Consider the following 57,671-nt stretch of genomic DNA (forward strand, 5'->3'; position numbering starts at 1 on the left):
AGTACGTGGATGTAGACCCGAAACCGGGTGATCTACCCCTGTCCAGGGTGAAGGTGCGGTAACACGCACTGGAGGCCCGAACCCACGAATGTTGAAAAATTCGGGGATGAGGTGGGGGTAGCGGAGAAATTCCAATCGAACCCGGAAATAGCTGGTTCTCCCCGAAATAGCTTTAGGGCTAGCCTCGGTGTTGAGCATGCTGGAGGTAGAGCACTGATTGGGTGCGGGGCCCGCCAAGGGTTACCAAGTCCAGTCAAACTCCGAATGCCAGTCATGTATAACCGGGAGTCAGACGGTGAGTGCTAAGATCCATCGTCAAGAGGGAAACAGCCCAGATCATCAGCTAAGGTCCCCAAGTGTGTGTTAAGTGGGAAAGGATGTGGAGTTGCCCAGACAACCAGGATGTTGGCTTAGAAGCAGCCACCATTTAAAGAGTGCGTAATAGCTCACTGGTCGAGTGACTCTGCGCCGAAAATGTAACGGGGCTAAACACACCACCGAAGCTATGACATGTACCATTAGGTACTTGGGTAGGGGAGCGTTGTGTATGGGTAGAAGTCAGACCGTAAGGACTGGTGGACAGTACACAAGTGAGAATGCCGGTATGAGTAACGAAAAGATCAGTGAGAATCTGATCCGCCGAAAGCCTAAGGGTTCCTGAGGAAGGTTCGTCCGCTCAGGGTAAGTCGGGACCTAAGGCGAGGCCGAAAGGCGTAGTCGAAGGACAACAGGTTGATATTCCTGTACCACCGTAAACCGTTATGAGCAATGGGGTGACGCAGAAGGGTAGTAACGCGGACCGATGGATGTGTCCGTCCAAGCAGTGAGGCTGGTTTGTTGGCAAATCCGCAAACCGTATAAAGCTGGGCTGTGATGGGGAGGGAAAATTATAGTACCGAAGGTTATGATCTCCAGCTGCCAAGAAAAGCCTCTAGCCAGGTGAAGGTGCCCGTACCGCAAACCGACACAGGTAGGCGAGCAGAGCATGCTAAGGCGCGCGGAATAACTCTCGTTAAGGAACTCGGCAACATGACCCCGTAACTTCGGGAGAAGGGGTGCCTCGGTAGGGTGAATAGCCCGAGGGGGCCGCAGTGAAAAGGCCCAAGCGACTGTTTAGCAAAAACACAGGTCTGTGCGAAGCCGTAAGGCGAAGTATACGGGCTGACGCCTGCCCGGTGCTGGAAGGTTAAGGGGAGCGGTTAGGAGCAATCCGAAGCTGTGAACCGAAGCCCCAGTAAACGGCGGCCGTAACTATAACGGTCCTAAGGTAGCGAAATTCCTTGTCAGGTAAATTCTGACCCGCACGAATGGCGTAACGACTTGGGCGCTGTCTCAACGAGAGATCCGGTGAAATTTTAATACCTGTGAAGATGCAGGTTACCCGCGACAAGACGGAAAGACCCCATGGAGCTTTACTGTAACTTGATATTGGACTTTGGTACGATCTGTACAGGATAGGTGGGAGCCTAAGAAGCCGGAGCGCCAGCTTCGGTGGAGGCACCGTTGGGATACCACCCTGATCGTATCGGAGTTCTAACCTGCTGCCGTGAAACCGGCAGAGGGACCGTGTCAGGTGGACAGTTTGACTGGGGCGGTCGCCTCCTAAAATGTAACGGAGGCGCCCAAAGGTTCCCTCAGAATGGTTGGAAATCATTCGAAGCGTGCAAAGGCATAAGGGAGCTTGACTGCGAGACCTACAAGTCGAGCAGGGACGAAAGTCGGGCTTAGTGATCCGGTGGTACCGAATGGAAGGGCCATCGCTCAACGGATAAAAGCTACCCTGGGGATAACAGGCTTATCTCCCCCAAGAGTCCACATCGACGGGGAGGTTTGGCACCTCGATGTCGGCTCATCGCATCCTGGGGCTGAAGTAGGTCCCAAGGGTTGGGCTGTTCGCCCATTAAAGCGGTACGCGAGCTGGGTTCAGAACGTCGTGAGACAGTTCGGTCCCTATCTGTCGTGGGCGCAGGAAATTTGAGAGGAGCTGTCCTTAGTACGAGAGGACCGGGATGGACGTACCGCTGGTGTACCAGTTGTTCCGCCAGGAGCACAGCTGGGTAGCTACGTACGGACGGGATAAGCGCTGAAAGCATCTAAGCGCGAAGCCCCCCTCGAGATGAGATTTCCCAGTATGTAAGACCCCTAGAAGACGACTAGGTTGATAGGTTCGAGGTGGAAGCGCAGCAATGCGTGCAGCTGACGAATACTAATCGGTCGAGGGCTTATCCAAATCAGTGAAGCAACAGCCGGTCAGCACGGCGTATCGTTCGATCCAGTTTTCAGGGCGCAATTATAGTTCCGTCTAAGGACTAGTGCTGGAAAACGGGACAAGTTGTTGGGACGTTTGGTGATGTCTTACCTGAATTGTGTGGCGGCGTAGCTCAGCTGGCTAGAGCGTACGGTTCATACCCGTGAGGTCGGGGGTTCGATCCCCTCTGCCGCTACCAACCTTATATGGAAGCTTAGCTCAGCTGGGAGAGCATCTGCCTTACAAGCAGAGGGTCGGGGGTTCGATCCCCTCAGCTTCCACCATGTTTCCTGGAGCTGTGGTGTAGTGGCCTAACATGCCTGCCTGTCACGCAGGAGACCGCGGGTTCGAATCCCGTCAGCTCCGCCATTTTTTTAATTATGCACGGCTCGGTAGCTCAGTCGGTAGAGCAAAGGACTGAAAATCCTTGTGTCGGCGGTTCGATTCCGTCCCGAGCCACCATTGGTTTTCTAAGTGAGCTTGATAATGGCACATCTTAGAGCAATTCTGGAGGGCTAGCGAAGTGGCCAAACGCAGCAGACTGTAAATCTGTTCTCTTACGAGTTCGGTGGTTCGAATCCATCGCCCTCCACCACTTCATTTTTGAGAGCCATTAGCTCAGTTGGTAGAGCACCTGACTTTTAATCAGGGTGTCGAAGGTTCGAGTCCTTCATGGCTCACCACTTTATAGTGAACTCAAAGCGCAGATGCGAATCTGTGCTTTTTTTGTGTTTCTTTGACGCCCGATCGCTCCTTGTTGGATGAGTGTTGCCTGTTCATGGTAAACTTGATTATAGCTCGTCCTAAATCGGGAACAGGAGATGACTCATGGCATCAGGAGAATGGCTGGATGAAATGCGGCGCATCTTGGGAGCAGATATTCAGGAACTGCCGTATACGTCGGCACAGTGGCAGGAGCTGCATCCCCTTTTGGAAAGAGGCCGACACGCTGCAAGAATACATGCCGACGGAACCGTGTACATGAAGATGTCAGGGGAATCGGATCGCATGGAGTGTCTTGAGATCCGGAGGCCGGAGCGACTAAGTGACACCGAGCTGAATCTGATCAGCCTTTTGCTCAGCAACCTCAAGCCTGATCGTAGTGGCCACAGTGCGGCAACTGGAGCTGAAAAACAAGCTTTGGCGCTTGGTGCCTGGGTTATGGAACAACTCGACCGTCCTCAGGCGGAGATGATTCCAGAGGGATTGACGCTAGGCGGAAGATTGTATGCCGACATGATTCCCTTCTTGTTGATACGGGAGTACAGCGGCTTGACCGAGGAACCGTACACTGAGCTTGAGAAGCTGCTCCGTTCCTTTTTTGAAGAGGAAGTCCTGCTCATTCCGCTCCAGCGCAACGAATGGCTCATCCTCAGTCCGATGTCCCCGCTAAGCGACTCTCGCTTGGATGGGGGAGACGATGAGGAATCGGAGGAAGAGAGTTTAAGGTCAATTGGACTCGGGCTGCATGAAATGCTGGCTAGCGAATGGCTTGGTGAATGCCATTTAGCCCTTTCTTTTCCGATTCAACCATCCAAGTCTATTGTAGAGAGTGTTGCTCAGCTGCGCGAGACGATTCAGCTCGGTCGGCGTTTCCAAGTTGGCTCCAATGTGCATCTACCTTGGCAGCTACATTTGGAAAGACTGCTCAGTGCGATTCCAGAATCGGATCGGGCGCGATTCGTTGAACAAGCTTTCAGTCGCTCGGATTATTATGTAGAGCCTGAGATCTTAACAACGCTGGAAACATTCTTTGTGCTGGACTGTAACGTAAGCGAAACGGCAAAGAAACTATATATCCATCGTAATACGCTGTTGTACCGGCTGGACAAGTTGAAGCAGGAGACTGGGCTCGACGTGCGGCTCTTCCGAGACGCTGTTATGGTCAAGATCATTCTTCTATTGTATAAAGTTACGAAAAGACCCTGATTTTTTTGTAGAGTTTGTGCATAGTCATACGCTTACATTTTCGGGTAAGATAGATTCATAAGAGGAATTCTTCTGGAACTACTATACATCACTCACATAGGGGGAAATCAACATGGCAGGCGTACGTTTAGAGCATATTTTCAAGAAATACCCTGGATCCGACATTGCATCCGTAAAAGATATCAACCTGGATATCAAGGACAAGGAGTTTCTCGTTCTAGTTGGTCCATCCGGTTGCGGTAAATCCACGACTCTTCGTATGATTGCAGGACTTGAGGAAATCTCCGAAGGCAAGCTGTTCATCGGCGATCGCCTGGTGAATGACGTAGCTCCTAAAGATCGCGACATTGCGATGGTATTCCAATCCTACGCTCTGTACCCGCATATGAACGTTTACCAGAACATGGCTTTCGGCCTGAAACTGCGTAAGTTCAAAAAAGCGGACATCGATAAACGCGTTCGTGAAGCAGCAAAAATTCTCGACATCGAGCATCTGCTCGATCGTAAACCTAAAGCACTTTCCGGTGGTCAACGCCAGCGTGTCGCTCTGGGTCGTGCTATCGTCCGCGAACCACAAGTGTTCCTGATGGATGAGCCGCTTTCCAACCTTGACGCTAAACTTCGTGGCCAAATGCGCGCTGAGATCAGCAAGCTGACGAAACGTCTGGAAACGACGACGATCTACGTAACGCATGATCAGATCGAAGCTATGACGATGGGCGACCGCATCGTTGTTATGAAAGACGGACTTATTCAACAAAATGCTACTCCTGAAGAACTGTACAATCATCCAGTAAACATCTTTGTAGCGGGCTTTATCGGCGCTCCTGCGATGAACTTCATTACCGGTATGCTGAGCGAAGCTAGTGGCTCTGTACGCTTCAAGGCTCCTGGTGTGGACGTAATTCTGGCAGAAGGCAAAGCCAAAGCTCTCCGTGAAAAAGGCTTTGTTGGCAAAGAGGTTATTCTGGGAATTCGTCCAGAAGATCTGCATGAAGAGCCAGTATTCCTGGAAGCTTCCCCGAACAGCATCGTAACGGCTACCATCGAGGTTGCAGAGAATCTTGGTCATGAAATGTACCTGTACCTGAATGGTATCGGCAATGACACGGTTATCGCTCGTGTAGACGGCCGCTCCGGTATGCGCGACGGTACTAACGTCAAGCTGGCTCTCGATATGAACAAAATTCATGTTTTCGACAAAGAAACGGAACTTAACCTGTTCGAGAACTAATTTTCGATCTTAATTGAACGAATGTTTTATAATAGCAGTCGGGTAGCAGTTCAAGCTGCAAATCCATGAAAATGCACCTTGCGATTATGGTTTATGGATGGTTGGGATACCTCCATTTTACCATTTCCGCTAAGGTGCGTTTTTTTATCTTAAAGGTACTCCTCTCTAACGGTATGTTCTGGTTAAACACCATTCTGCCAAAGAGTTGGAGTCTTTTTTACGTTTTCAAAGAAGCGTACTAGTCGGCATTGTGCAAGTAACGTCAAGATTGTGAAATAGCCGGAGCGGCAATTACTGATCTATCATTAGAGAGAACGCAGACGGTTGGCGTACTCTCTTCTTTTTTATCCGATTGCGGCGAAGGAGGACATGCACAATGATGCACGAGCTTAACCGGTACGGCAGATTGAAGCAGGAAGGAGCTTATTTGACGGCTGTTACGAAGGTAGAGGGGGCGGGCGATTTACTTAAGCCATTAGTGAAAAAAACATTAACCGGTCTATTTGCTGTCAGTCTTGTAGTTGCCATAGTCTTTAATGTTACAGCTAATGCTTCAGGTGAGAAAGTCGAAAGCAATTTAAAACAACTCATTACCGTCGATGGCCTACAGGTGCAGGGACTTGACACGCCGTTCGGACTTGACACGCCGAAGCCCACTCTGTCGTGGCGCTTCTCGTCCACCGGCGATGGAGCAGCCGTCAGTGGCGCGGAGGTGAAGGTGCTTTCGGGCACGGGTGCCGTGGTATGGTCGAGCGGTCGCCTGAAGACGCCCGGAATCTCGTCGATCAAGTACGACGGTCAGCCCCTGCAGGCAAAATCGCGCTATACCTGGAAAGTACGGGTTTTCGATGGCTCCGGTCGTTCGAGCGCGTGGAGCGGCACCGCAGCATTCGGTACCGGCATGTTTACGGACGCGGACTGGAAGGGCGCCGACTGGATCACGCACAAGGACTGGGCTCAGGCGCAGGGGGCCTCTGAGATTGGCTCGCTGTACCCGGTTACGGTGATCTTTCCAGGCGGCCCGGTCAGCAGTCGCACGGTGACGCTCTCTATCTACAGTATCGGCGGGATGCCAGCGGGGGAGAGCGATTTTCGGGCTCAGTTGTCGGAGATTGAGGTCAAAAACGGTGACGGCGGAACCAATGCCATGAAAAACGCCACCATCACCGCATCCGAGTCGGACGAATCCGGCGGTTGGTCTGTCGCCGCTCTCAAGGACGGCACGACGTCGTCGGAGACGTCGTGGGCACGCGGCTGGTCGTCCGCACCGCATAACAGTGCGGACCTGGCATCACCAATCACGCTCAAACTCGACCTCGGTACCGTGCAGACGTTCGACCGCATCGTACTTTACCCGCGTACCGACGTCGCCTCCGCGAGCGGTCGTAGCGCGGGCTTCCCTACTCGGTTCAAAGTTGTTGCAGATGCGGCGGGTCAGACGCAGGAAGGCAAGGTCATCGCCAAGGACGATGCCGTCATCGCGCCCGCCTACGCGAACCCCGGCAACCCGTACACCATCGATCTGCCTGCCCGGCCGTCTGGAAGGCTGCTGACGCTGGCGGTCCCGAAGGTCACCGCCGAACAGCCGGATGGGCCCACGGCGTTCTTCCTGCAGCTGGCCGAAATCGAGGTGCTTGACGAGAACGGCCAGAATCTCGCACGGAACGCCACGTTTGCGGCTAACAGCAACCTTGGCGGGGCGTGGGACCCGCATCTGCTCGGGGACGGAGTTAAGACCACCAACGATGTCGGCTCCACCGGATGGACCTCATGGCCCCCTGCCGGCGCGCGGACGTTGAGTCCTCCCGCGACCATCACCATCGACCTAGGCAGCATTCACAAGGTGTCGGCGGTGAAGATCTACCCCCGAAGCGATAAGTCCGTCGTCGTCGACGGCACGCCCCGGACGGTCGCCTTCATGAGCGCCTACTCGCTGTCGATCGCCGACATCGTCATGAACGACGGCCCGACCGTGGTCGCTTCGTATGACAACACCGAGCCGCCCGCTTGGGGCGACCGCACTCTTCTGACGCTGCCGCAGTTCCGCACGGGTTTTACGGTGCAGAACCGGCCGATCACCTCGGCGACACTGTACATCTCGGGCCTCGGAGCTTACGAAGCCGAGGTCAATGGCGAGCGAGCCGGAGACATCCGTATCGGCTCCGGGATGACGAAGTTCGACGAGCGCACGTTCTACGACGCGATTGATGTCACCGGACAGGTACGTGCTGGGGAGAACGCGATCGGCATCGGACTCGGCCAGGCATGGCTCGACGGCGTCAACAACTGGTCGCAGCGGTCCAACTGGGGAGGCTGGAACAGCATCCTGCGCACCAAGGCCCTGCTCAAAGTGAGTTATGCCAACGGCAGCACCTCGGAGTTCACCACCGGTAGCGGCTGGAAAGCCGTTCTCGGCCCGAGCCGGACGACACTCGACGTCACGCCAGACGCGGAGGGCTACGATGCTACACTGAAACAGCCCGGCTGGAGCACCCCAGGCTTCAATGACAGCGGCTGGGTTGCGGCGCAGGTCACTTCCAATGAGGGCGCACTGCTGCAATCAAACCCGGTTCAACCCAATCGCGTAACGGAGACGCTCGCCCCGGTCATGGTGACCAACCCGGCTGATGGCGTTTACGTTTACGACGTGGGACGTAACATCTCGGGCACCGCCAAGGTCACCCTCGACCTGCCGAAGGGAGTGACTGCGACGGTACGTTACACCGAGCGACTGGCGAATGGGCGTTCCGACATCGCGAGCGCACGCTACCAGGACGACTACGTGACTGGCGATGGGTCCGGCCCGCTCACCTGGGCGGCGTCGTACACGTACAAGGGCTTCCGGTACATCGAGATCAGCGGCCTGCCGAGCGGAACCCCGGCGCCGACCGTAAGCGTCCTCCGGATGCACAATAACGTCACCAGTGTCGGCTCTTTCGACTCGGGCAACGCCGTACTGAACTGGGTGAACGATGCCGCGCGGCAGACGCTGCTGAACAACCTCGTAATGAGCGTTCCCACCGATGGCTCGTACAACGAGAAGCTGCCGTGGCTCGGCGACGGCCATCTGATGGAGAATGCCATGGTCCGCAACTTCGATGCCGAACAGGTCTACATCAAGTGGTTCAACGACATCGCGGATTCACAGCACAGCAACGGAGATGTGCCGGCCTGGGCGCCTGCGCCGACGGAGGCCGCCGGCTTCCGCAGCAGCGCGTGGGCGAACGCCTTCCCGGAGACGGCGCAGGTGCTCCTCACCGAGTACGGCGCGAAGGATGCCGTGGCGGTGCGTTATACAGAGCTGCGCGACTTCGCCGCATTTGAGTGGTCTCAGTTCGGGTCGGAACATGAGCAGTGGGGCGACTGGGTGTGCCCAGGCGACGCCGCTGTTTGCAACAACGGGGACAACAAGCTGCTCGTCGGCAAGGCGTACGCCTACCGCAGCGTACAGCAATTCTCGGAAATCGCGAAGATACTCGGACACAACGACGACGCAACCCTCTATGCTGATCGCGCTGACCAAATGAGGGACGCCTTCAATGCATCCTACTTCAACATGGCTTCGCAGAAGTATCTGACGGCATCCGGCGCCTCTTATTGGCAGACCAACAACGTGCTGCCACTCGCGTTTGGCATGGTGCCGAACGGCAACGAACAGGCGGTTGCCGACGGCATTGCCGTAGACGTCGCAGCGCACGATAACCATTTGAATACGGGTGTGCTGGGCACGAAGTGGCTTTGGGGCGTTTTGACCCGATACGGCCACATAGACACCGCTTACGCAGCCGCGACGACCACTACCAGTCCGGGTTACGGTCAGTGGATGAACAACGGAGCAACGACATTGTGGGAGATGTGGAGCGAATGGAGCCGCTCAGAGGGCCATCCGTTCCTCGGGACCGTCGTCGACTGGATGTACGCAGATGTGGCTGGGCTCGCAGACCTCGGAACCGTCTCCGGGGAGGCGAAGGTGAAGCCGTACCTTCCTACAGGACTGAATCACGCATCCACGAGCTACCAGACCGCCGGCGGAAAGCTGGCGTCAGGTTGGACGGTCGCGAACGGTGTCACAACGCTAACTGTGACCGTGCCGGTGAGCATGACTGCCGAGGTGTCGGTTCCAGTCGTATCCGGCGCCAGGGTGGCCGCGCCGTGCGGAGCCAAGCGCCTGCGTGACGAAGCGGGGTATAGCGTGTTCCGTGTGAACAGCGGCACCTATGTGTTCACCGCCTCTGCGACGGCAACGGCGCCGGACTGCAGAAACGGAAATGGAAACGGAAATGGAAATGGAAACGGCAATGGTAATGGTAATGGCAATGGTAATGGTAATGGTAATGGTAATGGTAATGGTAATGGTAATGGTAATGGTAATGGTAATGGTAACGGTAATGGTAACGGCAATGGCAATGGCAATGGCAATGGCAGTGGAAACGGCAACGGCAACGGCAAGGGAACGGTACAAAGACCCTAACGCTGTCGGTGGGCCGATGTCGTCCTGACAGTGCAGTCACGGTGTCGGCGCCTGCTTCATCGCCGGGGTGAGCATCCGCTTCGAGTTGTGCTTCTTGCTCGTGCAGGCAGCGCCGTTGCGACAGTTGATGGACACCTCGGCTTAGTCGCCTACATCCCCACCGACCCCGACCTGTACCACATCGGTGCCATCGGGCCCGATGGCACCGAGATCGCCGCGGCACTGAAAAAATCCGACCTTCGCCTTCAGTAGTAAGCCTATGAGTACATTCAAGATAGCATCGAGTTCAAGCACATTGTCGATCTTGATGCATCTCCAGGCAGCGGATTAGCAGACCATGTTCCTTGCTAAGCAACAGAAAAAATTTCGAAAACAAACCTACTTAAAGAGGCGCAACCTTCCAAGGTGCGCCTCTTCTTTGTGTGCGCCCGGCACGGGCGATAATCTCTAGGGTGAAGTCCGTAGCGGAGCTAGAGGTCCCGGCCGTTAGAGCTCTTTCCGAGTGGACTAGGGGGTGTCAGTACGATATGGAGCTAGCGCCGCTTCCATCTGTTTATTGAGCTGTTCAATTGCAGGGACAGGGATAGGCTGATCGGCGAGTTTATACACCGTTTTAAGAGCTAAAACCCGGTACACACTCTCGTTAAGCCTCTGGGTCGAAATAGTTCCGCGGCTGACGGCTTTTTTGAGGCTGTCATAGACCAGACTGATCTTATCGCTACCGTGGCAGACAAGCGCAACATCGCCGCCGGCCAAAATGAATCGAACCGCCGCATCTCCTAAATGGTAATTGTCGTTAATGGCTCCCATCGTGAGATCGTCGCTGATCACGAGGCCGTCGAACCCAAGCTTGTCGCGAAGCAGCCCGGAAATAATCGGTTTGGACAGGGAGGCTGGAGCATCGGGATCAAGCTTGGGCAGTAGAATGTGGGCTACCATGACCGCTTCGGCCCCATTGTCGATTGCCGCTTCAAACGGAGGGAGCTCTAACTGCTTCAGACGGCTCATCCCATTGTCCAGCACAGGGAGCTCCAGATGAGAATCAACCGCTGTGTCTCCGTGACCGGGAAAATGCTTCACGACACCAAGAACTCCGTTGTTTTTATGCGCCTCTAGCTCGGCAATGCCAAGCTTGGCCACCAGCGATGGAGAGCTGCCGAAGGAACGGTCGCCGATGACAGGGTTGTCGGGATTGCTGTTCACATCCAGCACAGGAGCAAAGTTAACGTTGAAGCCAAATGCCTTCACCCGCTTGGCCAACTGTTCGCCTGCCGCACGGGCATAAGCTTCGCTGCCGTTTTTACCGACTTCGCCGCTGGAGGGGAGTTTGTCTACTGAAGAAGGAAGCCGTGATACCCGTCCTCCTTCTTCATCAACAGCAAGAAATAACGGTTCTCCGCCGGCCCGGCGATTCAGCTCCTTTAATCGGTTCGTTAAAGACACGGTGCTAGAAACGGATTCCATATTGGAGCGAAACAGAATGAATCCTCCCGCTTCGCGGTTATTAATGATAGCCCGGGTTGCAGCATCGGGAAGTTCCCCATCAAGGCCGGCGATGATAAGCTGGCCTACTTTATCAGATAAACTCATAGCCATTACTTTATCCGCAAGCGTCGTCTGCTGTTCCAACGTCAACGCTGGTGCTGTAGGCCACTGAATCGGCTCTTGGCTAGCTGCGAGCGGAGCGGGGGGATGGGCGGAAACCGGAGCTATACCTGTCAGGGATAATGCGGTGCTGTCGGCAGCATGGATGTTCCAATGCACAAAAGCGCCAACAAATGCGACGAGCAGCAGCGATGCCATAAAGGCAGTTCTAGTTTTTAGTTGTGGCGTCGACTTGCGCTTAAGCCTCATATTCAGCACCTCGCCTCTCATTATCGGATTAGGAACGCTTTGTTCATCATTATGGACGAAAAGAAATGAATAAGGTTGCCTCATATTTGCCACCCAAGATTACCATACCGTGAAAGCGGATACAATTAGCTTATTCCGGTAATATTGCTTTGGTGGAGGCATGATAAAAGAATAAGAGACCGAGCGCAGCCAAAAGCTTGCTACGTTGCGCTGAATAGCGATTTCCATTAGGATGGAACTAGCAGTAAGATGTACTGAATACCAATCTATTCCTACATAAGCTTAGATCTAGGGAAATGATACAGGGAGGCTCCCATGCCCAAGAAAGTAAAGGTATCCGAATTGATCCAGCCCTTTCAGCTGGAGATTCTTGCTGGAGAAGACGGACTGAAACGAATTATAACGACTGACGATCTTTATCGGCCAGCGCTGGAAATGGCCGGCTATTTTCATTATTACCCAAAAGAGCGGGTACAGTTACTAGGTAAAACGGAATTGGCGTTCATCGAAACGTTGGACAGCAGTGAGCGTCGCGAGCGTTTGGAACGTTTATGTCATGACGAGACGCCATGCATTCTGCTTACACGTGGCCTGGAACCCCCACTAGAGTTGCTTGAGCAGGCATCCGAGAAGAATATTCCGGTGCTTCGCAGTCAGAACTCTACGACGATCTTCTCCAGTCGCTTGACCAACTTTTTAGAGCGGCGTTTGGCGCCAACGACTACGATCCATGGCGTGTTGGTAGACTTGTACGGAATGGGAATTCTGATTACAGGAGGCAGCGGTATCGGTAAGAGCGAGACAGCTCTTGAGCTTGTCAAACGAGGGCATCGTCTCGTTGCCGATGATGCCGTAGAGATCCGTCAGACTTCGGATGGTCAGTTGCATGGTACTGCGCCGGAGTTGATTCGCCATTTGCTCGAAATTAGGGGACTCGGGATCATCAACGTTATGACATTGTTCGGCGCGGGAGCGGTTCGCAGCAACAAACGAATCAGCGTAGTCATTCGACTGGAAAACTGGCAGCCGGACAAGCAGTATGATCGCCTCGGACTTGATGAGGAGACGACGCGCATTATCGAGACGGATGTTCCGCTCGTCACCGTTCCGGTTCGCCCGGGTCGAAATTTAGCTGTTATTATTGAGGTTGCCGCAATGAACTATCGGCTTAAGCGGATGGGCTACAATGCCGCACTGCAGTTCACCACTAAGCTCACGGAAACAATCAACGACGACTTGGATGACTACGAATAAGTAGTTGTCTGTGGTGTATGTAAGTTATGGAAATACGAGAATGATACCAATGAGGATATTAATTCTCAGAAAGAGGTCCCTCTGAATGATGAATCTCGGCTTACTCATTAATCCTATAGCCTTCAGTCTCGGCCCTATCTCCGTACACTGGTACGGAATTATTCTCGGGCTCGGCGCGCTGGCAGGCTTGCTGCTGGCGATCCAAGAGGGCAAGCGTTTCGGGCTGTCCTCCGATTTCTTTATGGACTTGCTCTTGCTTGGCGTTCCTTCAGCTATTCTCGCGGCAAGAGCCTATTTTGTTGTGTTCAAATGGGACTATTACAGCCAGAACCCAGGTGAGATTCTGGCGATCTGGAACGGTGGCATCGCCATATATGGCGCGCTGATCGGCGCGGTCATCTGTGCTGTCATTTACACGCGTAGAAAAGGGTATAGCTTCTGGCGCATCGCCGACATCTGCGCGCCGTCGTTGTTGATCGGACAGATTATCGGCCGTTGGGGCAACTTCGTCAACCAGGAAGCCTATGGCGGACCGGTAACGAGGCGTTTCTTGTCTGGTGAGCTGCATTTGCCGGATTGGATTATCAATCAAATGTATATAGGGGCGGACGGCCTTTACCACCATCCGACGTTCCTATACGAGTCGCTCTGGAACGTCTTGGGCATTCTGCTTATATTCGTTCTTCGCCGCCGTCCTTGGGTACGTGCCGGAGAGATGTTTATCACCTATTTGATCTGGTATTCTATCGGGCGCTTCTTCATTGAAGGGCTTCGCACGGACAGTCTTGCCTTCATGGGGCCATCTTGGCTATCCTCGTTCATGGATGCTCTGTGGGCTCCGATGACCGCGATGTTCCAAGCCGGTTACCTGGATCCATCCTACGGAACTGTGCGCAGTTCACAGCTGATTGCTGTACTGCTCATAATTGCTTGTGTGGTTCTTATTATCGTGCGCCGCAGCACAGGCATGGCCTCAGAGCGTTATAACGATCCAATCATCAATCGCAAAACCGGCCTTCCTGCCGGCGTGGAGCCTGGAGCGGAAGCTTCCAGCGCTTCGGCAAAACATAAGGAGAATCAAGATGAGCCGCGTAATCAAAAACCTACTGTTTGACCTAGATGGCACCATTTTGGATACAAATGAATTGATCATGCGCAGCTTCTTGCATGCGCTGGATGGAGTTGTCCCTCCCGGCTTTGGCCGGGAGCAGATGATTCCGCATATGGGTTTGACGCTGATTGATCAGATGAATTATTTTTCGGGCATGGAGGATGCTTCTCATCTAATCCCGATCTACCGTGAGATGAATATGAGACTGCATGACGAGTTGGTGAAGCCATTCCCGAACACGCTGGAGGTGCTGCAGCGGCTCAAAGAGGCGGGATACCGCCTTGGAGTGGTCACAACGAAAATTCGGATGTCGACAGACAAAGGCTTGAAGCTCACCGGCCTTTACGATCTGATGGATGCGATTGTGACCTTGGACGATGTGCAGCATGCCAAGCCGCATCCCGAGCCGGTGCAAAAGGCGATGCAATTGCTCAGCGCCGAGCCTGCGGAAACGTTCATGGTCGGCGACAGCACGGTGGACATGCAATCCGCTCTTGAGGCCGGAGCGATTCCGGTTGGGGTGGCCTGGTCGCTGAAAGGCGAGCAGTTGCTGCGGGATTACGGAGCGGTGCATGTGCTGCATGACATGCGAGATCTGTACGACCTGCTTGGACTGGAGCCTGGAACCGCTTGAGGAAGGTTGAGCGTTATCCGACGGAGGGCCCCAATGCGCTATGGCAGGTGTACCGGACGGTAAGTCGGTTCAAGGCGGTGCGCAACTTCATCGCCATCCAGATTTCCCGGTACTGCCCTTCGCTGCCCGTCAAAAACTGGATCTACCGGCATGTGCTCGGCATGAAGGTTGGTCGTACTTCCTCGTTCGCCCTCATGGTGATGGTCGATGTATTCTTTCCGGAGCGAATTACAGTCGGGGATAACTGCATCATCGGGTACAATACGACGATTTTGACACATGAGTATTTAATTCATGAGTACCGCCTTGGCGATGTGATCATCGGTTCCGATGTTATGATCGGCGCCAACACGACCATTTTGCCGGGCGTGACAATCGGAGACGGAGCGGTTGTGGCGGCTGGATCAGTCGTTCATCGGGATGTGCCTGCGGGAGCCTTTGTCGGCGGGAACCCAGCTCAAGAGATCCAGAGAAAATGATAAGAGTGTAATAAGGGGAATAATAAGGGTGTTTCTTGAAAATAAGGTAACAAATTGCTTGGATAGTTCGTCAATGAGATGAATCTTTTCAAGCAAGGGGTTGGATGGAATGCCGGGCGTAATGAACCGCTTTCGGATATTGACGATTTTGCTGGTGTTTGTCGTTGTGGCTACGGGGGCAGCCGGTGTGGCGATGCTCTTTAAAGATAAGCTGCCGCTGCTCAAGGGGCTGACACCTCGAACGAGCAGGCAATCGGAGCTGTACAAGGACTTGCAGCCGGGAACGGCGACGCCGAAAGGTCTTTACTACAAGAACAAGGTTATTGTACTGATGTACCATGATGTACGTCCCGATCCCAATGACAGCAAGTCGCTAGCGCTTAATAACTTGGATCGGCAGCTGTCGCTGTTGAAGGCGAATAATTTTAAAATTATTGATATGGACCGTTACAAGCAATTCATTCGTGGGAAGGCTTCCGTACCGGATAATGCGGTGCTTTTGACTTTCGACGACGGCTACGAGTCTTTTTATCAATACGCCTACCCGATGCTTCGCAAACATGAGTTAACGGCGACAAACTTCATTATTGCTGGCTCCATCGGCAATCGGAAGCATGCCGGTGTATCGAAGTTGACCTGGGTGCAAATCCAGCAGATGAAACAGGATGGAATCGATTTTTACAGCCATTCGTTCAACTCCCACTCGTATTCCCATGCCGAAGGACCGAAAAGCAACTTATCCGCAATGCTGGCAGGACGGATTTATCTCCCTGAGCTTGGTCGCAGGGAACGGGAAACGGAGTACGAACGCCGTATCCGCAGCGACCTGCGGCAGGCGAATGATGTTTTGCTGGAGCAGCTTGGCGTGCGTAATGATGTGATGGCATTTCCATATGGAGCGTTCTCTCGGCCGCTGTTGCAAGCATGCAAACAGGAAGGCATCGACGTGACGCTAACAGTCAAGGCGGGTCTCAATGGGCCTGGGCAATTCAACGGTTTTCGTTTGAATGCCGGAGGCATGGACAACAACCCGGACCTACAAATAGCTCTAATGAAGCAGGCGGTTCAAAAGTTGGGCAAGGCGCATTATGAGCGTCCGAGTCTCAAGTATGAACTGTTGCTGCTGCCGATTCTCGGCTTGCTGATCGGAGCGCTCTGGCTCAGAAGCGCTTGGGAGCTGGCACGGAGCCAGCGGTTGCGTAAGACGTTGATTAGTGAAACAACATAAGGTAAAACGATGCAGGAACGGCGCGGGCCGCCCCTGTCGGCAACCGCCGGCGGGGGCGGCTTTGCGGCGGTTGACGGATCGCTTGCCGCGTGATAGTATAACCCGTACCTTTACTTTATTAGCATGGTAATTTGTTAGCACATTAACGTACTAAAGTGAATATATTTAATTGCATAGTATAGGAGATAGAATAATGTCCAAACCAAAGGTGTTTGAAAAGCCGGTCGGCGTCAAGGATTACTTGCCGCTCGCTGTGACCAAGCTCCGGCAGATCGAGCGGAGTGTGCTCGACTGCATGGAGGGCTGGGGCTATGAGCAGATCATCACCCCGACGCTGGAATATTACGATACGGTGGGCGTTGCCAGCTCCACCTCTGATCAGCGGCTGTTCAAGCTGCTCAATAACCGGGGCACAACGCTAGTACTCCGCTCCGATATGACCGCGCCGATCGCGCGCGTTGTGGCGTCGCTCCTGCGCGGGCATGAATTCCCGCTGCGTTTGTCCTATCACGCCAGCGTGTTCCGGGCTTTTGAGAATGAAGCGGGGCGGGACGCGGAGTTTTTCCAGACCGGCGTTGAGCTGGTCGGTGATTCCTCCGCAGAGGCGGATGCCGAGGTAATCGCGCTGGCGATTGCCTCGCTGCAGTCGGCGGGCGTAAAACGGTTCCGCATCGCTGTCGGGCATGTCGGTTTCCTCAACGGCTTGCTGGAGGAGCTACTCCCCGGACGGGAGAGCGATCAGAGCAAGCTGAAGGATTATTTGCTGAATCGGGATCATGTTGGTTACCGCGATGAGCTCAAGCGGCTTGGGCTTGCTGAGGCTGTACAGCGCGAGCTAGAAGGGCTGCTGCGGCTGCGCGGCGGACGGGAAGTGTGTGAGCAGGCGATTGAGCTCAGCTCTAACGAGACGGCACGGCAGTCCATCGCCCATCTGCGGCAAGTGTGGGATGCGCTGGAGGCTTACGGTGTGAGCGCCCATGTGCTGATTGATCTGACTATGATTGGAGATTTCTCCTACTATACAGGAATGACGTTTGAAGGTTATGCCTCGGACCTAGGATTCCCGGTCGTAGCGGGTGGTCGGTACGACAATCTGCTGCAGCAGTTCGGGCGGCCGGCTCCGGCGACTGGTTTTGCGATTAAGACGACGCGCGTGCTTGAGCTTGTTGGCGAAGAAAGCGAACCGCAGCGGCGTATACTGATCGGCTACGACAGCGCGGGTCGTCGCCGAGCCCTTGCCGAGGCGAGGCGGCTGCGTGAGAGCGGAGCCACGGTGGTGACGGCGCAGCTTGAAGCGCCGGGTTTCCATCACGGCGATGCGCCGGCGACAAGCGGCGAGCGGTTACCGGCAACGGTCGGTGGCGAGCGATTGGACCGCAAGGCACATCGGCTGTCGGATGGTGAGTCGGTGCGGTACGGCGGACAGGTGTACGGTGTGTTTCTTTCCTTTTTTGAGGGGAACGAGAAGGGAGCAGGACTATGAGCAGTGGCAATAGAGCCCCGCAGGAATTGTTGAAGGTGGCGATGCCGAAGGGGCGGATTTACAAGCAGGCATCCCGGCTGTTCCGCGAAGCTGGACTCCTTATCCAGGATGATCTGGAGGATACGCGCAAGCTGATCATCGAGGTGCCGGACGCGGGTATGGAGTTCATTATGGCGAAGCCGGTTGATGTGCCGACTTATGTAGAATATGGTGTGGCCGACATCGGAGTAGTGGGCAAGGACGTGCTGATGGAGGAAAACAAGGACGTGTACGAGCTGCTCGATCTTGGCATTGCGCCTTGCCGCATGTCGGTTATCGGGCTGCCGGACTGGAAGCCGGTTATGAACCCGAGAGTGGCGACGAAGTACCCCAATGTAGCCTCCCAATACTTCCGCGAACGCGGCCAACAGGTAGAGGTTATCAAGTTGAACGGCTCGATTGAGTTGGCGCCGTTAATCGGCTTGGCTGACCGGATCGTGGATATGGTCGAGACCGGCCAGACGCTGCGAGACAACGGACTCGTAGAGATGGAGCCGATGTTCGGCGTAACGAGCCGGCTGATCGCCAACCGCGTCAGCTACCGGATGAAGAATGAACGTATCCAGAGCCTATGCGACCGGCTTCAGGTGACTCTTTCGGCTCGGGTGTGAGCTGACGGGCAGCAAAACGGAAGATCGGGCATGGACCGGCGCGTTCGTAAGTTTGGCAAGGAGGGCGACCATGAGCATCAAGGCTGTTGTATTCGACTTCGATGGGCTGATTATCGATACAGAGACGCCTTCTTATGAAGCGTTTGATCGGATTTATCGGGAGCATGGAGCGGAGCTGCCGCTTGAGACGTTTGCACAGTGCGTCGGCACCTCTTTCGCCGTATTTGACCCGTACGATTATTTGGAGAAGACGATTGGAAGGCCGCTAGAACGCCAATTAATCCAGTCGCGATACAATGAGATTTATACGGAAATCGTTCACGAATCCACTGTTCTGCCTGGAGTGAGAGAGAATCTACAGCGTGCCCGGGAACTTGGCCTTGCGGTCGGCTTGGCCTCTAGTTCTTCCTGGAGCTGGATCGAGCCACTTCTGAAGGCGCATGACCTGAAAGGGTATTTCAATTCTTTTCAGATGAAGGATAAAGTGAAGCGGATCAAGCCCGATCCTGAGTTGTATCTAGCTTCGCTGGCGGCGCTTGAAGTACAAGGGTACGAAGCCGTTTCGTTTGAGGATTCGTTGCACGGATTCACGGCAGCTCGTGCAGCCGGCCTGCGCACGGTCGTTATTCCTAACTCGGTTACGAGACATATGAGCTTTCCTGGAGCCGATGTACAGCTGGAGTCGATGGCGGATATGAAGCTGGATGAGCTTTTGGCGCTGATAGAGAGACGGAGCAATAACCAATTAATATAGTAATGGTGGAAAGGGGAACGGGCGATGCGGATCATGCGAGCGGAGCAGTTCAATCTTGCCCGGGAGGTAGAGTACGGAACTCCGGAGCAAAATGAGTCGGTCCGTGGGATCGTTGAGGCGGTGCGCACACGCGGCGATGAAGCACTGCTGGAGTTGACGGAGCAGTTCGACGGCGTGCAGCTGAGCGCTGCACAGCTGAGGGTGACCGACGAGGAAATCAATGCGGCCTATGATCGGGTGGAGCCCGACTTCCTAGACGCACTGCGGGGGGCTTCCGCCAACATTCGGGCCTACCACGAGCGGCAGCGTCGCCAGTCCTGGATGGATGTGCAGCCGGACGGCACGGTGCTTGGCCAGGTAATCCGACCACTAAAGCGGGTCGGTGTTTATGTACCGGGCGGCAAGGCAGCTTATCCGTCCTCTGTGCTAATGAATGTCATTCCGGCACAGGTGGCTGGCGTTCCGGAGATCGTCATGGTGACGCCTCCGGCGACCGGCGGCAAACCGGGCATCGACCCGTATATTCTCGTCGCAGCGGCGGAAGCCGGCGTTAAAGAGATGTACAGGGTCGGCGGAGCGCAGGCGGTTGCGGCGCTGGCTTACGGTACGGAATCAATTGCTCCCGTGGACAAAATCTGCGGACCGGGCAATATCTTTGTGGCGTTGGCGAAGCGCGCTGTATTCGGCGCTGTGGACATCGACAGCCTGGCGGGACCGAGCGAAATTGCGGTGTTGGCCGACGATACAGCAGACCCGGTTTATGTGGCCGCGGATTTACTTTCACAGGCAGAGCATGACGAGATGGCGTCGAGTATTTTGATTACGCCGTCGGAGCGGCTGGCCGAGGAAGTAAGTGTCGAGGTGGAGCGCCAATTGGTGCTGCTGCCGCGAGCAGCCATTGCGCGGGAATCAATTGACCGTCACGGCGCTATTTTGCTCGTGGACTCGCTGCAAGCGGGCATCGAGGTTGTAAACCGCATGGCGCCTGAGCATTTGGAGGTGCTGACGGCGGATCCGATGAGCCTGTTAGGCTCCATCGAGAACGCCGGTGCGATATTCCTCGGGCCTTACAGCTCAGAGCCGGTAGGCGATTACTTCGCTGGACCTAATCATATTATTCCGACCAACGGCACGGCGCGGTTCAGCTCGCCGGTGAACGTGGATGATTTTATCAAAAAATCGAGCCTTATCTCCTACAGCCGCGAAGCGCTGCTGCGCGACGGCGCTCACATCATGACACTGGCCCGCCATGAAGGCCTGGAAGGCCATGCACGGGCAATTGAGGTGCGGCTGGAGAAGGAAGCAGGAGCGGCAGCGGTTGATGCGGCCGCACAACAGACGATTAAAGGAAAGAAGGCATAGAGATGGCGACTGGGGACAACGGGCGGGACATCCGCCGCGCCGAGGTGGCGCGCAAAACGAATGAGACGGATATTAAGCTGGCTTTCTCCGTGGATGGTACTGGTGTATCGGAGATCGAGACGGATGTGCCTTTCATGAACCATATGCTGGATCTGTTCACGAAGCATGGCCAGTTCGACCTGAAGGTCGACGCGCGCGGCGATGTTGATATCGATGACCACCATACAGTGGAGGATATCGGTATTTGTCTCGGTCGGACACTGGCCGAAGCGCTTGGCGACAAACGTGGCATCAAGCGGTACGCCAGCGTATTCGTGCCTATGGATGAGGCACTCGCCCAGGTCATCATCGACCTGAGTAACCGGCCTCATTTTGAATATCGTGCGGAGTATCCGTCCCAGCAAGTAGGCAGCTTCTCCACAGAGCTTGTACATGAGTTTCTCTGGAAGCTGGCGCTGGAAGGGCGATTTACGCTGCATGTCATCGTCCACTACGGCAAAAACACGCATCATATGATCGAAGCGGTATTCAAAGCGCTTGGACGCGCGCTTGACGAGGCGACGTCGATTGATCCGCGCGTGCAGGGAGTGCCTTCGACCAAAGGAGTGCTGTAGGATGATTGCCATCATCGACTACGGTCTCGGCAATCTACACAGCGTCAGCAAAGCGGTGGAGCGGCTCGGCTTCGAGGTGGTCGTAACTTCCGATAAAGCGGAAATTCTCCGCGCAGATGGAGCGATGTTGCCTGGTGTCGGTGCATTCGGCGACGCGATGGACTTTTTGCGCGAGAGCGGCATGGATGAGGCGACACGTGCTTTTGCCGCATCCGGCAAGCCGTTGCTCGGCATCTGTCTCGGCATGCAACTGCTGTTCAGCGAAGGCGAGGAGCATGGGAATCATCAGGGGCTCGGCTTGCTGCCGGGCCGGATTGTTCGTTTTCAGGGCGACTACAAAATCCCTCATATGGGCTGGAATCGCTTGGAGTTCCGACGCGAGAGCCCACTGGTAGCAGGTCTGGAAGAGGGGCATGTCTACTTCGTTCACTCTTACCACGCGCTGCCGGAGCAGCAATCCGATCTGATCGCGGTGGCGGATTACCATCAGCCAGTGACAGCGATTGTCGGCCGTGCCAATGTGATGGGCATGCAGTTCCATCCCGAGAAAAGCGGTGAGCTCGGCATGCAGCTGCTGCGCAATTTCCTGGAGCTGGCCAGGCGGCCGGCAGCTTCTGTTGTGGAGAGCCTAGAGAGCTAAAAGCTAGAGAACTAGAGAGATCAACAACGATCTGGAGGAATCATGATGTCTAAGTTCACGATCTATCCCGCGATTGATATTCGCGGAGGCAAGGCGGTCCGTCTCGTGCAGGGCGACTATAGCCAAGAGACGGTTTACAACGACAGTCCGGTCAGTGCAGCGCGCGACTGGGAGGCACAAGGTGCTTCCTGGATTCACCTCGTTGATCTTGATGGAGCCAAAGCGGGCCATCCGGTCAATGCTGAACTGATTGCTGAGATTGCACGTTCCGTGCAAGTGCCGGTGCAGCTTGGCGGCGGTTTGCGTACTGAAGCCGATGTAGAGCTGCTGCTAACGCTCGGCGTAACCCGCGTCATTCTCGGCACAGCGGCGATTGAGGACCGCGACTTCGTCGAGCGTGTGCTGGCGAAGCACGGCGACCGCGTAGCTATCGGCATCGATGCTCGCGACGGTTATGTCGCTACGCGAGGCTGGCTCGAGACGTCGGAAGTGAAAGCGGAGGAGCTGGCCAAGGAACTGGCAGGCAAAGGCGCTGGAACATTTATTTTCACCGATATTTCCCGTGACGGCATGATGGAAGGCCCTAATGTGGAGGCGATCCGCTCATTGGCGGCATATTCAGGAGCTAGAGTTATTGCCTCAGGCGGCGTGAGCCGGATCGAGGATCTGCGCGCACTGTCGCAATATGCGGAACAGGGCATCAGCGGCGCTATCGTTGGCAAAGCGCTGTACACGGGTGCGATCTCGCTTGCGGATGCGGTTCAAGAGCTTCAGCCCGAGCAGTAGGGACTAGTAGAGAAGAGGTGGGCCCATGCTGGCTAAACGTATCATACCTTGCTTGGATGTAAAGGACGGACGCGTCGTCAAAGGCGTTAACTTTGTCAATCTGCGGGACGCCGGTGATCCGGTTGAACTCGCTTCCATATATGACCGCGAGGGCGCGGATGAGCTTGTTTTCTTGGACATTTCCGCTTCGGTGGAAGGTCGGGCAACGATGATTGAGGTCGTTCGCCGCACCGCAGGCGAAATTACGATTCCGTTCACGGTCGGCGGAGGCATCTCCGCTACGGACGATATGAAACGTATTTTGCGCGCGGGAGCGGACAAGATCGGCATCAATACGGCGGCTGTACTTAATCCACAGCTGATCTCCGATGGAGCGCGCCGCTTTGGCTCGCAGTGCATCGTCGTTGCTGTAGACGCTAAGTTCAACCCGGAATGGGGAGAATGGGAAGTCTACACGCATGGCGGCCGCAAACCTGCCGGCATTCGCGCTTTGGAGTGGGTGCGCCGTGCGGAGCAACTTGGAGCAGGCGAACTGCTGCTGACGAGCATGGACGCAGACGGCACGAAGGATGGCTTCGACATCGCCCTCACTCGGGCGGTGTCGCAATCGGTTGGCATCCCGGTCATCGCCTCTGGCGGTGCGGGACGTAAGGAGCATTTTGGCGAGGTGTTCCGGGAAGGACTCGCCGATGCTGGACTGGCAGCGACTATTTTTCACTATAAGGAGCTGACGATCGGCGAAGTGAAGGATGAGCTGCGCCGGGAAGGAGTGGAGATGCGATGAGCCAGAACGACAATGCGAGCACCGAACTGACAGGGAGCGGGAGCGCCAATGCGGTCGCACCAGGGCAAGAGCTGGAACTCAATCTCACCGCAATCAAGTACGACAGCAGCGGCCTTGTACCGGCAATTGTGCAGGATGCGGTAACGAAGGAAGTGCTGATGCTTGCGTACATGAGCGAGGAATCTCTGGAGCTGTCGCTCGAAAGCGGCGAAACTTGGTATTGGAGCCGTTCGCGCCAAGAGCTGTGGCATAAAGGCGCAACGAGCGGCCATACGCAGCGCATCCGCTCCATCCACTACGATTGCGACGGCGATACGCTGCTCGTGCGTGTGGATCAGATCGGACCTGCCTGCCATACCGGCTCGTACAGTTGCTTCAACAACCCACTGCCTGTGCGCGGTCGGCAAGAGGTTGCAGATGAGGTGGTAAGCGGTGACCGCTTCGCTATGCTCGGCGAGCTGGAGCGGACGATCGGTGAGCGTTATGCGGAGCGGCCGGAAGGTGCGTATACGACGTATTTGTTCGAGAAGGGTTTGGACAAAATTCTCAAAAAGCTTGGCGAGGAAAGTGTCGAGGTCGTCATCGCCGCCAAAAACGGCGACAACGAGGAGCTTCGCTCTGAGGCTGGCGACATGATCTTCCATCTGATGGTGCTGCTTCGCGAGCGCGGCTTATCTCTGGACGAGGTGATGGCCGTGCTGCGGGAACGCCATGGCAAGCCTACTTCAAATAAGATGAATCGATAACAAGGGAGCGCGGCGGATGAACGAAACGGCGATTCGAATCGACTATCATACCCATCACGAACGCTGCGGTCATGCTGTTGGCAAGCTGGAGGAGTATGTGCAGCAGGGCATTCGCAAGGGTCTGTCACAGCTTGGCTTGTCGGATCATATGCCGCTGCTCCATGTGAAGCCGGAGGAGTATTACCCGGAAATGGCTATGCCGATGGAGGAGCTTCCCCGCTATGTGGAGGAGGTGCTCCAGCTGCGAGAGAAGTACCGTGGCCAAATCGACATCCGTCTTGGTCTCGAAGGTGACTATATCGAAGGTTATGAAGAGCAGATTTCTGCAATCATTGAAGCTTATCCTTGGGATTATGTCATCGGCTCGGTGCATTTTCTCGGAACATGGGATATTACCGACTATCGGCAAACTGCTGGGTGGGAAGGGAAAAATCGCCTTGAAGTGTACGAGCGCTACTATGATGCCGTCGTTAAGGCAGCCAAGAGCGGCTTCTATGATTATATCGGGCATATCGATGTCATCAAGCGTTTCGGCTACATCCCTGAAGAAGATGTGACCCATCTGGAAGATGCGGCGTTAGAGACGGTCAGTGCGGCGGGCATGGCAATTGAGCTGAATGCCTCTGGGCTGCGCATGCCTTGTGCGGAGATGTTTCCAGGCCCTCGAATGCTGCAAAAGGCGCGCGAATTAGGCATTCCAGTGACTATCGGCTCTGACTGTCATCAGCCGGAACGGCTGGAGCAATATCTTCCAGAGGCGCGTGAAGCGCTGAGAAATGCTGGTTTTACGGAGCTGCTCACCTTGCAACGTCGCAAACGGGTTATGATTCCTTTTTGAAATCTGGCGCGCAAGATGTATAATAGATCTGTCGAACATGCAGAGGTTTAGCAGGATGCTGTCAAATTTTTGGTTGGAACGCTCAGGAGGGTATCATGTTTAGCGACAAGTTGCGAATTTTCTCGGGTTCTTCGAACCCGGGACTGGCGAGAAAAATCAGCTCGGAGCTGGGGCTGCCGCTGGGAGCTATTACAATCTCCCGATTCAAAAGCGGTGAGGTTTATTGCCACTATGAGGAGACGATCCGGAACTGCCACGTGTTCCTGGTTCAATCGTTCTCCCACCCCATCAACGAGAACTTGGTGGAGCTGCTCGTCATGATCGATGCTGCTAAGCGTGCATCGGCCAAGACGATCAACATCATCATGCCGTATTATGGTTATGCGCGTCAGGAGCGCAAGTCCGCGCCGCGCGAACCGATCTCAGCCAAGATGCTGGCAGATATTCTGACGACTGTCGGGGCGACCCGCATCATCACGATTGATCTTCACGCTCCAGCCATTCAAGGTTTCTTCAACATTCCTGTGGATCATCTGACGGCGCTGGATCTGATCAGCGATCATCTTAAGAGCAAAAACATCAAGAATCCCGTTGTCGTTTCCCCTGATGCCGGACGGGCCTCCACTGCGGAAAAGTTGGCCAATTACCTGGATTCGCCTTTCGCAATCATGATCAAAAAACGCCCGACCCACAACGAGTCCGTCATCACGCATGTCATTGGCGATGTCGAGGGACAAACCCCGATCATCATCGAGGATCTCATTGATACTGGTTCAACGATTGTTAATGTCGTTGAAGGGCTGAAGGAGCGCGGCGCGGAAGACGTTTACGTCTGTGCGACGCATCCGTTGTTCTCGGGCAACGCCCTCCAGAAGCTGGACCATCCGCTCATCAGAGAGGTCGTCGTGACTGACTCCATCGCGCTTCCGGAGATTCGCTCCGATCGCTTCAAGGTGCTTTCCGTCGCTCCGATGCTGGCGGACGCTACCAAGATCATCATGCAGGGCGGCTCAATTAGCACCCTGTTCAAAAACGCTGGCGTTTAAGCCAGCAGCACTTCCGAAGAACGGAAGGTCCCGACGACCTTCCGTTTTTTTATGTTTTTGACAGGGTATAAATAGAAGTTAATAGAGTCAAGCCGTCCAAGGGACGGTCTAGCTCTATTGGTTATAGAGCATTTTCTACCGTGTAAGGAAAGGCGTGTTATGGTATAATCATATGCATTCGATTTAAGCAGGATGAAACAAGGAGGTGCCTTGTCTGGTGAAAGAGGACAACAGGGCGGCTGCGGACCAGGCAGCGAAGATTATACCGATCCAGTGGGACGCAACGTTCTTTTTCGAGCGCGCGGTGCGCTCGATGGACCGCTATCACTACGATAAGGCGCTGAAATATTTCCGTCTTGCAGTAGAATACGAGCCGGAAAATCCAGTAAATCATTGTAATCTTGCCGGCATCTTGTCGGAGATGGGGCAATATGAGGAATCCAACCGGATTCTCGTAGAGATTTTGGAGACGCTGGATCCGCTAATGACAGAATGTTTTTTCTATATGGCCAACAACTTCGCCAACATGGAACAATACGAGAAGGCGGAGCGGTCGCTGCTGCGCTACCTCGAAGAGGATGAGGAAGGACACTACTTGGACGACGCCGAGGAAATGATGGAGCTGCTTCAATACGAGCTCAAGCGGCCGTCCAAGATCGTCACCATCAAGGCCCGGCAAGGGTTTGCCGAGCATGATCAAGCTCGCGTAATGCTCGAAGAAGGCAAGTTTGCCCAAGCGGTCAAGCTGCTTGAGTCTATCGTCGAGAGCAATGGAGAATTCATGGCGGCGCGCAACAATCTTGCGCTCGCTTATTACTATATGGGTCGGTTCGATCGCGCAATGGAAGCGATCAAGCAGGCGCTGGAGCAGGAGGAGGGCAATCTTCATGCCCTCTGCAATCTGGCGATTTTTTACCAGCATGCGAATGATCAAGAGAACTTAGTTGCGCTCGCCGATCAACTGCGGCGGATGGTTCCTTTTCATCAGGAACATGTGTTTAAATTGGCCACCACGATGGGCATTCTAGGGGAGCATGAGTGCGCGCTCAGACATTTTCGTCGCTTGCTGAAGGATGGCTCGGGCGAGAGAGACGCATCTCTGTATCATTATGCCGCTGTGGCTGCCGTCCATTCGGATCGCCTCGCAGAGGCGGAGCAGCTATGGCAACAGGCCGCGCGCCGTGATCCAAAGTCCGATGTAGCTCGCTACTATTTGGAGCAGCTCGCTCAGGCTCGCGAAGGCAGCCAGAAGCTGGCGGCAAGTTACCATTACCATCTGCCGTTCGAGGAGCAGTTCCGGATGTGGGAGCGGCTGCCGGGCACGATGCCGGATGGGATGAAGAGCAATCCCCTTGTACGCTCCTCCTTCTTCTGGGCGCTTCGTCACGGGGACCGCAAGACTAAGCTGCAGGTCATTCAGGCGCTCGGCCTGATCGCTGACAGTGAAGTCCAGGAAGCGCTGAAGGCGTTGCTCTTGGAGCCGGAGGAAGATGATGATCTGAAGCGATTGGCGCTGTTCGTGCTCCGTTCAATCGGAGTGTCGGAGCCGGTACCGGCTGTACTGGGAGGCAAGCGTAAGCTTGTCGGCTCTGTGGCCGACTCTGCTGCGGCAGCCGACAGACTGCCGGATTGGGAGCCAGTTTGGCAGCGGGTGCTCGACACGGCGTTTCTGCGCATGGGGAATGAATATGGTTTGCTGCAGCAATATGATTTGATGAAGCTGTGGTTGGACTATTTAACACGTGTTTATCCCGATGTGCCTAAGCTGGCGAAGCCGGAAAGCTGGTCTGCAGCTCTGGAATACCTGACAGCCAAGCATCATAGGCGTGCAGTCTCCTACCAGGAAGTTGCGGAACGGTACGGAGCTTCTGCGGCGACGGTCAGTAAACATGCCAAGCGAATTGATGAGATTTGTGGAGTCAAGGAATAGTGATTCCGTGCCTGTAACCTTCTGGATGAACGTTTCATGAAATAAAGCTGGTAGCTTTGACGGATAGCCCTGCGATGGATTAGAATAAGAATAATTATAATCAAGCAGGCAATCGAGGAGGAGTTTCACCATGTACAAATCCATTATTATCGGTACCGGCCCATCCGGACTTACCGCTGCCATTTATCTTGCCCGTGCTAACATGAACCCGCTCGTTATTGAAGGCCCAGAGCCAGGCGGACAGCTTACTACGACGACTGAGGTTGAGAACTTCCCTGGCTTCCCAGAAGGCATCATGGGTCCAGACCTCATGGCTAACATGCGTAAGCAGGCGGAGCGTTTCGGCGCGGAGTTCCGTACGGGCTGGGTTAATAGCGTTGATCTTTCGGAGCGTCCATTCAAAATTCAGGTAGAAGGCCAAGGAGAGCTTGTAGCGGAATCGCTCATCATCTCCACCGGCGCATCTGCCCGTTACCTTGGGATTCCTGGCGAGAAGGAGAACGTCGGTCGCGGCGTCAGCACTTGTGCAACTTGTGATGGCTTCTTCTTCCGTGGCAAAAAGATCATCGTGGTCGGCGGTGGCGACTCCGCAATGGAAGAAGCAAACTTCCTGACCCGCTTCGCGACAAATGTTGAGTTGGTTCATCGCCGCGACGAAATGCGCGCTTCCAAAATCATGCAAGACCGCGCTCGCGAGAACGAAAAAATCAATATGGCGCTTAACCGCACACCGCTTGAAGTAGTAGCCGGCCCTATGGGCGTAACTGCTCTCAAAGTGCGCAACAACGAGACAAGCCAAGAAGAGCTCATTGAGACGGACGGCATCTTCGTTGCAATCGGCCACACGCCTAACACGAAGTTCCTCGGCGGTCAGATCGAGACGGATGAGCATGGTTATATCGTTGTGAAGCCGGGAACGACCGAAACGAATGTGCCGGGCGTGTACGCATGCGGCGATGTACAGGATACGAAGTATCGCCAGGCGATTACGGCTGCAGGCAGCGGCTGTCAGGCAGCGCTGGACTGCGAGAAGTTCCTCGAGGGCTCGATGGTTCATGACTGGAGCCAATCGCTTTAATTTTCAGCGGACCTAAGTTTGGGGCGTTCTCCGTCTAATTGGACGGAGAACGCTTTTTTGTATGCCTCTTACAGAAGCTAGTTTATTAGGGAAAAACCTGCATCTGCTAGCTTTGTAGCAAGGCTGTGACGCGGTTCACCGGGCTGCGTTGTTACCTTGACCTCGGACATACCTTGGCTTATAGTAGCTAAAGAAGTTAAACTTAATCATTTGAGGTGGCTATCACATGTCAGAGACGATCTACGTTGGAGCAGATATTGGCGGCACCACCATTAAAGTTGGAGTATGCAGCGCGGTGGGCGATTTGCTCCAAACGTATGAAGGCCCGACCGAGGCGAGCCAAGGAGCGGACCGCATTGTCGACAATATCGTGAAGTATGTTCACTATGTTGTAGAGACGAGCGGATATGCCTGGGAGCAGGTGGGCGGCGTCGGAGTCGGTATTGCCGGATTCTTAGACATTCCGAATGGCATTGTGAAGTTCTCCAACAATTTAAATATTCGCAATGTCCCTCTGAAGCAGCAATTGGGGGAGAAACTCGGCGTGACCGTCAAGGTCAACAATGACGCCAACGTTGCCGCACTAGGAGAAGCATGGGCCGGAGCTGGCCGCGGCATCGCAAACTGTGTCTGTTATACACTCGGTACTGGAGTTGGCGGCGGCGTTATCGTCAACGGCCGTATTTATGAAGGTTTCGGCGGCATGGCTGGCGAGCTTGGTCATATGGCGATCGTGCCTGATCTGGAAGCGATTCAATGTACTTGCGGCATGACTGGCTGCCTGGAGACGGTCTCCTCGGCGACCGGCATTATCCGTATGGCTAAGGACGCAGTTGAGCGCGGCGACAAAACGAGTCTTTCTCTCGTGCCGGACATCATGGCGAAGGAAGTTATCGACGCGGCGAAAGCCGGCGACGAGGTGGCAGCTCGCATCGTTAACCGGGCGGCGTACTATTTGGGTCGTTCGATGGCGGCAACGGCGGTCATCTTGAACCCGCAGCGCTTCATCATCGGCGGCGGCGTAGCCAAAGCCGGCGACTTCCTGTTCGACCAGATCCGTGAAGTATTTGCTAAATATACGCAAGAGCAAGCAAAAGAAGGCGTAGAAATCGTCGCTGCAACGCTTGGCAATAATGCCGGGGTTGTCGGTGCGGCTGGCTTGATTCTGCGTTCCTAGTGACTTCCAGGGAGTGATTCGGGGGAAGAGCTCAGTCCAGGAAGGGGAATCCCGATGGAAATCAATACACCACAGCTCGTCATTATTACCGGCATGTCCGGAGCAGGCAAAACAATCGCAGTGCAAAGCCTCGAGGATCTCGGCTTCTTTTGCGTGGACAACTTGCCACCGGTACTCATTCCGAAGTTCGCGGAGCTGATCGACGGCTCAAGCGGCAAAATCGCTAAAGTTGCGCTCGTCATCGACTTGCGCGGTCGTGAGTTTTTCACCGCTCTATCGGAATCGCTGGAGCATATTCGGACTCATTTTACAATTCCATATGAGATTCTATTCCTTGATGCTACGGACAGCGTGCTGGTGCGCCGCTACAAGGAAAGCCGCCGCCGTCATCCGCTCGCACCGGAGGGCTTGCCTCTGGACGGCATCGCTATGGAACGCCGCTTGCTTGAGGAGCTGAAGGATTCGGCTACGCAGATCATCGAGACGAGCAACCTCAAGCCGGCGCAGCTCAAGGAAGCGATTATTTCTCGCTTTACGAACGCGAAGCAAGCGCAGTTTTCGATTAATGTGACTTCTTTCGGCTTCAAATACGGCATTCCGATCGATGCCGACCTGATTTATGATGTGCGTTTTCTGCCGAATCCGCATTATGTAGAGACTCTACGTCCACGCACAGGCCAAGACCCAGATGTATATGATTATGTTATGAAGTGGCCGGATACCCAGATGTTCTTGACCAAGCTCCTGGATATGTTACAATTCCTGATCCCTCTTTATCATAAAGAAGGCAAAAGCCAGGTCGTCATTGGCATCGGTTGTACCGGGGGTAAGCACCGCTCCGTGGCCATAGCGGAATATCTCGGGCGCATGCTCGGCAGCAGCGAGACGGAGACAGTCCGGGTAAGCCATCGCGATGCTGACCGTGACCGCCCTTAAGGCGGGATGGCAATGGCAAGTAAAAGGTCAACGGACTCGAAAAACCCCAAAATAGTCGTCATTGGCGGCGGCACCGGGCTGTCTGTCATGCTGCGTGGACTGAAAGAAAAGCCGCTCGACATTACGGCGATCGTCACTGTAGCAGATGACGGTGGCAGCTCAGGTGTGCTGCGCAACGAGCTGCAGATGCCGCCGCCTGGCGACATTCGCAATGTGCTTATTGCCCTAGCGGATGTGGAGCCGCTTCTGTCGGAGATGTTACAGTACCGCTTCACAAACGGCACCGGACTGGCTGGTCACAGTCTCGGCAACCTCATGCTCGCGGCGATGACGGATATTTCCGGTGACTTCGTTACCGGAATTCGTGAGCTCAGCCGTGTGCTCGCCGTAAGAGGCACTGTGTTGCCTGCCTCCGATCAGTCGATTGTACTGAAGGCAGAGTTAATGGACGGAACGATTGTGGAGGGTGAATCCAATATTCCGCTGGCAGGCCAGCCCATCAAGCGGGTATTCATCGAACCTGCTGATGTGGAACCGCTCCAGGAGGCTTGCCAGGCGATTCAGGAGGCGGATGCTATCCTGATCGGCCCAGGCAGTCTATATACGAGTATTATTCCTAATCTGCTCGTGCCTAAGTTGGCTGACAGCATCGTGCAGTCCAATGCGATCAAGATTTTTGTATGTAATGTTATGACTCAGCCTGGCGAGACGGATGATTACGCGGTCAGCGATCATCTGGAAGCGATCCATCGCCATATCGGCCAGCAGCTGTTCGACTATATTATCGTCAACGATGGAGAAATTCCGCCCCAGGTGCAGGATCGCTATGCCGAAATGGGTGCTAAAGCCGTGCATCTTGATCTGGACGAGGTTACACGCCGGGGTTATAAGGTAATCGCCGATCGTCTGGTGTTGTTCCGCACTTATTTAAGGCATGATGCCGTAAGGCTCAGCCATCATATTTACCAACTGGTCGACAGTTGGATGGACCGAAAGAGGTGAGAGAAAGAGGATGTCCTTTGCTGCTCAAACCAAGAAAGAATTAACCCTCGTGGAGAACCAGGATGCCTGCTGCGAGCAGGCTGAGCTGTCCTCCCTGATCCGAATGAACGGTTCTGTCCACTTGTCTAGCCGCAAAGTCATCCTCGACATCTCCACCGAGAATGCGGCGATTGCAAGACGGATTTATACCCTCATCAAAAAGCAGTTCGATGTGCATACCGAGCTGCTCGTTCGCAAAAAGATGCGCCTTAAGAAGAATAATGTTTATATCGTGCGTATTCCAGCGCGGGTACAGGAGATTCTAAAAGAGCTGCATATCGTCTCTGAGGGTTTTATGTTCAACCAAGGCATCGATAAGGAAATGATTCGCAAGCCCTGCTGCAAAAGGGCTTATCTGCGCGGAGCGTTCCTTGCTGGCGGTTCGGTGAACAATCCGGAGGGCTCCTCCTACCATCTGGAGATTGCTTGCATGTATGAGGAGCATTGCGGTGCGCTCGTTACCTTGGCCAATAGGTTCGGCCTCAACGCCCGCTGCATCGAGCGTAAGAAGGGCTTTGTCTTTTATATCAAAGAAGGCGAGAAGATCATTGAGCTGCTGAACATCATCGGCGCGCATCAGGCGTTGTTCAAGTTCGAGGATGTGCGCATCATGCGCGACATGCGCAATTCAGTGAATCGGATCGTCAACTGCGAGACAGCCAACCTCAACAAAACGATTGGTGCGGCGGTACGGCAAATCGAAAACATCCGGCTTTTGCAGAGGCAGATCGGTCTGGAAAGCTTGCCCGAGAAGCTTCGCGAGGTGGCGGAGATTCGATTGCAGCATCCCGACATGAACCTCAAAGAAGTCGGAGAGATGCTCAAGGGCTCTGTTAGCAAGTCAGGTGTTAACCATCGGCTTCGCAAAATTGACGAATTGGCTGAAAAAATCCGGGGTAGCTAAACTTTTAACTTGAGATTGGCGATGGTATAATAAAATCAGTCTTGACTAAAGGAAGGGCTTATTGCGTAGTTCGCAAAGCCCATAAAGTTAGATTAAGCGCGATGCTTGAAAGAATATACGTTAGGGGGTTAAACATTTCATGACAAGACAACCCGTAGTCGTGAAGCTGAAAACAGGGCTTCACGCAAGGCCGGCCGCGCTCTTCGTCCAGGAAGCGAATAAATTCTCCTCTGAGATTTTTGTCGAGAAGGACGAGAAAAAAGTGAATGCCAAGTCGATCATGGGCATTATGAGCTTGGCAATCAGCTCTGGCACTGAGGTTTACATCAGCGCAGAGGGTTCGGACTCAGAGCAGGCTGTAAACGCTTTAGTCTCCCTTGTTAGCAAGGAAGAGCTGGAAAACCAGTAAGATAGCTTATTCATCCGTATGTTCAAAGCTCCCCGACCGGGAGCTTTTTGTCGTTCTATACGGTATGGACCTAGTCCTCTGCTCACGGTATAAGCAATTGTTATGAGGGAACAATGGGTGGCAATTGCAACCTTTTTATGGTTGGCAGCGTTTCAAAGGTCAAACCGAATCGGGAGGCGAAAGGTATGAGTGAGCAAAAGGGCAGGCGCAAGCTGATCGACCAAGGCAAAGTGGTGCTGTTGGCTGTAAGTTTGACTGCAGGTTCATTGCTGGCGTGGAACGGTCTTAGCGGAGGCAGCCAGGGAGCAACACCAGTGTATGCGGCAGAGCAAGGAGCGGTCATGGAGAATACTATTGCAGTTCAAGGGACAGGCAAGTTGTCGGTCACTCCGGATATTGCCTATATTAACGCTGGTGTGAATGTTAAGGCGAAGACGGCCAAAGAGGCCCAGGCTGGAGCAGCCAAGCGCTACGAGGCTGTACGCAAAGTGCTGAAGGATGGATACGGACTGGCGGATAAAGATTTAAAAACGACGGGTTACTATGTACAGCCCCAGTACACATATACGGAAAAGGAAGGCCAGGTGCTCACCGGTTATACGGCCGTGCATGAGATTCGCATTTCCTGGCGCAGCATCGACAAGACAGGCACGCTGCTCGACAGCCTTGGCGCTGCCGGAGCGAACCAGATCGGTGGCGTGACGTTCGACACGGAGAAAAAGGATCAATACGAGAATGACGCTCTCAAAAAAGGGCTTGAGAATGCCCGCTCTAAAGCGGAAGCGCTGGCAGTGGCGTCGGGCCGGACACTCGGACCGGTCATCAACATTACGGAGAACGGCGCACAGGTACAACCGGCTGTTTTGGAAATGATGCAAAAGTCTACGGCGTCAGGAGCAGACCAAAGTAATACTTCTGTCGAAGCAGGCGAGGTAGATGTGCAGGCGCAGCTGACCGTTGTGTTCCAGCTGAAATAGGTCTGGCATTAAATTCAATGGTTACAGAAAAAAAGGGCCGCCCCAAAAGTCATCCTCAGATGACCTAGGGGCGGCCGCTTTTTATGTTTCTATTACAGCTTCTCGATGACCTTGTCGACAAGACCGTATTCGCGGGCTTCTTCGGCACTCATGAAGTAGTCGCGATCGGTATCTTTCTCGATTCGCTCCAGCGGCTGGCCGGAACGCTCGGCAAGAATATGGTTCAGCTTGTCGCGCATCTTGAGGATGCGGCGTGCACGGATCTCGATGTCGCTCGCTTGGCCTTCGGCTCCGCCGAGCGGCTGATGAATCATCACTTCACTGTTCGGCAACGAGTAGCGCTTGCCCTTCGTTCCAGCTGTCAGCAGGAAGGCGCCCATTGAGGCAGCCATGCCCACGCAAATAGTGGATACATCAGGTTTAATGAATTGCATCGTGTCATAAATCGCCATGCCGGCCGTAATCGAGCCGCCGGGACTGTTGATATAGATGGAAATGTCTTTCTCCGGATCATCCGCCGCGAGGAACAGCAGCTGGGCAATGACGGAGTTCGCTACGACATCATTGATGCCAGTACCGAGGAAAATAATGCGATCCTTCAGCAGCCTCGAGTAAATGTCATAGGCACGTTCGCCGCGATTGCTTTGCTCGATGACCATAGGTACATAGTTCATGTTCAACTGCAAGTCCCTCCTTATATCCTTCATTTAGGTAGGTATAGCGGGGTGTTGGATTCATTTTAAAGGAATCCGTTTTTAAAGTCAAATTTGGTCAAAGAGGGCTTGGAGTAACGGGAAAAGCCTCATAATAGCCCATTTTAACCGGCATTGGGCGCCTTTAAACGAGAAAAAAAAAGATCGCGCCACTTCCCTTAATAGGGTGGCGCGATCTTGTTCATTATATAGAGGTTGTTCATAGAAGTTTAAATGGCGCGCCCGCTAGGAATCGAACCTAGATCTCAGGCTCCGGAGGCCTACGTCATATCCATTGGACCACGGGCGCTTAAAAGCGTAACGTCTAAGATTGTATAACAGGGACTGGGAAAAAGCAACACTTATGCATGTTTAATAAACTTTAATAAAAATTGGGTGTAAGCAACCGTTTTCATCGGTTAAACCTTACTTGCAGCCCTAAAGTAGAAGGAGTACAATGAGGTTGTGGGACTTTTATTGAATGGCTGGGACGACAATTGTCCCGATATGGAGAGCTTACGAGTGGAGTTGGAGCGCTCATGCGCAGCATAATTGATTTGCAGCGTCAGCTCGTACCCGATTTACTTGAGACGGTACGCCTGCGCTATTCCATTCTCCATCAGGTGCTGATCGCGGATATGATCGGCCGAAGATCACTGGCTGCCTCGCTCGGCATGACAGAGCGGGTACTGCGAGCGGAGACTGATTTTCTCAAGGAGCAGGGCTTTCTTGAAATCAATGCTTCCGGAATGCGCGTCAGCCAGAGTGGCCGCCGCCTCTTAGAAGAGATGGAGCCGGTACTGAGCGGACTGCTCGGACTGTCCAATCTTGAGGAGCAACTGCGGGGCCGATTCGGCCTGAACAAGGTGGTCATCGTACCGGGCGACTCCGATACGTCCAGCAGTACGAAGCAAGAGCTTGGACGAGCCGGAGCGACAGTTCTGCAGCAGCATCTTCGAGAAGGGGATGTGGTGGCGGTCACCGGCGGCTCAACGCTGGCTCAGGTTGCCGTCCATCTTACATCGCCAGTCGCACATCCCAGCAATCTGTTCGTACCGGCGCGGGGAGGTCTAGGCGAGAGTCTGGAGTATCAGGCCAGCACGATTGTTTCCGCGATGGCCAAGCGCACGGGAGCTCAGTACCGGATGCTTCATGTACCGGATCAGCTCAGTGAGGAAGCTTATACAAGCCTCATGCATGAACCGGGCGTGAAGGAGATTGTCGGCGTCATCCGCAGCGCCCGCATTGTCATCCACGGCATAGGGGATGCGATGCTGATGGCTCGCAGGCGGCGAGTAGACGCCGGAGTTGTAGAGGCGCTTAAGGCAGAGGGAGCGTTGGCCGAAGCCTGGGGCTACTATTTTGACCGAAGCGGAGCCGTTGTGCACAAGATGCCAACCGCAGGCATTCGGTTAGAGGAAATTATGACGACAGAGGTTGTCATCGGAGTTGCTGGCGGCCGCTCCAAAGCAGAGGCAATTGCTGCTGTACTCCGCTTTGGCCACCAGGACGTGCTCGTCACCGACGAGGCCGCAGCACTCGAAATTGTGGCGCTGACGGAATAGCATCATGCCGGATATGGCGATAATGGTGCAGGGAACCGCGTTGAACGAAGCTTCATCACAATGTGCAGGCTCTGCGCCTGTCAGGGGCAGAGCCAAGCGAATTGTTTTGACCATAGAGTGCCAGAACTACACCTAACTAACAGGAGGTTATCAACAATGGTAAAAGTTGGTATTAACGGATTTGGACGTATCGGACGTAACGTGTTCCGCGCAGCAATGAACAGCAGCGAGGTTCAAATCGTAGCGGTCAATGACCTGACTGACACGAAAACATTGGCTCACCTGCTTAAATATGACACGACTCATGGTGTCCTCGACGCAACGGTAGAAGCTAAAGAAGGCGCGCTCGTAGTAAACGGCCGCGAAATCAAAGTGTTCGCTGAGCGTAACCCTGAGAACCTGCCTTGGGCTTCCGTAGGCGCTGAAATCGTTGTTGAATCCACGGGTATCTTCACAGCTAAAGAAAAAGCTGAACTTCACCTTAAAGGCGGAGCGAAAAAAGTTATCATCTCCGCTCCAGCTACTAACGAAGACATCACGATCGTTATGGGCGTTAACGAAGAGAAATACGATGCGGCTTCCCACAACGTAATCTCCAACGCTTCCTGTACGACGAACTGCCTGGCTCCTTTTGCTAAAGTACTGAACGACAAGTTCGGCATCGTAAAAGGCATGATGACTACAGTTCACTCCTACACGAACGACCAAGCCGTACTTGACGTTCCTCACAAGGATCTGCGCCGCGCTCGCGCTGCTGCAGAAAACATCATTCCTTCCTCGACGGGCGCTGCAAAAGCGGTATCCCTCGTATTGCCTGAGCTGAAAGGCAAACTGAACGGCATGGCTATGCGCGTTCCTACGAAAAACGTTTCCGTAACGGATCTCGTAGCTGAAGTTAAATCCAACGTAACGGTTGAAGAAGTTAACGCTGCCCTGAAAGAAGCTGCCGAAGGCGCTATGAAAGGCATCTTGTTCTTCTCCGAAGAGCCGCTCGTATCCAGCGACTACAACGGCAACCCAGCTTCCTCCACAATCGACGGTCTGTCGACGATGGTTGTTGAAGGCAACATGATCAAAGTTGTTTCCTGGTACGACAACGAGTGGGGCTACTCCAACCGCGTTGTTGACCTGGCTGCTTACATCGCCGCAAAAGGTCTGTAAGTTCAGCGTTTAATTGCATAGACAGCAATACTGTTAAAGGGGAGAGGCGAGCGTTCGTTCTCCTCTTTAACGATGTTTAACCCATAGATAAACTTATACACCGGGAGGGCGAGCAGCTATGAACAAGAAAAGTGTTCGTGATGTGGAAGTAACAGGCAAGCGCGTATTCGTTCGTGTGGACTTCAACGTGCCGATGGAAGACGGAGCGATTACCGACGATACTCGTATCCGCGAGACGTTGCCAACGATTCAGTATCTCATCGAAAAGGGAGCCCGCGTTATCTTGGCTGCCCACTTCGGTCGTCCAGGCGGCGAAGTGAAGGAAGAGCTGCGTCTGACTCCAGTAGCGGTTCGTCTGGCCGAGCTGATCGGCAAGCCAGTTGCCAAAGCCGACGATACAGCTGGTCCTGATGCTGGGGCCAAAGCCGCAGCGCTGCAAGACGGAGATGTACTGCTGCTTGAGAATACGCGCTTCAATGCTGGCGAGGAAAAGAACGATCCCCAGTTCGCGAAGCAGCTGGCTTCCCTGGCTGATCTGTTCGTGAACGACGCTTTCGGCGCTGCTCACCGCGCGCATGCTTCCACGGAAGGCATCGCTCATCTGATCCCGGCCGTATCCGGCCTGTTGATGGAGAAGGAACTGGACGTACTTGGCAAAGCTCTGAACAACCCAGAACGCCCGTTCACGGCAATTGTCGGCGGTTCCAAAGTTAAGGACAAAATCGAAGTCATCAACAAAATGATCGATATCGCTGACAACATCGTTATCGGCGGCGGTTTGTCCTACACCTTCTTCAAGGCTCAAGGCCATGAAATCGGAAAATCCCTGTGTGACAACTCCAAGCTTGATCTTGCGCTCGAGTTCATCGAGAAAGCTAAAAAGCTTGGCAAGAACTTCCTGCTTCCTGTTGATATCGTCGTTACCGACGACTTCAGCAAAGACGCCAACACGAGAATCGTCGACGTTGACGGAATTCCTGCTGACTGGGAAGGCATCGACATTGGACCGAAAACTCGTGAGCTGTACGCCAATGTCATCAAGGACTCCAAGCTGGTTGTTTGGAACGGACCTATGGGCGTATTCGAAATCGAGCCTTTCTCTCACGGCACTCGTGCTGTAGCTCAAGCTTGTGCTGATACGGCTGGTTACACGGTAATCGGCGGCGGCGACTCCGCTGCGGCAGCAGAGAAGTTCCACCTAGCCGACAAAATGAACCATATCTCCACAGGCGGCGGTGCTTCCCTGGAGTTCATGGAAGGCAAAGCCCTTCCGGGCGTTGTAGCTCTTAACGATAAGTAAGCCAAGAGAGAGGAGATCGATCATCGTGGCAAGAACACCAATTATTGCAGGCAACTGGAAAATGTTCAAAACCGTTTCCGAAGCCGTTTCCTTTTTCAATGAAGTAAAAGGCGGAGCAGAAGTAGATGGCGTGGAGAGCGTTATCTGCGCTCCATTCACAAACCTGCCAGCCCTCGTCGAAGCGGCTAAAGGTACAAAAATCGCGATCGGCGCACAAAACCTGCACTTCGAGGACAATGGCGCTTACACCGGCGAAATCTCCGGCGTTATGCTGGCTGATCTCGGCGTGAAATATGTTATCGTTGGCCACTCCGAGCGTCGCGCTTACTTCGGCGAAACGGACGAAATCGTGAACAAAAAGGTCGTTGCGGCATTCAAGCATGGTCTTACTCCGATTCTCTGCGTAGGCGAAAAGCTCGAAGAGCGTGAAGCTGGCGAAACCAAAAACGTATGCAAAGTGCAAACCGAAGGCGGTCTTAAAGGTTTGAGCGCGGAGCAAGCAGCCAAAACTGTTATCGCCTATGAGCCTATCTGGGCTATCGGTACTGGCAAATCTTCCACAGCAGGGGACGCTGAGGACGTAATCGCGTACATCCGTGAGGTTGTTGCGAGCCTGTATGATCAAGCGACGGCAGATGCTGTGCGCATCCAGTACGGCGGCAGCGTGAAGCCAGCCAATGTTCAAGAGTACATGGGTCAAGCGAATATCGACGGTGCTCTTGTGGGCGGCGCAAGTCTGGAGCCGGCTTCCTACATCGCACTCGTCGAGGGGGCGAAGTAAGATGGCTCCCAAACCGGTTGCACTCATCATCATGGACGGCTTCGGCCTCCGCAGTGATATCGTCGGCAACGCGGTCGCTCAGGCGCATAAGCCGAACTATGACCGCTTCATGGCGGAATATCCCAATACGATGCTGACAGCCTGTGGCGAAGCAGTTGGACTGCCGGAGGGTCAAATGGGCAACTCCGAGGTTGGCCACTTGAACATCGGTGCAGGACGCATTGTCTATCAGGATCTGACCCGGATCACGAAGTCGATCCGCGATGGAGAATTTTACGATAACGATACGCTGATCGGCGCTGTGCGGCATGCCAAGCTGAATAGCAAAAAGCTGCATCTGTACGGACTCGTTAGCGATGGCGGCGTGCATAGCCATATCGCGCATCTGTTTGCATTGCTGGAGCTGGCCAAAAAGGAAGGACTGGAGCAGGTTTATATCCATGCTTTCCTGGACGGCCGCGACGTTGCGCCTGACAGTGCGGTCAACTATTTGACATTGCTGCAAGCCAAAATCGAGGAGCTCGGCATCGGCCGCATCGCGACGGTACAAGGCCGCTATTATGCCATGGACCGCGACAAGCGCTGGGAGCGTGTGGAGAAATCCTATCGCGCCATGGTATATGGCGATGGACCGCGCTACACGGATCCGCTGCTTGCCGTACGCGAATCCTACGAGAAATCGGTATACGACGAGTTCGTCATGCCGACGGTCATCACGGAAGCGGACGGCCAGCCGGTTGCACTCGTGGAATCTCAGGACGCAGTAGTATTTTTCAACTTCCGTCCGGATCGTGCCATCCAGCTGTCCCAGGTGTTCATGAACGAAGACTTCCGCGGCTTTGAGCGTGGCGACAATGCGCCTAAGGACCTTTACTTTGTCTGCCTGACACTGTTCAGCGAAACGGTTGGTGGATTCGTCGCTTACAAACCGAAAAACCTGGACAACACTTTCGGCGAGGTGCTCGTGCAGCAGGGCAAAACGCAGCTGCGCATCGCCGAGACGGAGAAGTATCCTCACGTAACGTTCTTCTTCAGCGGCGGCCGCGATCAAGAGTTGCCAGGAGAGACGCGCGTGTTAATCAACTCCCCTAGGGTTGCGACCTACGACCTGCAGCCGGAGATGAGTGCTTACGAGGTGGCTGACGCCGCTGTTCGCGAGATCAACTCCGACAAGCATGACGCGATCATCCTGAACTTCGCCAACCCTGACATGGTCGGTCACTCCGGCATGCTGGAGCCAACGATCAAGGCTGTTCAAGTAACGGATGAGTGCATGGGTCGCGTTGTTGACGCTGTGCTCGCCAAAGGCGGAGTTGTCCTCATCACGGCTGACCACGGCAACGCCGACATGGTTATCGGACCGGACGGACGCCCGTTCACGGCGCATACGACAAACCCGGTTCCTTTGATCGTGACTCAAAAAGGAGTTACCCTGCGCGAAGGCGGCATTCTTGCCGACATCGCTCCGACGCTGCTTGGTCTGATGGAGCTGCCTAAACCAGCCGAGATGACTGGAACTTCGCTCATCAACAAAGCGTAAATAAGAGCGCAGGAAACCACCATTTTGTCATATGGTGCGGCTGCACACGATTCGCAGGGCTCGTACTAGAGCCCTGCTACTGGTATACTGGTAGCGAACCTTACACGCAGGGGGACTTGACGTCTCTTGCAACCCAACTACGAACAAGGAGTGTTAAAAACATGTCTATTATCGTTGACGTATACGCACGCGAAGTGCTGGACTCCCGTGGTAACCCTACGGTTGAAGTTGAAGTATCCCTGGAATCCGGTGGCAAAGGCCGTGCAATCGTGCCATCCGGCGCATCCACTGGTGCTTACGAAGCTGTAGAGCTTCGCGACGGCGACAAAGGCCGTTACCTCGGCAAAGGCGTTCTGAAAGCAGTAGAGAACGTTAACTCGCTGATCGCTCCGGAAGTCATCGGCCTCGACGCGCTTGACCAAGTGCTGATCGACCGTAAAATGCTTGAGCTTGACGGAACGCACAACAAAGGCAAGCTGGGCGCAAACGCGATTCTCGCTGTTTCGATGGCTGTAGCTCGCGCTGCTGCTGACGCTCTCGACGTGCCACTTTACACTTACCTGGGCGGATTCAACGCTAAAGTGCTGCCAGTTCCAATGATGAACATCATCAACGGCGGCGAGCATGCTGACAACAACGTGGACGTTCAAGAGTTCATGGTATTGCCAGTTGGCGCTGAAAGCTTCAAGGAAGCTCTGCGTATCGGCGCAGAAATCTTCCACAACCTGAAGTCCGTTCTGAAGGACAAAGGTCTGAACACAGCTGTAGGCGACGAGGGCGGCTTCGCTCCTAACCTTAGCTCCAATGAAGAGGCGATCACAACGATCATCTCCGCTATCGAGCGTGCTGGTTACAAACCAGGCGTTGACGTCTTCCTCGGTATGGACGTAGCATCCACTGAGTTCTACAGGGACGGCAAGTACCACCTCACGGGCGAAGGCAAATCCTACACTTCCGCTGAGTTTGTTGACCTGCTTGCAAGCTGGGCAGACAAATACCCGATCATCACGATCGAAGACGGCTGCTCCGAAGATGACTGGGATGGTTGGAAGCTTCTTACCGACAAGCTCGGCGGCAAAGTGCAACTCGTTGGCGACGATCTGTTCGTAACGAACACGGAGCGTCTTGGTGACGGTATCGACAAAGGCGTAGGTAACTCCATCCTCGTCAAAGTAAACCAAATCGGTTCCCTGACCGAAACGTTCGATGCTATCGAAATGGCGAAACGTGCTGGTTACACGGCTGTTATCTCCCATCGCTCCGGCGAGTCCGAGGACAGCACAATTGCTGACATCGCTGTAGCAACGAACGCTGGCCAAATCAAAACCGGCGCTCCATCCCGTACGGACCGCGTAGCGAAGTACAACCAATTGCTTCGCATCGAGGACCAACTTGGCTCAACAGCTCAATACGCTGGCCGCAGCGCATTCTACAACCTCAAAAGCTTCAAAAAATAAGCCCTTGCCGGAGTAATCCGGCGCTGAGTCCTTAGCGTTGCTGTCGTCATACGGCACGCGGGACTTATCTATATGCGTTAGCTGTCGTCATACGGCGCGCAAAAACCTTATCCTGTCCGCATTTTTGCGGACAGGATTTTTTTGTAATGCCAAAATCACAAACAAACGCCACAAAAACCGGCATAGCAAGCGCTACCATGAGAGCGTTATACTTAGACAAGATAGACAAACCCTACGAAATAGGCGGTGTTCAAGCATGGCAAAACCTAAAATTGGCTTGCAGCTATATACACTTCGCGACCAAACGGAACAAGACTTTCTTGGTACAATCCGCAAAGTGGCCGATATGGGCTACCAATATGTTGAATTCGCAGGATATTTCAATACGAGCTCAGAAGATCTGAACAAGGTGCTTAAGGAGACAGGCATTGAGGCCATTTCTGCGCATGTAGGGCTTGACTTCAATGATCCCATTAAAATGCAGGCTGATCTCGCCGTACAAATCGAATACGCGAAGGCGATCGGTCTAAAGTATCTTGTGACGCCGTGGGCTCCTTTGCCGGAAAATCCGGAGCTGTCCGATGTGGAGAGCCTTGCTGCAACGCTGGAGAAGGCCGCTCGTCAGGTGAAGGATGCCGGTCTGATCTACGGTTATCACAACCATGATTTCGAATTCAAGAAAGTAGATGGTCAACCGTTCATCGACCGGCTGTTGAAGCGTCTGCCGGCTGATTTGTTAATCATGGAATTCGATGTGGGCTGGATTCATATGGCTGGCCATTCCCCGGCGGACTATTTGAAAACGTATGCCGGCAGAACGCCAATCGCGCATCTGAAGGACTTTGGAGATGGTCGCCGCGATACCGAAGTGGGCAGCGGTTCTGTCGACTTCGAGTCAGTGTTTGCGATTGCGGAAAAAGCAGGAATCCAATACTTCTTCGTTGAGCAAGAAGAGTTCGCCAACTCATCGCTGGAGAGCGCCAAGCTAAGTCTCGATTACTTGCGTAGTAAAGGGTTCTAATCGAAATGCACAGTCGCAATGTAAGGGGCCGGATGATCCGGTCCCTTACCATTTATACGGAAAAGCCCACGCTTGTTTCTGTCGTGGAGCTTATGGTATAGTAGAAAAAGCTGTTTATGATTCTGTTTTGCCCATGCATGCCGCTTGCTGGCTGCAGGAGACGGCATGCATGTGCAAAACTCATAGCGGCAGGCAGCCGGGAGGCTGTACGAAGGCTGGGAGGTAACCTACGCATGGATATTTTCTTTAAGATTCTGCTCGTGATTTTTTCCCTCGGACTGATTGCGGTTGTTCTGCTGCAAAAAGGTAAGAGCGCAGGCCTCTCCGGAGCGATCTCCGGTGGAGCAGAGCATTTGTTCGGCAAGCAGAAAGCCCGCGGCCTGGACCTGTTCCTGCAGCGTCTGACTATCGGACTGGCTGCCGGATTTTTCATTGTGGCTCTCCTGGTAGCTTACCTGAAATAGCACAGAATAAAGCATCGATGAAGCGGGGGCATCCCCGCTTTTTCTTTTTATTCTGGAAGGACAGCGGTTGATGATGCCGGATTTCGTGTATACTACTAGGGAGATAGAAGTGGCTGGATCTACCAGTTTAGGACGGTCTAAAGGCACGAGGTGAGAAGGAGAACATGACCATCGAACAACAATCACTGCTCGACTTGATGAACCAGCCGGCGTACAAGCCGATGACGTATCAAGAGTTGGAAAAGCAACTTCGCATTGACAATGCATCCCAGTTCAAGGCTTTTTTGAAGCTGTTGACTGAACTTGAGGAAAAAGGGACTATTCTTCGCAGCGAGTCCGGCACTTACGGCCTCCCGCAACATATGGACCTGCTCAGGGGTCGGTTACAGGTTCATGCCAAGGGCTTTGCTTTCCTATTGCCTGAGGATAAGACTCATCCGGATGTTTACGTGGGGGCTAATGAGCTCAACACGGGTATGAACGGCGACACGGTTCTGGTGCGTGTTACGACGCGCGGTCCCGGCGGCGGACGCATGGAAGGCCAAGTTGTGCGTGTCGTCGAACGCGCTGTTAAGCAACTGGTCGGCACATTCGAAAGCCATGAAAGTTTTGGCTTTGTTTCTCCAGATGACAAACGCATCAATCGGGATATTTTTATCCCGCAAGGTTCATTCGGTGGTGCTGTCACGGGCATGAAAGTTGTGGCCACGATTACGCACTATCCTGAAGGCAAGGCTGCTGCTCAAGGCGAGATCATTGAAGTGCTCGGCCACAGGAATGATCCCGGTGTTGATATTTTATCCATCATCCGCAAGCATCAGCTGCCGGAGAGCTTCCCAGACGAGGTCGTTACGGAAGCAGAAGCGGCTCCCGACTCCATCACGGAGGAAGAAATCGTCAGCCAGGGCCGGCGCGATCTGCGCGGCAAGACAATTATTACGATTGATGGCGAAGATGCCAAAGATCTTGATGATGCGGTCAACGTCGAGCGGCTGCCCAACGGAAATTACCTGCTTGGCGTCCATATCGCGGATGTTAGTTATTATGTCCGTGAGCGTTCTGAGCTGGATCAGGAAGCTTATCGCCGTGGGACAAGCGTTTACTTGACGGATCGGGTCATTCCGATGCTTCCGCATCGCCTGTCGAACGGAATTTGTTCCCTTCATCCTAAAGTGGATCGTTTGACGATGAGCTGCGAGATGGAGTTCGACGCTCACACGCTGAAGCGTGTGCGTCATGACATTTTCACAAGTGTCATTCGCTCTAAGGAACGGATGTCTTACACCAATGTTCGTAAAATTCTCGCTCCAGATGAGCTGGAAGAGACGGACGAGCTTCTTGGTGCAAACGTAGCTGATGAAAATGCCGGAGTTCCGGTGCAATTTACCGGCTCTAAGCAGCTTGCTCATTCGGATGAGGACGAGTTCGATCCGAGCTTGAGCGTCCCAGCCGAAAAGCTGCCTCCAGGCGGCATGGGTACAATCACCGCTGATGATGATGGCGGCGTTCCTCGGCATTTGACGGATGAAGAAGATCTTCCTCTGGCGAATGACGAGGATGAGATGCTGGAAGACGGCACGGTAACACGGCCTGAGCGATTGCAGAGCCCTTCCGATATGGGGCTGATCATTCCCGGCGGAGACGCTGGCAGCCCTGGTGAAAACACCGATGAAGAATTCGCCTCGGATGACGAGGGGGATATTGTTGAGGGACCGGTATCAAGCGGGTCTGCGGGTCAAGCTGAGAAAAACAGCGACAACGTTCCGAATTCGGTTCGTGGAGCGGGGGCCGGTGGTCCAAGCCGTTCCGGTCCGCCCAATCCTTGGCTGGCTCAGGAAGCTCAACCTGTCATCAACAACAAGCGCGGCAGCAAAGGTGAGAAGGTTCGTACTCGGCCGGAAGATTTTGAACAGCTGGATGCTTTCGCAACGGATGCTGATGTCGTTAAACCGACAGAGTCAGCTGAAGAGCGTGCTGTTCGCGAGGCGGCAGAGCGTCAAGCCCGTGCAGAACGCCGTGCGGAGAAGGCCGAGCTGCTGGAGCGTTACGCGGAGCTTGTCCCAACTTTCCAGCTCATGGAAGAGTTTGCGATGAAGCTTCGTCGGCAGCGCATCAAGCGCGGCGCGATTGATTTTGACTTCCAAGAGTCCAAAATTCTCGTCGACGATGAAGGCAAGCCAACCGCGATCATCAAGCGTGAACGCTCGGTCGCGGAAATGATCATTGAAGAGTTCATGCTGGCGGCCAACGAGACGATCGGCGAGCATTTTTACTGGCTGAAGGTGCCTTTCCTGTATCGGGTTCACGAGAATCCGGATAGCGAAAAGCTGATGACTTTCATTCAGATCGCTTCGAACTTCGGTTATTCCGTTCGGGGCAAAAACAACACGATCCATCCGAAGGCGCTGCAATTGCTGCTTGAGGAGATCAAGGGCACGAAGGAGCAAACGGTGCTTTCCACCATGATGCTTCGCTCGATGAAGCAGGCACGCTACGACGCCGAGAGTCTTGGCCACTATGGCCTGGCGGCAGAGTATTACAGCCACTTCACATCGCCAATCCGGCGTTATCCGGATCTGGTCATCCACCGGGTTATCCGGGAGGTGCTGGAGAACGGAGGCGCACTGTCTGATTCCAGACAGGAGGCGCTTGCCGCCCGTATGCCGGATATTGCGCAGCAATCCTCGGAGCGCGAGCGTGTTGCGGTTGACGCCGAGCGGGATACGGATCAGCTTAAGAAATGCGAGTTTATGCTCGATAAAGTAGGAGAAGAGTTCACGGGCATCATCAGCAGCGTGACCGGCTTCGGAATTTTTGTGGAGCTGCCGAACACGGTAGAAGGTCTTATTCGACTTAGTAATATGAGCGATGACTACTACCACTTTGACGATCAACAGATGATCCTCATCGGTGAACGCACCTCCAACATGTATCGCATCGGAGACGAGGTGAAAGTACGCGTGGAGCGGGTAGATATGAATGACCATCAGATTGATTTCGCGATGGTCGAAGGAGGTTCTCGCGGAGCCGCCCAACGGGGCGGAGCGCGTGGGAACCGGGGAAGTCGCGGAGCCAAAGGGCGCCGCGGCAAGGATACGGCTGCCGGCCGGAACGGCGGCAGCCCGCAAGGCGGCGCAGCCGGCGGGGACGGCAAGGCCGCCGCGCCGAGCGGCGGGCCGGCGGCAGCGCCGGCGAGCGGCGCGCGTCCGAGCGTGGCGCAGCAGCGCGGACGCGGAGCCGGCGAAGCCGGTGGGCGCGGCCCAGGCGCAGCCGGGCGCGGCCAGCGTGGAGGCGGCGGCGGTAGAGGCCGCCGCGACAGCGGGTTTGGCCCCAACGGTTGGCGGGGCAGCATGCCGGAGGACATCCCGAATGTACGGGATGACAATCCGTGGAGCGTGCGCGAGGGCAGCAAGATTGAGAGCTCGAAGCGTACCGACATGTGGGGACTTCCAGTCCCTCCATCCAGCATGGGCAATCGCCCAGGCGGACGTCCAGGCATGCCATCTGGTGACCGCAACCGCAGTCGCGGAGCGGCAACCCCAGACAATGCGTCACGCGGCGGCATGCGTCCGAAAGGTGGTCGCGGACCATCCATTAGCGGAGCAGCCGTCACGGACAACGTAAACTCAGTTGCAGCAGCAGCGCCTGCTGCTGGCCAGGAGCAGGCGTCCAGCGGTGCCAAGGCTAAGCGCAAGCGCCGCAAAGGCAGCAGCACGGCGCCTTCCATTCGCGAAGTGACGCGAGCGGATATCGCTGATCTGTTCCGCGATATGGACGCGGAAGCTCGCGCTTCCGTTGCGCCAGCAGAAGCACCAGAGGGTGGCGGCGCCTCCAAGCGTAGCCGCTCCCGCCGCAAGAAGAACAAAGGCGGCGCAGGTGCTCCGCCAGTGAGTGGCGGCGATGCAGGTGTGAACAATGATGCAGGCACCAACGGCAATGCAGGTGTGAATAGCAATGCAGGCGCCAGAAGTAACACAGGCATGAACAATGCTGATGCCACGAACAACGCTCCGCAAAATGGCGGTCAAGGTGGAAACGGAGCGGAGTAACTTTTTCAACATAGTGGAGGACTTACTCTAACGAGTAACTCCGCTAGAGATTCAGAAATAAATCATGGGGATTGCCAGCGGGCAGTCCCCTATTTTCTACCCTCATTGTTCTAACGAATCCTCATTTCGTTAAACACCAGATTTTACTTGGTAGCTCTTCATCCTTTACAATAGCGTTAGGAACACGAACCTTTACTAATAGAAAGGGGCGGCTTTCGTGGCCAAGAACAAAGACCAATCCCAAAAACCGCTCGCTCAGAACAAAAAAGCGCGGCATGACTATTTCATTGAGGAGACCTTTGAAGCGGGAATCGTGCTAATGGGTACTGAGATCAAGTCTCTTCGCACGGGACGAGCGAATCTGAATGATTCCTTTGCAACGATTCGTAACGGTGAGATTTTCCTGCACAACCTGCATATCAGCCCATTCGAACAAGGCAATCGGCATAATCCAACCGATCCGACACGCGCGCGCAAGCTGTTATTGCATAAGCCGCAAATCGCCAAGCTTTTCGGGCAGTCCAAGCGAGAGGGCTTCTCCATCGTGCCGCTCAAGATTTATGTGCGCAATGGCTTCGCCAAGATTCTAATCGGCTTGGGCAAAGGTAAGAAGGAATATGACAAACGCGAAACGGCTGCAAAAAGAGATGCTCAGCGTGATATTCAACGTGTGCTTCGTGAGAAACAGAAGGTTATACGCTAGTATTACTTAACATCACCTTGTATTACATTGCCTTTATCGCCAAAGTACTTCACCTCTCCCATTCATTGCTTCGCAATTGCGGGGTGAGTTGTGGTATACTAAGTTTATTAACTCGTTACGTTGGCTTTGATTATTGCAATGCTGTGCGGAATTGCTCGTCACAGTCCTTGCGCTTCGGAACCGCCGCGCGGCTGCTGCAGCTTAGGTGCATGCACCGACAGGACGGATCTGTCTGGGGGCGTTTATGGATTCGACGGGGGTAGTTCGAGCATGGGTTGCGGGTAGTGGGGACGCGTCCGCTTTATCAACGCTAAAGCCTATTAAATGGCAACCAACGTACAACTTTAGCAGCAGCCTAAGAAACTGTATGCTAAGCTTCTCTCCAGCATCGCCTATGTGCCGGATGTAGGGGCTCACTCTTAGTAGGCTACGCTGTCACATCTCCGCCTGGGGTGTGCTGAAGAAGACAATCAGGCTGACCCAGATCGCAGCCGGTTACGGGGCGTCGGCCTGGGTGACATCAAAACTGTGACTACACCCGTAGATGCCTGTGTGCCGTTGCCTTCGGACAGGGGTTCAAATCCCCTCGCCTCCATTATGAAGATCCACAACCGATCCCGGTTGTGGATTTTTTCTTTCTATTTCGTGCAATTTCTGTATGAGCTCCAGATGCTCTTGGTAAACGATGATCTTCCCTACATAGCTTCGATGGACTTCTTGATCTCAGGAATGTTCCATTCTGCCAGCAGCTAATTTCCCCACTCCATTAGTATTCAATAACTGCGTATCCGAATCTTGACAAGTGGAGGTTTACTGCAATAAACTCATTATCAACAGGGTTTACTTTAATAAACCTATTAAGATCAAGGGGGCTGCGATCATAATGGAACCGTACAAATTGTTCGATGCCGAATACAAATTTGCATGCCTGATTTGGGATAATGAACCCATTAATTCTACAGATCTTGTACAGCTAAGCCAGACAAAGCTTGGCTGGAAGAAGTCCACAACCTATACCGTTTTAAGAAAGCTGTGTGAGCGGGGAATTCTTAAGAACGAGGAAGCAACAGTCACTGCCATTGTTAAAAAAACAGATGCACAGAAATACGAAAGTCAGACGATTGTTGAAAAAGCCTTTAATGGGTCCCTGCCGCAGTTTTTAACCGCTTTTTTAGATGAAAAGAAACTGTCTGAGGAGGAAGCTGCAGAGTTGAAGCGGATTATTGAGGAGGCAACCAGATGACGAATCTGTTTCTTATTATCCTTAATATGAGCATTACGGCAAGCTACGTGGCACTTGTGGTTATCATGGGGAGATTTCTGTTGAGGCGCGCTCCTAAAATATTCTCCTATATCCTATGGTCGGCCGTAATCATCAGACTGGTCATCCCCGTTAGTTTCACTTCAAGCTTCAGTATATTACGACTGGTGCAGCCCCAGGCCAAAGCTGGAACAGGTTTCATGGAGTTTGTGCCACATGATATTGGGATGCAGTTAAATCCTGTTGTGGACGCTGGAATTAGTGGGATAAGCCGTTCGGTAACACTTCCAGCTGCTAACCCGGTGGCAAGCGCAAATCCTATGCAAATCATCATATGGATCGGAAGTGTAGTCTGGATAACAGGCGCAGCCATTCTCCTTCTTTACAGCGTTATTTCGTACTTGAAAATACTGGCTAGCGTCCGAACGGCAACCCTCGTCAAGGATAATATCTTTGAGACGGACCAGATTGCGACGCCCTTTGTTTGCGGTTTTTTAAAGCCGAAAATATACATTCCGACCAGGATGAATGAGCATGAGCTGCCTTACATTTTACTGCATGAGCAGACGCATATCATGAGACGAGATTATCTGATAAAACCTTTTGCGTTTATGATACTTATCGTCCATTGGTTTAATCCGCTTATGTGGCTGTCTTATGCGCTTATGAGTAAAGATATGGAAATGTCCTGCGATGAGCGTGTCGTGAGCAAGATGGGCCACCAGATTAAAGGAAGCTACTCAACCTCCTTGCTTTCTCTTTCAGAAAGCAAAAGCGGGTTACTATCCGGTAGTCCGCTTGCCTTTGGAGAGAGTAATGTTAAGGCAAGAATTAAAAATATTCTCTCTTACCGTCAGCCCCCTTCTTGGATCGTCGCAGGCTCTATGCTCGTTATTGCAGCCTTGGTTGTAGGATGTACAGCCAATCCTAAGCCTTTACAGCAATCGTCGCAGCCATCCTATTCCGGATTTAATATGGATAAGCTTATGAAGAACGAAACACTTTATGTGGGTAATCATGGGAAGGTAGGCGGTCTTATTAGTGGAATGCCCATGCCAATAGGTTTTGAAGGTAAAGGGATTGAACTTCAAACGAAGGCTCAGCCTTATGGATTGACCATCAATTATTTAATGAATGACTCTTCTTATGTAAAAAAGGAGGGGGCAATAAGCGGTGAATTTTTTTACCGTAATTCCATTCTGCTCTTAAGCCTGATTGATAATGTCGGTAGTATTACCACCTCGATTGATGACAACACAGGTCAATATGATGGCGCAACGTATAGCTTTACGTTCACAAGAGAACAGGCCGACAAACTGCTTGGAGAGGATGTCCGGCATTATGCTGTAGACGAAACTAGCCTGACGCAACTGATCGATCGTTTAGACAGTCTACCCTTTAACGAATAGCAACAAAACCCACCTCCCCATACATCTGTAGCATCACGCTCGGTGAATTGTGGTTTTGCATACCCGCGGCTCGCCTCCATACGTAGTGAATCAAAAGAGTCATCATCCAGTTGTCTGGTTGGTGGCTCTTTTGATTATGATATAATGTCCGTAAATGACGAAGTTGGAGGGGGCAATTGCTGTATGCTTCAACAACCGAACCTAGCAGGCAGTGTCAATCAGCGGAAGCTTATTGTTGTTCTGTTGCCGGATCAGCAATATGAGCTGGATTGGGAGGGCGGAGATTTACAGACGGAAGCAGATACCGCTGAATTGTTGCTTCATAATTCGCTGTATAAGCTGTACCGCCAACACCCGGATGATTTTTTACTGGCGCTTTCCTTGACGCAGCAGCTTTCAGATCAATGGTCTGAATCGCTTCGTTTTTTGCGGCGTATTGGGGCGGCATTCATTAAGGGAGTTGCGCGGTATCCCGAAATGGAGCGCTTACGGTTAGATGCGACGATTCCGCTGGAGGATGAGGATGTAGAACGATGGCTGACAGGAGCGCCGTTTTTTGTCGGAGGCGAATACTTAAACAGGGGATTTATTGAAGAGATTTGGAACGGCTTGCATCGTGGGCTGGCATCAAGTCTGAATCAATATAGCGGTACTGTGTCCCAGTGGTTTGCGACGAACTGTCCTGATGTGCAGCCAACTGGCCGTGTTTATTTCCATATGGTAGAGAGCAAGGAGGGGAGTGAATATCCCTTTTCATTTCTATCCACGTATGCCTCGGAGAAACAGGCGGAGGGCAAGACGCGCCATTTGCCGCTGAAACAGGCGCTTGTGGAATATGGCGAGAATAGCGGCAAGCTGCTCGAACTGCTGTCTACTGTCCATCACGCGGCGGAAAGCAGTAGTTTGATCCGTGAATTGGTCGATTCAGGCGATTTATTTTATCCGATTGGTCTAACAACCGAGGAAGCGTATACGTTTCTTCGTGAAGTGATTCAATATGAGGAAGCGGGCATCATGTGCCGAATTCCCAAATGGTGGCGAAGCAAGTCGAACTCGCTCAAGCTGAACGTAAGTGTAGGCGATCGTGAGCCTTCCCGCTTGAATAGAGAGGCGCTGCTCAGCTTTCAAGCCGAGCTGTGGCTCGGCGGAGACGTTTTTACGGCGGATGAGCTCAGGCAATTACTTGCAGAGCAAGAAGGGCTGGCTCTCATTAAGGGAAAATGGGTAGAGGTTAACCACAAACGGTTGCAGCAGGCGCTCGATGCTTACGAGCAAGCCTCCAAAGCAGCTGGAGGTTCTGGGATCAGCATTGTGGAGGCGATGCAGCTTCATTTGCAATCGGAGCGTGCGTTACAGGTTGATCCTGATAAGGTAGAAGTAGAGGTAGAGGTGACGAACGGGGAATGGCTGGAATCGGTCATGAGTGAGCTGCGTCAGCCTGAACGGATTGAGGCGCTGGTGTCAACTGGAGACGATTTTCGAGCCGATCTGCGCGCTTATCAGACAAGGGGTGTCAGTTGGCTTCATTTGATGAAGACGCTGGGGCTTGGCGCTTGTCTCGCTGATGATATGGGTCTGGGCAAAACGGTACAAATTATTGCGTTGCTCAACCACATCCGTATGCAAAACAAGGAGAGGGCGCTGCTCGTTGTACCGGCTTCACTTATCGGCAACTGGATGAGCGAGCTGGACAAGTTTGCGCCGTCGCTGCACTATTATGTTTGTCACCCATCCGTAAATAAAAATATTCAGGAAGCGGACGCGCTTGCAGAGGATATAGGGCTCGTCATTACGACCTATGGGATGCTTGCCAAGTATGAATGGCTGCAGCAGCACCATTGGGATTCCCTCATTCTTGATGAAGCGCAGGCAATTAAAAATCCAGGAACGAAGCAGACAAAGCTGGTGAAGCAAATGAATGCCTCCTTCAAAGTAGCGATGACCGGCACGCCGATCGAAAACAGGCTGGGCGATTTGTGGTCATTGTTTGATTTCCTGAACAAGGGGCTGCTTGGCACGGCGAAGGAGTTTACCTCCTTTACGCGTAAACTTCGTGAATCGGTGGAGGGCTACATGCGGCTGCGGCAGGTGGTTAGTCCGTTTATTTTGCGGCGTCTGAAGACCGATCGTACGATCATCACGGACCTGCCGGACAAAATTGAGATGAAAACGTATGCCACGCTCACGAGAAAGCAAGTGGTGCTATATAATAAGCTGGTCAAGGAATTGCAAGCGAAGCTGGAATCGACAGAGGACGGCATTGGACGCAAAGGATTGGTGCTGGCGGCGCTCATGAAATTCAAGCAAATCTGCAATCACCCGGATCAGTATTTGGGGCAGCAGGTTTATGCCGAACAGGATAGCGGGAAGTATGCGCGTCTGCGTGAAATATGCGAAACGATTTATGAGAAGCGTGAACGTGTGCTTATTTTTACACAATTCAAAGAGATTACGGAATCGCTGCGAGCGTTTTTGGAGCCGATTTTTCAGCATAAAGGGCTTGTTCTGCATGGCGAGACGCAGGTGAGCAAACGCAAAGAGCTTGTAGACGCTTTTCAGAGCAAGGAATATGTGCCGTTTATGGTGCTTTCTATTAAAGCGGGCGGCGTAGGACTAAATTTGACAGCGGCCAATCATGTTATACATTTCGACAGATGGTGGAATCCCGCAGTGGAAAATCAGGCGACGGATCGCGCTTTCCGCATCGGCCAACAGAAGAATGTAATTGTCCACAAATTTATTACGCAAGGCACTGTGGAGGAAAAGATCGACCAAATCATTACGGACAAGCTTCGATTGTCCAATGAGATTGTGCCCGACATTCAGGAGAACTGGATAACGGAGATGGATAACGGCCAGTTGCTGGATCTGATGCGGCTGTCGTAACAGGGAGGTGAGACGATGGCGTTCTACAATGACTTTCCGGAGTATGTGCCAGTGGAGGAAAAGAAACGTCGGGCGGCTGCTGCGGTAGAAAAGCTGAAGAAAAAAGATAACAAGGTGTGGCCGATCGTTATTTCTGGGCGCATGATTGCGGCAACCTGGTGGGGCAAGGCATGGTGCTCGAATCTGGAAAGTTATGCGGATTACAGCAATCGGATTGCTCGTGGGCGCAGCTATGTCAGGCATGGTGCGGTGCTTGATCTTCAAGTTGTACAAGGCAAGGTAGCGGCGCTTGTGCAAGGCAGCTCGTCGAAACCTTATAAAATTGAGGTTAAAGTAACTCCACTTTCGAATGAGATGTGGAAGAGTATAGTCAAGGAGTGCTCAGGCAAAATCAACTCGCTGCAAGAACTGGTCGCTGGCAAGTTTCCGCAGGGTTTGTCGGATCTGTTCAAGACGAAAGGCACAGGTTTGTTTCCCTCGCCTAAGGACATTCAATTCTCATGCAGTTGTCCTGACTATGCGGTGATGTGCAAACATGTGGCCGCTGTGCTGTATGGGATTGGCGCAAGATTCGACGATAATGCTGCATTGTTCTTCGAGTTGCGCACGGTCAAGATGGACGAGCTGATTACGGCCTCGCTTGCTGAGCAGTCGAAAACGATGCTGGGCAAAGACGGACGGCGCGGCCGCAGAGTGATGGAGGATGGCGACTTAGCGGGTACCTTCGGGATTGATCTGGACATGGAACAGGAACCGACGAGAACTCGTGCAGGCAGTAGTGCTGCCGATGCGGCGACCAAGCCGCGCAGAGGCAGGCCGCCCAAGAACAAGACGGCTGACGTCTCGCCGCGAAAGGATTGAATTTATATTGGAAAAATTTTTAAGTTAATCTTGACTGATTGGTATGGAGCTTTTCGAGGAAAACCTTACCGCAAAATAGCAGTTCAAGAGAACGCCAGCTTGTATGATCTGGCTGCTGCTGAAAAGCTGGACCCGGTCGAAGGAAGGATACGAGCTATTTGCCGATATGGGCGAAAAGATGAATTTCCCCGGTGTGAAGAACGCGAAGGTTAGCAAGGTATTCCATACAGCTAAACAGAAGATGTTGCTGTTATTCGATTATGGTGATGAGTGGAGATTCATCGTTCAATATTTAGAAGATGGGGACTTGAGAGGAATGAAGCTCCCTGCTCTCCTGGATTCGAAAGGAAAAGCGCCTGATCAATACGGCGATTTCTTCGATGAGGATGATGAATCTGAATCGTAGCTGAACTTGAATTTGTTATGTGAATTGGCTAGAAATCCTGACCATCACACTCCGGCGAAGTATGGTTTTGCACAGCCACGGTTCGCCTCCATATGTAATCAAAAGAGCCATCATCCAGTTAACTGGATGATGGCTCTTTTGATTATGATATAATGTTCGTAAATAACGAAGTTGGAGGGGTCAAGATGTTGTCCAATCGAGAACAGCTCCAGGGAATATTGAATAAAGCCAATCAATATGCCCGTCTGCAAGCCAAAGCATCAGGTGCTTCCATTTACTATATAAAAAACAACAAACGTATCCGGGAAGATGCAGAAGGGAACAAGTTGGAGATCGTTTTTGATGCAACCGGCAATCGGCGGGAGTTAGAATATAGTGAATAATATCCGACCCATTATGACGGTTTTTGCGGGTACCAACGGGGCTGGCAAGAGCACGATTAGCTTGTAATTTATAGACCGTGTAGCTTCTCGGGTCGAGCAGGGTGGACATTGGATTGCAGAAAAGGATATTCGTTTTCGTTATGGATCATGACGTTATCATTGATAATACATTCGAGCCTTCCATTGTGGCTGAAATCATGGAGGGCAAGCTGACCTATTGTATGGAGTCATTACCTGCCTGGTCAAGAAACGCTCTGATTGCTTATACATGATCAGGTAATATCAAATCTGTAACTACACCCGTAGAGCCTGTGTGACGTAGCCTTCGGACAGGGGGAGAATTCCCTCGAAAAATCGAACCTTTGTCCCTATAAAAAAACCACAACTTTTAATACTGGACAGGGGTTCGGTGAGGTTACTATTTCTTACAGCTACAATAATGCTACAATAAATATAATGAAAATTGTTGGAGGTGGAGAAATGCGCTGGCAAGAAGTACAGGAACGGTTTCCAGAGGAATGGGTTGTTTTGGAGGCTACGAAGGCTCACTCGGAAAGAGGACATCGTTACATTGAGGAAGTGGTTGTAATCGACACGTTTGCTGATTCTACAGCAGCACTCCGCCGCTACAGTGAACTGCATCGGCAAGAGCCAGGTCGTGAATATTGTTTCTTTCACACATCCCGTGCTGAGCTAGTAGCGAGGGAACGCTATGTTGGAATCCGAGGTCTGAGATGAACTTAATCGAAGAATACGGATTGCCTTTTGTTAAGATCACAATTGAATTCAGAGGAAAAGAGCTTGAATTAAGCAGAGTGCTGCTTGATACAGGCTCGGCAAGTACGCTTTTTAACGCCGATTTGGTTGGAGATATCGGAATCATTCCTGAAGAAAATGATATTGTTGATACCATTCGCGGAGTAGGCGGAGTGGAGTATGTATACACTAAATTTCTGGATGCCATTCATTTCGATGGGCAGTCCATTTCACAATTTCAGGTCGAGATTGGGAGCATGGATTATGGTCTAGAGATTGAAGGTATTATTGGATTTGATTTTATGAAAGCAGCAGGCCTAGTGATTAATACCAATGAAATGACTGTTAGCTCTTTTTCTTAAATTTGATGTTACGCTGC

47 protein-coding genes, 7 tRNA genes, 1 rRNA gene and 1 other RNA gene (1 of these 56 only partly in view) are annotated in these 57,671 nt (G+C 53.3%); 53 read left to right on the forward strand and 3 right to left on the reverse strand.

Annotated elements, in window-relative coordinates:
* From CGZ75_RS17615 to CGZ75_RS17660, 10 genes are all read left to right on the forward strand, one after another.
* Positions 1-2,230: ribosomal RNA gene (locus CGZ75_RS17615) — 23S ribosomal RNA — on the forward strand (it extends 709 nt beyond the left edge of the window).
* Between the two features lie 140 nt (positions 2,231-2,370).
* Positions 2,371-2,447: transfer RNA gene (locus CGZ75_RS17620), tRNA-Met, on the forward strand.
* Positions 2,448-2,456: 9 nt separating this feature from the next.
* Positions 2,457-2,532 (forward strand) — tRNA-Val (locus tag CGZ75_RS17625).
* Between the two features lie 8 nt (positions 2,533-2,540).
* A tRNA-Asp gene (locus CGZ75_RS17630) sits at positions 2,541-2,617 on the forward strand.
* Between the two features lie 17 nt (positions 2,618-2,634).
* Positions 2,635-2,710 (forward strand) — tRNA-Phe (locus tag CGZ75_RS17635).
* A 47-nt stretch (positions 2,711-2,757) separates the two neighbouring features.
* A tRNA-Tyr gene (locus CGZ75_RS17640) sits at positions 2,758-2,843 on the forward strand.
* Between the two features lie 12 nt (positions 2,844-2,855).
* Positions 2,856-2,931, forward strand: a tRNA-Lys gene (locus CGZ75_RS17645).
* Positions 2,932-3,076: 145 nt separating this feature from the next.
* Positions 3,077-4,177 (forward strand): PucR family transcriptional regulator, encoded by a 1,101-nt coding sequence (locus CGZ75_RS17650; RefSeq protein WP_245850904.1) that lies wholly within the window; start codon positions 3,077-3,079, stop codon positions 4,175-4,177.
* A 112-nt stretch (positions 4,178-4,289) separates the two neighbouring features.
* Positions 4,290-5,411, forward strand: coding sequence for an ABC transporter ATP-binding protein (locus tag CGZ75_RS17655; protein ID WP_089525531.1), 1,122 nt, complete (start codon positions 4,290-4,292; stop codon positions 5,409-5,411).
* A 376-nt stretch (positions 5,412-5,787) separates the two neighbouring features.
* Positions 5,788-9,882: a family 78 glycoside hydrolase catalytic domain gene (locus tag CGZ75_RS17660; RefSeq protein WP_089525532.1), complete on the forward strand. Its 4,095-nt coding sequence runs from the start codon at positions 5,788-5,790 to the stop codon at positions 9,880-9,882.
* A gap of 507 nt (positions 9,883-10,389) precedes the next feature.
* Here the strand turns inward: CGZ75_RS17660 and nagZ are convergent.
* Entirely contained in the window at positions 10,390-11,736 is a 1,347-nt protein-coding gene (nagZ, locus tag CGZ75_RS17665) for a beta-N-acetylhexosaminidase (protein WP_217900077.1), read from the reverse strand.
* Between the two features lie 315 nt (positions 11,737-12,051).
* Between nagZ and hprK the strand changes: the two genes are divergently transcribed.
* From hprK to CGZ75_RS17785, 24 genes are all read left to right on the forward strand, one after another.
* Positions 12,052-12,990, forward strand: coding sequence for an HPr(Ser) kinase/phosphatase (gene hprK, locus CGZ75_RS17670; protein WP_089525534.1), 939 nt, complete (start codon positions 12,052-12,054; stop codon positions 12,988-12,990).
* Positions 12,991-13,075: 85 nt separating this feature from the next.
* The gene (lgt, locus tag CGZ75_RS17675) at positions 13,076-14,104 is read left to right on the forward strand and encodes a prolipoprotein diacylglyceryl transferase (protein ID WP_425436504.1); all 1,029 of its coding nucleotides are present in this window, start codon (positions 13,076-13,078) and stop codon (positions 14,102-14,104) included.
* Positions 14,073-14,735, forward strand: a complete 663-nt coding sequence (gene ppaX / locus CGZ75_RS17680; RefSeq protein WP_089525535.1) for a pyrophosphatase PpaX — start codon at positions 14,073-14,075, stop codon at positions 14,733-14,735. The genes lgt and ppaX overlap by 32 nt, the downstream gene beginning before the upstream one ends.
* Complete coding sequence (locus tag CGZ75_RS17685; protein WP_089525536.1) at positions 14,732-15,214, forward strand: acyltransferase; 483 nt, start codon at positions 14,732-14,734, stop codon at positions 15,212-15,214. The genes ppaX and CGZ75_RS17685 overlap by 4 nt, the downstream gene beginning before the upstream one ends.
* Positions 15,215-15,323: 109 nt before the next feature.
* Positions 15,324-16,442: a polysaccharide deacetylase family protein gene (locus CGZ75_RS17690; protein WP_089525537.1), complete on the forward strand. Its 1,119-nt coding sequence runs from the start codon at positions 15,324-15,326 to the stop codon at positions 16,440-16,442.
* 193 nt (positions 16,443-16,635) lie between these two features.
* Positions 16,636-17,925 (forward strand): ATP phosphoribosyltransferase regulatory subunit, encoded by a 1,290-nt coding sequence (locus tag CGZ75_RS17695; protein ID WP_089525538.1) that lies wholly within the window; start codon positions 16,636-16,638, stop codon positions 17,923-17,925.
* Entirely contained in the window at positions 17,922-18,575 is a 654-nt protein-coding gene (gene hisG, locus CGZ75_RS17700) for an ATP phosphoribosyltransferase (RefSeq protein ID WP_089525539.1), read from the forward strand. The genes CGZ75_RS17695 and hisG overlap by 4 nt, the downstream gene beginning before the upstream one ends.
* A 70-nt stretch (positions 18,576-18,645) precedes the next feature.
* Positions 18,646-19,329 carry an HAD family hydrolase gene (locus CGZ75_RS17705; RefSeq protein WP_089525540.1) on the forward strand — a complete coding sequence of 228 codons (684 nt, stop codon included), beginning with the start codon at positions 18,646-18,648 and terminating at the stop codon, positions 19,327-19,329.
* A gap of 24 nt (positions 19,330-19,353) precedes the next feature.
* The gene (hisD, locus tag CGZ75_RS17710) at positions 19,354-20,691 is read left to right on the forward strand and encodes a histidinol dehydrogenase (RefSeq protein ID WP_089525541.1); all 1,338 of its coding nucleotides are present in this window, start codon (positions 19,354-19,356) and stop codon (positions 20,689-20,691) included.
* Between the two features lie 2 nt (positions 20,692-20,693).
* A complete protein-coding gene (gene hisB / locus CGZ75_RS17715; protein WP_089525542.1) occupies positions 20,694-21,305 on the forward strand; it encodes an imidazoleglycerol-phosphate dehydratase HisB in 612 nt (203 codons plus the stop codon).
* Position 21,306: 1 nt separating this feature from the next.
* Complete coding sequence (gene hisH, locus CGZ75_RS17720; protein WP_089525543.1) at positions 21,307-21,945, forward strand: imidazole glycerol phosphate synthase subunit HisH; 639 nt, start codon at positions 21,307-21,309, stop codon at positions 21,943-21,945.
* Between the two features lie 45 nt (positions 21,946-21,990).
* Positions 21,991-22,731, forward strand: a complete 741-nt coding sequence (gene hisA / locus CGZ75_RS17725; RefSeq protein WP_176444925.1) for a 1-(5-phosphoribosyl)-5-[(5-phosphoribosylamino)methylideneamino]imidazole-4-carboxamide isomerase — start codon at positions 21,991-21,993, stop codon at positions 22,729-22,731.
* A gap of 25 nt (positions 22,732-22,756) precedes the next feature.
* The gene (hisF, locus tag CGZ75_RS17730; RefSeq protein ID WP_089525545.1) at positions 22,757-23,515 is read left to right on the forward strand and encodes an imidazole glycerol phosphate synthase subunit HisF; all 759 of its coding nucleotides are present in this window, start codon (positions 22,757-22,759) and stop codon (positions 23,513-23,515) included.
* Positions 23,512-24,261: a bifunctional phosphoribosyl-AMP cyclohydrolase/phosphoribosyl-ATP diphosphatase HisIE gene (gene hisIE, locus CGZ75_RS17735; protein ID WP_089525546.1), complete on the forward strand. Its 750-nt coding sequence runs from the start codon at positions 23,512-23,514 to the stop codon at positions 24,259-24,261. The genes hisF and hisIE overlap by 4 nt, the downstream gene beginning before the upstream one ends.
* Before the next feature lie 31 nt (positions 24,262-24,292).
* A complete protein-coding gene (gene hisJ, locus CGZ75_RS17740) occupies positions 24,293-25,099 on the forward strand; it encodes a histidinol-phosphatase HisJ (protein WP_089525959.1) in 807 nt (268 codons plus the stop codon).
* A 95-nt stretch (positions 25,100-25,194) separates the two neighbouring features.
* A complete protein-coding gene (locus CGZ75_RS17745) occupies positions 25,195-26,145 on the forward strand; it encodes a ribose-phosphate diphosphokinase (RefSeq protein WP_089525547.1) in 951 nt (316 codons plus the stop codon).
* Between the two features lie 217 nt (positions 26,146-26,362).
* On the forward strand, positions 26,363-28,075 hold the full coding sequence (locus CGZ75_RS17750; RefSeq protein WP_089525548.1) for a tetratricopeptide repeat protein: 1,713 nt from the start codon (positions 26,363-26,365) through the stop codon (positions 28,073-28,075).
* A gap of 130 nt (positions 28,076-28,205) precedes the next feature.
* A complete protein-coding gene (gene trxB / locus CGZ75_RS17755; RefSeq protein WP_089525549.1) occupies positions 28,206-29,153 on the forward strand; it encodes a thioredoxin-disulfide reductase in 948 nt (315 codons plus the stop codon).
* A gap of 226 nt (positions 29,154-29,379) precedes the next feature.
* Positions 29,380-30,330 (forward strand): ROK family glucokinase, encoded by a 951-nt coding sequence (locus CGZ75_RS17760; protein WP_089525550.1) that lies wholly within the window; start codon positions 29,380-29,382, stop codon positions 30,328-30,330.
* Positions 30,331-30,384: 54 nt separating this feature from the next.
* Entirely contained in the window at positions 30,385-31,266 is an 882-nt protein-coding gene (gene rapZ / locus CGZ75_RS17765) for an RNase adapter RapZ (RefSeq protein ID WP_089525551.1), read from the forward strand.
* Between the two features lie 12 nt (positions 31,267-31,278).
* Entirely contained in the window at positions 31,279-32,268 is a 990-nt protein-coding gene (locus tag CGZ75_RS17770) for a gluconeogenesis factor YvcK family protein (protein WP_089525552.1), read from the forward strand.
* Positions 32,269-32,278: 10 nt separating this feature from the next.
* Positions 32,279-33,211: a DNA-binding protein WhiA gene (gene whiA / locus CGZ75_RS17775; RefSeq protein ID WP_089525553.1), complete on the forward strand. Its 933-nt coding sequence runs from the start codon at positions 32,279-32,281 to the stop codon at positions 33,209-33,211.
* A gap of 139 nt (positions 33,212-33,350) precedes the next feature.
* Positions 33,351-33,620, forward strand: a complete 270-nt coding sequence (locus CGZ75_RS17780) for an HPr family phosphocarrier protein (protein ID WP_089525554.1) — start codon at positions 33,351-33,353, stop codon at positions 33,618-33,620.
* Positions 33,621-33,805: 185 nt separating this feature from the next.
* Positions 33,806-34,597, forward strand: a complete 792-nt coding sequence (locus CGZ75_RS17785) for an SIMPL domain-containing protein (RefSeq protein ID WP_176444901.1) — start codon at positions 33,806-33,808, stop codon at positions 34,595-34,597.
* Between the two features lie 92 nt (positions 34,598-34,689).
* On the opposite strand, the gene clpP is transcribed toward CGZ75_RS17785, so the two are convergent.
* Both clpP and CGZ75_RS17795 read right to left on the reverse strand, forming a co-directional pair.
* On the reverse strand, positions 34,690-35,271 hold the full coding sequence (clpP, locus tag CGZ75_RS17790) for an ATP-dependent Clp endopeptidase proteolytic subunit ClpP (protein ID WP_089525960.1): 582 nt from the start codon (positions 35,269-35,271) through the stop codon (positions 34,690-34,692).
* Positions 35,272-35,524: 253 nt separating this feature from the next.
* A tRNA-Arg gene (locus tag CGZ75_RS17795) sits at positions 35,525-35,599 on the reverse strand.
* Between the two features lie 229 nt (positions 35,600-35,828).
* Here CGZ75_RS17795 and CGZ75_RS17800 point away from each other — a divergent pair.
* The 19 genes from CGZ75_RS17800 (at position 35,829) to CGZ75_RS17900 (ending at position 57,654) form a co-directional block, all read left to right on the forward strand.
* The gene (locus CGZ75_RS17800; protein WP_089525556.1) at positions 35,829-36,854 is read left to right on the forward strand and encodes a sugar-binding transcriptional regulator; all 1,026 of its coding nucleotides are present in this window, start codon (positions 35,829-35,831) and stop codon (positions 36,852-36,854) included.
* 156 nt (positions 36,855-37,010) lie between these two features.
* Positions 37,011-38,015 (forward strand): type I glyceraldehyde-3-phosphate dehydrogenase, encoded by a 1,005-nt coding sequence (gene gap, locus CGZ75_RS17805; RefSeq protein WP_089525557.1) that lies wholly within the window; start codon positions 37,011-37,013, stop codon positions 38,013-38,015.
* Between the two features lie 118 nt (positions 38,016-38,133).
* Positions 38,134-39,315 carry a phosphoglycerate kinase gene (locus CGZ75_RS17810; protein WP_089525558.1) on the forward strand — a complete coding sequence of 394 codons (1,182 nt, stop codon included), beginning with the start codon at positions 38,134-38,136 and terminating at the stop codon, positions 39,313-39,315.
* 61 nt (positions 39,316-39,376) lie between these two features.
* Positions 39,377-40,096, forward strand: a complete 720-nt coding sequence (gene tpiA / locus CGZ75_RS17815; protein WP_217900088.1) for a triose-phosphate isomerase — start codon at positions 39,377-39,379, stop codon at positions 40,094-40,096.
* A 1-nt stretch (position 40,097) separates the two neighbouring features.
* Entirely contained in the window at positions 40,098-41,636 is a 1,539-nt protein-coding gene (gpmI, locus tag CGZ75_RS17820; RefSeq protein ID WP_089525560.1) for a 2,3-bisphosphoglycerate-independent phosphoglycerate mutase, read from the forward strand.
* 161 nt (positions 41,637-41,797) lie between these two features.
* The gene (gene eno, locus CGZ75_RS17825) at positions 41,798-43,093 is read left to right on the forward strand and encodes a phosphopyruvate hydratase (protein ID WP_089525561.1); all 1,296 of its coding nucleotides are present in this window, start codon (positions 41,798-41,800) and stop codon (positions 43,091-43,093) included.
* 256 nt (positions 43,094-43,349) lie between these two features.
* Complete coding sequence (locus CGZ75_RS17830) at positions 43,350-44,114, forward strand: sugar phosphate isomerase/epimerase family protein (protein WP_089525562.1); 765 nt, start codon at positions 43,350-43,352, stop codon at positions 44,112-44,114.
* Positions 44,115-44,347: 233 nt separating this feature from the next.
* Positions 44,348-44,578, forward strand: a complete 231-nt coding sequence (gene secG / locus CGZ75_RS17835; RefSeq protein ID WP_089525563.1) for a preprotein translocase subunit SecG — start codon at positions 44,348-44,350, stop codon at positions 44,576-44,578.
* Positions 44,579-44,742: 164 nt separating this feature from the next.
* Positions 44,743-48,627 carry a ribonuclease R family protein gene (locus CGZ75_RS17845; protein ID WP_245850905.1) on the forward strand — a complete coding sequence of 1,295 codons (3,885 nt, stop codon included), beginning with the start codon at positions 44,743-44,745 and terminating at the stop codon, positions 48,625-48,627.
* 217 nt (positions 48,628-48,844) lie between these two features.
* Positions 48,845-49,330 carry an SsrA-binding protein SmpB gene (gene smpB / locus CGZ75_RS17850; RefSeq protein WP_089525564.1) on the forward strand — a complete coding sequence of 162 codons (486 nt, stop codon included), beginning with the start codon at positions 48,845-48,847 and terminating at the stop codon, positions 49,328-49,330.
* Positions 49,331-49,564: 234 nt separating this feature from the next.
* Positions 49,565-49,928: a transfer-messenger RNA gene (gene ssrA / locus CGZ75_RS17855) on the forward strand.
* A gap of 285 nt (positions 49,929-50,213) precedes the next feature.
* Positions 50,214-50,573: a BlaI/MecI/CopY family transcriptional regulator gene (locus tag CGZ75_RS17860; RefSeq protein ID WP_089525565.1), complete on the forward strand. Its 360-nt coding sequence runs from the start codon at positions 50,214-50,216 to the stop codon at positions 50,571-50,573.
* The gene (locus tag CGZ75_RS17865) at positions 50,570-52,000 is read left to right on the forward strand and encodes a M56 family metallopeptidase (RefSeq protein WP_089525566.1); all 1,431 of its coding nucleotides are present in this window, start codon (positions 50,570-50,572) and stop codon (positions 51,998-52,000) included. The genes CGZ75_RS17860 and CGZ75_RS17865 overlap by 4 nt, the downstream gene beginning before the upstream one ends.
* 183 nt (positions 52,001-52,183) lie before the next feature.
* Positions 52,184-54,886 carry a DEAD/DEAH box helicase gene (locus CGZ75_RS17870; protein WP_089525567.1) on the forward strand — a complete coding sequence of 901 codons (2,703 nt, stop codon included), beginning with the start codon at positions 52,184-52,186 and terminating at the stop codon, positions 54,884-54,886.
* 15 nt (positions 54,887-54,901) lie between these two features.
* Positions 54,902-55,747, forward strand: coding sequence for an SWIM zinc finger family protein (locus CGZ75_RS17875; protein WP_089525568.1), 846 nt, complete (start codon positions 54,902-54,904; stop codon positions 55,745-55,747).
* Between the two features lie 103 nt (positions 55,748-55,850).
* Positions 55,851-56,153, forward strand: coding sequence for a plasmid pRiA4b ORF-3 family protein (locus tag CGZ75_RS17880; protein ID WP_089525569.1), 303 nt, complete (start codon positions 55,851-55,853; stop codon positions 56,151-56,153).
* 185 nt (positions 56,154-56,338) lie between these two features.
* Entirely contained in the window at positions 56,339-56,536 is a 198-nt protein-coding gene (locus CGZ75_RS17885; protein WP_089525570.1) for a hypothetical protein, read from the forward strand.
* Between the two features lie 480 nt (positions 56,537-57,016).
* Positions 57,017-57,274: a hypothetical protein gene (locus CGZ75_RS17895; protein WP_089525571.1), complete on the forward strand. Its 258-nt coding sequence runs from the start codon at positions 57,017-57,019 to the stop codon at positions 57,272-57,274.
* The gene (locus tag CGZ75_RS17900) at positions 57,271-57,654 is read left to right on the forward strand and encodes a retropepsin-like aspartic protease (RefSeq protein WP_089525572.1); all 384 of its coding nucleotides are present in this window, start codon (positions 57,271-57,273) and stop codon (positions 57,652-57,654) included. The genes CGZ75_RS17895 and CGZ75_RS17900 overlap by 4 nt, the downstream gene beginning before the upstream one ends.
* Positions 57,655-57,671: the final 17 nt, after the last annotated feature.

It is taken from the genome of Paenibacillus herberti (assembly GCF_002233675.1).
GTDB lineage: Bacteria > Bacillota > Bacilli > Paenibacillales > Paenibacillaceae > Paenibacillus_O > Paenibacillus_O herberti.

Coding starts and splice junctions, on each gene's coding strand:
- CGZ75_RS17650 (WP_245850904.1), top strand. CDS start 3,077: ATGGCATCAGGAGAATGGCTGGATGAAATGCGGCGCATCTTGGGAGCA.
- CGZ75_RS17655 (WP_089525531.1), top strand. CDS start 4,290: ATGGCAGGCGTACGTTTAGAGCATATTTTCAAGAAATACCCTGGATCC.
- CGZ75_RS17660 (WP_089525532.1), top strand. CDS start 5,788: ATGATGCACGAGCTTAACCGGTACGGCAGATTGAAGCAGGAAGGAGCT.
- nagZ (WP_217900077.1), bottom strand. CDS start 11,736: ATGAGGCTTAAGCGCAAGTCGACGCCACAACTAAAAACTAGAACTGCC.
- hprK (WP_089525534.1), top strand. CDS start 12,052: ATGCCCAAGAAAGTAAAGGTATCCGAATTGATCCAGCCCTTTCAGCTG.
- lgt (WP_425436504.1), top strand. CDS start 13,076: ATGATGAATCTCGGCTTACTCATTAATCCTATAGCCTTCAGTCTCGGC.
- ppaX (WP_089525535.1), top strand. CDS start 14,073: ATGAGCCGCGTAATCAAAAACCTACTGTTTGACCTAGATGGCACCATT.
- CGZ75_RS17690 (WP_089525537.1), top strand. CDS start 15,324: ATGCCGGGCGTAATGAACCGCTTTCGGATATTGACGATTTTGCTGGTG.
- CGZ75_RS17695 (WP_089525538.1), top strand. CDS start 16,636: ATGTCCAAACCAAAGGTGTTTGAAAAGCCGGTCGGCGTCAAGGATTAC.
- hisG (WP_089525539.1), top strand. CDS start 17,922: ATGAGCAGTGGCAATAGAGCCCCGCAGGAATTGTTGAAGGTGGCGATG.
- CGZ75_RS17705 (WP_089525540.1), top strand. CDS start 18,646: ATGAGCATCAAGGCTGTTGTATTCGACTTCGATGGGCTGATTATCGAT.
- hisD (WP_089525541.1), top strand. CDS start 19,354: ATGCGGATCATGCGAGCGGAGCAGTTCAATCTTGCCCGGGAGGTAGAG.
- hisB (WP_089525542.1), top strand. CDS start 20,694: ATGGCGACTGGGGACAACGGGCGGGACATCCGCCGCGCCGAGGTGGCG.
- hisH (WP_089525543.1), top strand. CDS start 21,307: ATGATTGCCATCATCGACTACGGTCTCGGCAATCTACACAGCGTCAGC.
- hisA (WP_176444925.1), top strand. CDS start 21,991: ATGTCTAAGTTCACGATCTATCCCGCGATTGATATTCGCGGAGGCAAG.
- hisF (WP_089525545.1), top strand. CDS start 22,757: ATGCTGGCTAAACGTATCATACCTTGCTTGGATGTAAAGGACGGACGC.
- hisIE (WP_089525546.1), top strand. CDS start 23,512: ATGAGCCAGAACGACAATGCGAGCACCGAACTGACAGGGAGCGGGAGC.
- CGZ75_RS17745 (WP_089525547.1), top strand. CDS start 25,195: ATGTTTAGCGACAAGTTGCGAATTTTCTCGGGTTCTTCGAACCCGGGA.
- trxB (WP_089525549.1), top strand. CDS start 28,206: ATGTACAAATCCATTATTATCGGTACCGGCCCATCCGGACTTACCGCT.
- CGZ75_RS17760 (WP_089525550.1), top strand. CDS start 29,380: ATGTCAGAGACGATCTACGTTGGAGCAGATATTGGCGGCACCACCATT.
- rapZ (WP_089525551.1), top strand. CDS start 30,385: ATGGAAATCAATACACCACAGCTCGTCATTATTACCGGCATGTCCGGA.
- CGZ75_RS17770 (WP_089525552.1), top strand. CDS start 31,279: ATGGCAAGTAAAAGGTCAACGGACTCGAAAAACCCCAAAATAGTCGTC.
- whiA (WP_089525553.1), top strand. CDS start 32,279: ATGTCCTTTGCTGCTCAAACCAAGAAAGAATTAACCCTCGTGGAGAAC.
- CGZ75_RS17780 (WP_089525554.1), top strand. CDS start 33,351: ATGACAAGACAACCCGTAGTCGTGAAGCTGAAAACAGGGCTTCACGCA.
- CGZ75_RS17785 (WP_176444901.1), top strand. CDS start 33,806: ATGAGTGAGCAAAAGGGCAGGCGCAAGCTGATCGACCAAGGCAAAGTG.
- clpP (WP_089525960.1), bottom strand. CDS start 35,271: ATGAACTATGTACCTATGGTCATCGAGCAAAGCAATCGCGGCGAACGT.
- CGZ75_RS17800 (WP_089525556.1), top strand. CDS start 35,829: ATGCGCAGCATAATTGATTTGCAGCGTCAGCTCGTACCCGATTTACTT.
- gap (WP_089525557.1), top strand. CDS start 37,011: ATGGTAAAAGTTGGTATTAACGGATTTGGACGTATCGGACGTAACGTG.
- CGZ75_RS17810 (WP_089525558.1), top strand. CDS start 38,134: ATGAACAAGAAAAGTGTTCGTGATGTGGAAGTAACAGGCAAGCGCGTA.
- tpiA (WP_217900088.1), top strand. CDS start 39,377: ATGTTCAAAACCGTTTCCGAAGCCGTTTCCTTTTTCAATGAAGTAAAA.
- gpmI (WP_089525560.1), top strand. CDS start 40,098: ATGGCTCCCAAACCGGTTGCACTCATCATCATGGACGGCTTCGGCCTC.
- eno (WP_089525561.1), top strand. CDS start 41,798: ATGTCTATTATCGTTGACGTATACGCACGCGAAGTGCTGGACTCCCGT.
- CGZ75_RS17830 (WP_089525562.1), top strand. CDS start 43,350: ATGGCAAAACCTAAAATTGGCTTGCAGCTATATACACTTCGCGACCAA.
- secG (WP_089525563.1), top strand. CDS start 44,348: ATGGATATTTTCTTTAAGATTCTGCTCGTGATTTTTTCCCTCGGACTG.
- CGZ75_RS17845 (WP_245850905.1), top strand. CDS start 44,743: ATGACCATCGAACAACAATCACTGCTCGACTTGATGAACCAGCCGGCG.
- CGZ75_RS17860 (WP_089525565.1), top strand. CDS start 50,214: ATGGAACCGTACAAATTGTTCGATGCCGAATACAAATTTGCATGCCTG.
- CGZ75_RS17865 (WP_089525566.1), top strand. CDS start 50,570: ATGACGAATCTGTTTCTTATTATCCTTAATATGAGCATTACGGCAAGC.
- CGZ75_RS17870 (WP_089525567.1), top strand. CDS start 52,184: ATGCTTCAACAACCGAACCTAGCAGGCAGTGTCAATCAGCGGAAGCTT.
- CGZ75_RS17875 (WP_089525568.1), top strand. CDS start 54,902: ATGGCGTTCTACAATGACTTTCCGGAGTATGTGCCAGTGGAGGAAAAG.
- CGZ75_RS17880 (WP_089525569.1), top strand. CDS start 55,851: ATGATCTGGCTGCTGCTGAAAAGCTGGACCCGGTCGAAGGAAGGATAC.
- CGZ75_RS17885 (WP_089525570.1), top strand. CDS start 56,339: ATGTTGTCCAATCGAGAACAGCTCCAGGGAATATTGAATAAAGCCAAT.
- CGZ75_RS17895 (WP_089525571.1), top strand. CDS start 57,017: ATGCGCTGGCAAGAAGTACAGGAACGGTTTCCAGAGGAATGGGTTGTT.
- CGZ75_RS17900 (WP_089525572.1), top strand. CDS start 57,271: ATGAACTTAATCGAAGAATACGGATTGCCTTTTGTTAAGATCACAATT.